The sequence below is a fragment of the Ignavibacteriales bacterium genome (genome assembly GCA_016214905.1).
In the GTDB taxonomy this organism is placed as follows: Bacteria; Bacteroidota; Ignavibacteria; order UBA10030; family SZUA-254; genus PNNN01.
In genome coordinates, this window is sequence record JACRMQ010000007.1 from 1,153,430 (window position 1) to 1,211,100 (window position 57,671).

The 57,671-nt window shown below is 39.8% G+C and carries 50 protein-coding genes and 1 riboswitch (2 of these 51 running past the window's edge); of the genes, 32 read left to right on the forward strand and 18 right to left on the reverse strand.

The window, feature by feature from the left end:
* The 16 genes from HZB59_11975 to HZB59_12050 all read left to right on the forward strand — a co-directional run.
* Positions 1-617, forward strand: partial view of a DUF2723 domain-containing protein gene (locus tag HZB59_11975; GenBank protein MBI5022144.1) — the end only. 2,161 nt of this gene lie to the left of the window's left edge; the window shows 617 of its 2,778 coding nt (coding positions 2,162-2,778); its start codon lies beyond the left edge, outside the window; the stop codon is at positions 615-617.
* 124 nt (positions 618-741) lie between these two features.
* Positions 742-1,851, forward strand: coding sequence for a glycosyltransferase family 4 protein (locus HZB59_11980; protein MBI5022145.1), 1,110 nt, complete (start codon positions 742-744; stop codon positions 1,849-1,851).
* Between the two features lie 9 nt (positions 1,852-1,860).
* Complete coding sequence (locus HZB59_11985; protein ID MBI5022146.1) at positions 1,861-2,850, forward strand: glycosyltransferase family 4 protein; 990 nt, start codon at positions 1,861-1,863, stop codon at positions 2,848-2,850.
* Complete coding sequence (locus HZB59_11990; GenBank protein MBI5022147.1) at positions 2,847-4,244, forward strand: flippase; 1,398 nt, start codon at positions 2,847-2,849, stop codon at positions 4,242-4,244. Before HZB59_11985 ends, HZB59_11990 begins: the two co-directional genes overlap by 4 nt.
* Positions 4,241-5,797, forward strand: coding sequence for a polysaccharide deacetylase family protein (locus HZB59_11995; protein MBI5022148.1), 1,557 nt, complete (start codon positions 4,241-4,243; stop codon positions 5,795-5,797). Before HZB59_11990 ends, HZB59_11995 begins: the two co-directional genes overlap by 4 nt.
* A 37-nt stretch (positions 5,798-5,834) precedes the next feature.
* On the forward strand, positions 5,835-6,872 hold the full coding sequence (locus HZB59_12000; GenBank protein MBI5022149.1) for a glycosyltransferase: 1,038 nt from the start codon (positions 5,835-5,837) through the stop codon (positions 6,870-6,872).
* Positions 6,873-6,907: 35 nt separating this feature from the next.
* Positions 6,908-7,690, forward strand: coding sequence for a hypothetical protein (locus tag HZB59_12005; GenBank protein ID MBI5022150.1), 783 nt, complete (start codon positions 6,908-6,910; stop codon positions 7,688-7,690).
* A 12-nt stretch (positions 7,691-7,702) separates the two neighbouring features.
* Positions 7,703-8,713, forward strand: a complete 1,011-nt coding sequence (locus HZB59_12010) for an aldo/keto reductase (GenBank protein MBI5022151.1) — start codon at positions 7,703-7,705, stop codon at positions 8,711-8,713.
* Between the two features lie 28 nt (positions 8,714-8,741).
* On the forward strand, positions 8,742-10,181 hold the full coding sequence (locus HZB59_12015; protein MBI5022152.1) for an alpha/beta fold hydrolase: 1,440 nt from the start codon (positions 8,742-8,744) through the stop codon (positions 10,179-10,181).
* Between the two features lie 457 nt (positions 10,182-10,638).
* Positions 10,639-11,916, forward strand: coding sequence for a citrate (Si)-synthase (locus HZB59_12020; protein MBI5022153.1), 1,278 nt, complete (start codon positions 10,639-10,641; stop codon positions 11,914-11,916).
* A gap of 96 nt (positions 11,917-12,012) precedes the next feature.
* Positions 12,013-12,444, forward strand: a complete 432-nt coding sequence (locus HZB59_12025; protein MBI5022154.1) for a hypothetical protein — start codon at positions 12,013-12,015, stop codon at positions 12,442-12,444.
* Positions 12,445-12,639: 195 nt separating this feature from the next.
* Entirely contained in the window at positions 12,640-12,891 is a 252-nt protein-coding gene (locus HZB59_12030; protein MBI5022155.1) for a 4Fe-4S binding protein, read from the forward strand.
* Positions 12,892-12,899: 8 nt separating this feature from the next.
* A complete protein-coding gene (locus HZB59_12035) occupies positions 12,900-14,060 on the forward strand; it encodes a 2-oxoacid:acceptor oxidoreductase subunit alpha (protein MBI5022156.1) in 1,161 nt (386 codons plus the stop codon).
* A gap of 3 nt (positions 14,061-14,063) precedes the next feature.
* Positions 14,064-14,939 carry a 2-oxoacid:ferredoxin oxidoreductase subunit beta gene (locus HZB59_12040; GenBank protein MBI5022157.1) on the forward strand — a complete coding sequence of 292 codons (876 nt, stop codon included), beginning with the start codon at positions 14,064-14,066 and terminating at the stop codon, positions 14,937-14,939.
* A 10-nt stretch (positions 14,940-14,949) separates the two neighbouring features.
* Positions 14,950-15,504 carry a 2-oxoacid:acceptor oxidoreductase family protein gene (locus HZB59_12045; GenBank protein MBI5022158.1) on the forward strand — a complete coding sequence of 185 codons (555 nt, stop codon included), beginning with the start codon at positions 14,950-14,952 and terminating at the stop codon, positions 15,502-15,504.
* A 102-nt stretch (positions 15,505-15,606) separates the two neighbouring features.
* Positions 15,607-16,182, forward strand: a complete 576-nt coding sequence (locus HZB59_12050) for a rubrerythrin family protein (protein ID MBI5022159.1) — start codon at positions 15,607-15,609, stop codon at positions 16,180-16,182.
* Positions 16,183-16,321: 139 nt separating this feature from the next.
* On the opposite strand, the gene HZB59_12055 is transcribed toward HZB59_12050, so the two are convergent.
* Positions 16,322-16,996 carry an OmpA family protein gene (locus tag HZB59_12055; protein MBI5022160.1) on the reverse strand — a complete coding sequence of 225 codons (675 nt, stop codon included), beginning with the start codon at positions 16,994-16,996 and terminating at the stop codon, positions 16,322-16,324.
* Between the two features lie 181 nt (positions 16,997-17,177).
* Positions 17,178-19,040 carry a T9SS type A sorting domain-containing protein gene (locus tag HZB59_12060; protein ID MBI5022161.1) on the reverse strand — a complete coding sequence of 621 codons (1,863 nt, stop codon included), beginning with the start codon at positions 19,038-19,040 and terminating at the stop codon, positions 17,178-17,180.
* Between the two features lie 389 nt (positions 19,041-19,429).
* Between HZB59_12060 and HZB59_12065 the strand changes: the two genes are divergently transcribed.
* The 6 genes from HZB59_12065 (at position 19,430) to HZB59_12090 (ending at position 28,086) form a co-directional block, all read left to right on the forward strand.
* Positions 19,430-19,876 (forward strand): CBS domain-containing protein, encoded by a 447-nt coding sequence (locus tag HZB59_12065; GenBank protein ID MBI5022162.1) that lies wholly within the window; start codon positions 19,430-19,432, stop codon positions 19,874-19,876.
* A gap of 31 nt (positions 19,877-19,907) precedes the next feature.
* Positions 19,908-20,333: an RDD family protein gene (locus tag HZB59_12070; GenBank protein MBI5022163.1), complete on the forward strand. Its 426-nt coding sequence runs from the start codon at positions 19,908-19,910 to the stop codon at positions 20,331-20,333.
* A gap of 35 nt (positions 20,334-20,368) precedes the next feature.
* On the forward strand, positions 20,369-22,099 hold the full coding sequence (locus HZB59_12075) for an AMP-binding protein (protein MBI5022164.1): 1,731 nt from the start codon (positions 20,369-20,371) through the stop codon (positions 22,097-22,099).
* Positions 22,100-22,292: 193 nt separating this feature from the next.
* Positions 22,293-23,576 carry a T9SS type A sorting domain-containing protein gene (locus HZB59_12080; protein MBI5022165.1) on the forward strand — a complete coding sequence of 428 codons (1,284 nt, stop codon included), beginning with the start codon at positions 22,293-22,295 and terminating at the stop codon, positions 23,574-23,576.
* Positions 23,576-26,653, forward strand: coding sequence for a hypothetical protein (locus tag HZB59_12085; protein ID MBI5022166.1), 3,078 nt, complete (start codon positions 23,576-23,578; stop codon positions 26,651-26,653). Before HZB59_12080 ends, HZB59_12085 begins: the two co-directional genes overlap by 1 nt.
* Positions 26,654-26,715: 62 nt before the next feature.
* Entirely contained in the window at positions 26,716-28,086 is a 1,371-nt protein-coding gene (locus HZB59_12090; GenBank protein MBI5022167.1) for a cation diffusion facilitator family transporter, read from the forward strand.
* Here the strand turns inward: HZB59_12090 and HZB59_12095 are convergent.
* Genes HZB59_12095 through HZB59_12105 form a run of 3 tightly spaced genes read right to left on the reverse strand, consistent with a single transcriptional unit; the run spans position 28,068 to position 32,433 of the window.
* Complete coding sequence (locus HZB59_12095; GenBank protein MBI5022168.1) at positions 28,068-29,498, reverse strand: sodium:solute symporter family protein; 1,431 nt, start codon at positions 29,496-29,498, stop codon at positions 28,068-28,070. The genes HZB59_12090 and HZB59_12095 overlap by 19 nt on opposite strands.
* Before the next feature lie 26 nt (positions 29,499-29,524).
* A complete protein-coding gene (locus tag HZB59_12100) occupies positions 29,525-30,169 on the reverse strand; it encodes a thiamine diphosphokinase (GenBank protein MBI5022169.1) in 645 nt (214 codons plus the stop codon).
* Between the two features lie 2 nt (positions 30,170-30,171).
* Positions 30,172-32,433, reverse strand: coding sequence for a TonB-dependent receptor (locus HZB59_12105; protein MBI5022170.1), 2,262 nt, complete (start codon positions 32,431-32,433; stop codon positions 30,172-30,174).
* Between the two features lie 78 nt (positions 32,434-32,511).
* Positions 32,512-32,640: riboswitch (TPP riboswitch) on the reverse strand.
* 170 nt (positions 32,641-32,810) lie between these two features.
* On the opposite strand from HZB59_12105, the gene HZB59_12110 reads away from it, so the two are divergent.
* The 4 genes from HZB59_12110 to rpsT all read left to right on the forward strand — a co-directional run bounded on the left by HZB59_12110 (position 32,811) and on the right by rpsT (position 35,864).
* Complete coding sequence (locus tag HZB59_12110; protein MBI5022171.1) at positions 32,811-33,110, forward strand: MscL family protein; 300 nt, start codon at positions 32,811-32,813, stop codon at positions 33,108-33,110.
* 42 nt (positions 33,111-33,152) lie between these two features.
* Complete coding sequence (locus HZB59_12115; GenBank protein MBI5022172.1) at positions 33,153-34,595, forward strand: OmpA family protein; 1,443 nt, start codon at positions 33,153-33,155, stop codon at positions 34,593-34,595.
* 70 nt (positions 34,596-34,665) lie between these two features.
* On the forward strand, positions 34,666-35,526 hold the full coding sequence (locus HZB59_12120; GenBank protein ID MBI5022173.1) for a DUF3078 domain-containing protein: 861 nt from the start codon (positions 34,666-34,668) through the stop codon (positions 35,524-35,526).
* An 83-nt stretch (positions 35,527-35,609) separates the two neighbouring features.
* Positions 35,610-35,864: a 30S ribosomal protein S20 gene (gene rpsT, locus HZB59_12125; GenBank protein ID MBI5022174.1), complete on the forward strand. Its 255-nt coding sequence runs from the start codon at positions 35,610-35,612 to the stop codon at positions 35,862-35,864.
* 60 nt (positions 35,865-35,924) lie between these two features.
* Here the strand turns inward: rpsT and HZB59_12130 are convergent, their stop codons facing one another.
* From HZB59_12130 to miaB, 6 genes are read right to left on the reverse strand one after another with little or no spacing between them, the layout of a single operon-like run.
* A complete protein-coding gene (locus HZB59_12130) occupies positions 35,925-36,971 on the reverse strand; it encodes a hypothetical protein (GenBank protein ID MBI5022175.1) in 1,047 nt (348 codons plus the stop codon).
* 9 nt (positions 36,972-36,980) lie between these two features.
* Positions 36,981-38,450 carry a glycosyltransferase gene (locus HZB59_12135; protein ID MBI5022176.1) on the reverse strand — a complete coding sequence of 490 codons (1,470 nt, stop codon included), beginning with the start codon at positions 38,448-38,450 and terminating at the stop codon, positions 36,981-36,983.
* Between the two features lie 50 nt (positions 38,451-38,500).
* A complete protein-coding gene (locus tag HZB59_12140) occupies positions 38,501-38,995 on the reverse strand; it encodes an LptE family protein (protein MBI5022177.1) in 495 nt (164 codons plus the stop codon).
* 1 nt (position 38,996) lies between these two features.
* The gene (locus HZB59_12145) at positions 38,997-40,076 is read right to left on the reverse strand and encodes a sigma-54-dependent Fis family transcriptional regulator (protein MBI5022178.1); all 1,080 of its coding nucleotides are present in this window, start codon (positions 40,074-40,076) and stop codon (positions 38,997-38,999) included.
* 51 nt (positions 40,077-40,127) lie between these two features.
* On the reverse strand, positions 40,128-40,964 hold the full coding sequence (locus HZB59_12150) for an SPOR domain-containing protein (GenBank protein MBI5022179.1): 837 nt from the start codon (positions 40,962-40,964) through the stop codon (positions 40,128-40,130).
* Complete coding sequence (miaB, locus tag HZB59_12155) at positions 40,961-42,262, reverse strand: tRNA (N6-isopentenyl adenosine(37)-C2)-methylthiotransferase MiaB (protein MBI5022180.1); 1,302 nt, start codon at positions 42,260-42,262, stop codon at positions 40,961-40,963. Before miaB ends, HZB59_12150 begins: the two co-directional genes overlap by 4 nt.
* Before the next feature lie 492 nt (positions 42,263-42,754).
* Between miaB and pta the strand changes: the two genes are divergently transcribed.
* On the forward strand, positions 42,755-43,738 hold the full coding sequence (gene pta / locus HZB59_12160; protein ID MBI5022181.1) for a phosphate acetyltransferase: 984 nt from the start codon (positions 42,755-42,757) through the stop codon (positions 43,736-43,738).
* Positions 43,739-43,749: 11 nt separating this feature from the next.
* Complete coding sequence (locus HZB59_12165) at positions 43,750-44,931, forward strand: hypothetical protein (GenBank protein MBI5022182.1); 1,182 nt, start codon at positions 43,750-43,752, stop codon at positions 44,929-44,931.
* 62 nt (positions 44,932-44,993) lie between these two features.
* Here the strand turns inward: HZB59_12165 and HZB59_12170 are convergent, their stop codons facing one another.
* The 3 genes from HZB59_12170 to HZB59_12180 all read right to left on the reverse strand — a co-directional run bounded on the left by HZB59_12170 (position 44,994) and on the right by HZB59_12180 (position 47,800).
* Positions 44,994-45,314, reverse strand: coding sequence for a hypothetical protein (locus tag HZB59_12170; GenBank protein MBI5022183.1), 321 nt, complete (start codon positions 45,312-45,314; stop codon positions 44,994-44,996).
* Positions 45,315-45,454: 140 nt separating this feature from the next.
* Complete coding sequence (locus tag HZB59_12175; GenBank protein ID MBI5022184.1) at positions 45,455-46,063, reverse strand: hypothetical protein; 609 nt, start codon at positions 46,061-46,063, stop codon at positions 45,455-45,457.
* Positions 46,064-46,621: 558 nt separating this feature from the next.
* Positions 46,622-47,800: an anhydro-N-acetylmuramic acid kinase gene (locus HZB59_12180; GenBank protein ID MBI5022185.1), complete on the reverse strand. Its 1,179-nt coding sequence runs from the start codon at positions 47,798-47,800 to the stop codon at positions 46,622-46,624.
* Positions 47,801-47,862: 62 nt separating this feature from the next.
* Between HZB59_12180 and nfo the strand changes: the two genes are divergently transcribed.
* From nfo to HZB59_12195, 3 genes are all read left to right on the forward strand, one after another.
* Entirely contained in the window at positions 47,863-48,765 is a 903-nt protein-coding gene (gene nfo, locus HZB59_12185; GenBank protein MBI5022186.1) for a deoxyribonuclease IV, read from the forward strand.
* Positions 48,766-48,772: 7 nt separating this feature from the next.
* A complete protein-coding gene (gene amrS / locus HZB59_12190; protein MBI5022187.1) occupies positions 48,773-49,837 on the forward strand; it encodes an AmmeMemoRadiSam system radical SAM enzyme in 1,065 nt (354 codons plus the stop codon).
* 63 nt (positions 49,838-49,900) lie between these two features.
* On the forward strand, positions 49,901-50,737 hold the full coding sequence (locus HZB59_12195; protein MBI5022188.1) for a DUF309 domain-containing protein: 837 nt from the start codon (positions 49,901-49,903) through the stop codon (positions 50,735-50,737).
* A 25-nt stretch (positions 50,738-50,762) separates the two neighbouring features.
* Here HZB59_12195 and HZB59_12200 read toward each other — a convergent pair whose 3' ends face one another.
* Both HZB59_12200 and HZB59_12205 read right to left on the reverse strand, forming a co-directional pair.
* Positions 50,763-52,079 (reverse strand): hypothetical protein, encoded by a 1,317-nt coding sequence (locus HZB59_12200; GenBank protein ID MBI5022189.1) that lies wholly within the window; start codon positions 52,077-52,079, stop codon positions 50,763-50,765.
* Positions 52,080-52,113: 34 nt separating this feature from the next.
* The gene (locus tag HZB59_12205) at positions 52,114-54,567 is read right to left on the reverse strand and encodes a hypothetical protein (GenBank protein MBI5022190.1); all 2,454 of its coding nucleotides are present in this window, start codon (positions 54,565-54,567) and stop codon (positions 52,114-52,116) included.
* A 202-nt stretch (positions 54,568-54,769) separates the two neighbouring features.
* Here HZB59_12205 and queF point away from each other — a divergent pair, with 202 nt between their 5' ends.
* Positions 54,770-55,165 carry an NADPH-dependent 7-cyano-7-deazaguanine reductase QueF gene (gene queF / locus HZB59_12210; GenBank protein ID MBI5022191.1) on the forward strand — a complete coding sequence of 132 codons (396 nt, stop codon included), beginning with the start codon at positions 54,770-54,772 and terminating at the stop codon, positions 55,163-55,165.
* 59 nt (positions 55,166-55,224) lie between these two features.
* Here queF and HZB59_12215 read toward each other — a convergent pair whose 3' ends face one another.
* Complete coding sequence (locus HZB59_12215; protein MBI5022192.1) at positions 55,225-55,866, reverse strand: DedA family protein; 642 nt, start codon at positions 55,864-55,866, stop codon at positions 55,225-55,227.
* Between the two features lie 53 nt (positions 55,867-55,919).
* Positions 55,920-57,671: the 3' portion of a ribonuclease R gene (gene rnr, locus HZB59_12220; protein MBI5022193.1), read on the reverse strand. Its footprint extends 390 nt past the window's final position; 1,752 of the gene's 2,142 nt are visible here — the last part of the coding sequence; its start codon lies off the right edge, out of view; the stop codon is at positions 55,920-55,922.

The window sequence follows — 57,671 nt, forward strand, 5'->3', positions numbered from 1 at the left end:
AACCGCGCAAGGTCCCACAGGGTGGAATGGGAATTGATTACGACATCATGGCAAATCAATTGATGGCTGATAATGTTATTCCGGCAAAAACTCCTCAACCCGGTTATTTATACAGGGAATTAAACGATCCATCGGTATATTATGATGAGAATGTACAGCGTATGGTGATGAATTACAGGTTCAACTTCATTCGTCTGGCGGAGGTTGCGATGCGCGAAAAAAATAATCGTGATGAAGCGAAGCGAATCATGGAAAGAATGGAAAAGATCATTCCAATAGATGTGGTCCCGAATCTTGAGATGCGAATCAGCGCGTATGTGATGAACCTGTTCAATCAATTGAATGATACTACGTACGCTGAAAAATATTCCAAGATACTCGAGGTTGCCGCTCTCGACATGATTAATAAAAATCGTGTTGATGCACAGGATCCATCGCTGCCGTATCAAGTTCTATTAGATATATATGACAGGCGAAAAAATTATTCCGCCGCGCTCGATTTAATGAATCAGCTTACGGCAAAATATCCGGGTGATCCACAGTTAAAATCACGGATACAATTTTACGAACAAATGGTTAAAGGGCAGAGCACTGTCGACAGCACCAAGCCCCAATAGTCGTAAATCATTTTGCACTTAACATAGCTCGCAGACGGGAATTATCTTTTCCCGTCTGCAATTTAAATACTTTTCAATATTAGAGAGGAAGCAGTTCGCTTCTTCCTGCTGTGAATCAAAAAATATGAAAATATTAATTTTCAATTGGCAGGATATAAAAAATCCGCTCGGGGGCGGCGCGGAAGTCCATCTCCATCAAATATTTTCCCGTGTCGCTAAAATGGGACATGAAGTTACACTTTATTGTTCATCGTTCGAAGGTGCACCTTCGATGGAAACGATAGACGGAATTAAGATTATACGAGAAGGAGGGAGGAATCTGTTTAATCTGTACGTTCCGTGGCGTTACTTTACACGATTCAGAAAAGAACGGTTCGATCTGGTAATCGACGATATGAACAAAATTCCTTTTTTCACTCCGCTTTACGTCCGTGAACCATTATTCTTTATCATCCACCACCTGTTCGATAAAAGTATTTTCAGGGAAACATCTTTTCCCGTGGCGCTGTACGTGTATTTGATGGAAAAACTCGGAGTTGCGGTTGCGAAATGGAAAAAAATTCCTTTGATGGTCGTATCTGAAAGTACCAAACAAGAAATGTTGAGACATGGGTATAGAAGGGATGATATAACTTTCGCCTTTAATTGTGTCGATCATAAGGTGCACTATCTTCCTAGCGTTGTTCGGAAATCGAAAAACCTTATTGGTTACTTCGGGCGTTTGAAAAAATATAAATCTGTGGATCATTTATTGCAGGCATTCGTTCGGATTAAACGTGAACTCCCCGATGCCTCTCTCGTGATCGTTGGAGACGGAGATTACCGCTTACAGTTAGAATCGCTCGCGAATGCTCTGGGAATTTCTTCCTCAGTCCGTTTTACGGGATATGTAAGCGAGGAAGAAAAAGTCAGATTACTTCAGGAAATGTTATTTATGGTTAACACATCTGCGAAAGAGGGATGGGGGTTGACCGTGATTGAGGCGAATGCGTGCGGAACTCCGGTCGTCGGCAGTAACGTTCCGGGCTTACGCGATGCGATAAAAAATGATGAGACAGGTTTGCTTTACGAATATGGGAATATCGAGGAACTTTCATATAAAATGCTCTCGCTCTTAAAGGATGAAATGTTGCGCAAAAAGCTCACTGAAGGGGCGATCGCATGGTCGAAGACTTTCGATTGGGATGTAGTTGCGCAACAAACCATCGAGATAATGCAAAAGCGGATATCTTAGCGATCGTGTATGTCTTTGAGATCGTATATAAAAGTACTTCTCGTATCGGCATTTGATGCTCCTTTCATTCAGGATGATGTTAAGACAATTGAAAATAAATTTATTCTCAAGAAACGAATCGGGCACGGACTACCGGCGCTGGTAAAGATCGTCTTCAACACTCTAACGACGGATGTACTGTTTTGTTGGTTCGCATCGGTTTATTCATTCGTTGGTGTTTTTGTCGGTAAGATGATAGATATAAAAACAATCGTTGTTGTTGGAGGAGTTGATGCGGTAAAAGATTCGGAATTAGGATATGGAATTTGGCTCAATCCCTGGAAAGCTAAATTAGTTCGATATGTTTTCAGGAATGCGACCTACATATTAGTCGTCGATCCCTCTCTTAAAGAATCGGCAATTTCCTTAGCAGAATATAACGGAGAGAACATTAGATTTGTGCCGACAGGATATGATCCGGATTTTTGGAAACCCCTCGGTGAAAAAGAGAAAATCGTGTTGACTGTTGCCGCTGTGGACGATGAAACTACATTCCGCCGCAAAGGTATCGATACTTTGATCGAATCGGCGAAACATTTACCGAATATTCAATTTATTGTTGTAGGTGTGAATGAAAATATTTCAGCAAAGATAAATCTGCCGCAGAATTTTCGTTTCATACCGAAAGTACCGAGAGAAAATCTTCTTCCATTCTACCAAAAGGCGAAAGTATATTGTCAGCCATCACGGCATGAAGGATTACCTAACGCTTTGTGCGAAGCTATGCTGTGCGGTTGTTACCCGATTGCGACGAATGTAAATGGAAATCCAACGGCGCTTGGAGATACGGGTATTCTGATACCTGTTTCCGATCCAGAAAAATTGACGGCTGCGATTCTCACCGGTTTATCCGCCGACTCGGGGGAAGGAATTCGCGCGCGGGCGCGAATAGTTTCTCTATTCCCAAAATCGAAAAGAGCCAATGAGATTATCCGTTTTATTGAGACGGAGAATAAATGAAACGTCTCTCGAAAAATGTAATCGCAATTACGGGAAGTGACATGGCGCGCCGCCTCATTGGCTTTTTGACTATTGCATATCTGACCCGCCACATCTCGGTCGATCAATTCGGAATTATCAATATCGGATTTACGATTTTAACCTATGGGTTACTGGCAAGTTCATTTGGATTAAACACTTACGGAGCGCGCGCTATCGCCCGCGGTCATTCAACCGGTATTGTCGGCGACATTCTCTCCGTGCGTTCCATTGCCAGTGCCATTGTTTTGATGATCATTTTCATTTGTTCTTTTATCTTTATAACAGATAAGTCAACACTAATGGTTATTTCTGTGATGTCGATTGCGGTTGTTCCCTACGCGCTAATGCTTGATTGGTTTTTTCAGGGTAAAGAAAGAATGGAAGTTATCGGTGCCGCAAGATTTATCGCGGCTGTGGTTTATTTTAGTGTCGTAATATTCTTCGTTCGTTCAACTGAGCATATTATTTGGGTTGCTATCGGTTCTCTCATATCCGATACTTTATCTGTTTGTTTGATATGGTTCATCTTTCGTAAAGATTACGCTGAATATCCCCCAAAGTTTAATTTTGAAAATGCCGGTTCAATTATCAAATCCTCCTTCCCGATGGGAATCGGCTCGATGCTCGCGGCGATCACCATGAATCTACCTACGATTATTATAGGGTTATTTCTCTCCAACTACGACGTCGGAATTTACAGCGCCGCTCAAAAATTCGTTTTCTTTCTGTTAATGATAGATCGAATAATCGGGACAATATTTTTACCTGCGTCATCAAGAATACTTGCAGAGACGCCGAACATATTATCCTCCGTTCTTGCTCAGGCAAAGAAGTGGATCGTTGTGTTATCGATTCCTATCTGTGTCGGGGGAACTATCCTATCCGATGAGATCATTATCACCGTCTTCGGTGGGTCTTATGCCGCCTCGTCAAATGTGTTTCGCATACTTATCTGGTTCTTCTTTGCTACCGTACTGCACACAATATATTCATCAGGTATGTTAGCTATTGGGCAAGAAAAAATATACAGCAAGGTAATGATACTTAGTGCAATATTTTATTCCATTTCGATCATTTTAGGAACTTTAATATTCGGTGTGCCGGGTGCGGCTGGCGGTATGGTGGTTGCAGAAACCGCGACATTAATGATGATGATGACTCTGTTGAAGAAGCATCTGAATGTGGAATCAAACGGCAGTCTGGGTAAAATATTATTATCCGTGATCGTAATGGGTGCCGTCGTATACATTCTTCCCGTACTACCTCTCATCGTGGTGATTCTGATTGGAGCGATAATTTATGGCACGATGTTATTTCTCTCGAAAGCGATAACGCCAGTCGAAATTCGAACAATGATCTCACGATTTGTATGAAGATAAATGTTGGTATTATAGGTCTGAAGACTTACAGTTGGAAATTGATCCTTGAACAAGTAGGTGTACCTTTCTCAATCGCTGAAGATAAAATTTCTATCGAGGAATTTAGCTGCTTAATCGTAACCGATGAATTCCATGAAAAAGATATCACGCGACTTCGATCATATTTGAGTCAGGGGGGCAGTCTGATTTGTTCGGCGAAATTATTTTCACGATTGACCGGCCAGAATTGCACAAAGAGATATGTGAAATATATATTAGGGGAGAAGGACGCGCCATTTTTTAAATCCGGGTTTGCCGATATTGAAGCTGAATGTTTGATTCCACAAAATGCAAACAGATTTAAAACGAATTCAGGAAAAGCATCCGTGTATGTTGGGGAATACGGCGGCGGACATGTTGTTGTTCTTCCGTTCGATCCTGAAACTGTTCATACCGGATGGAAGTCGGTCCGGAAATCATTCTATTCGGTAGAAAAGAGACTACCACACGAAAGGGTATCATTAACAGCTAAAGGGGAAATATTTCGCTTAGCGAGCGGAGCGCTTGAATATCTTCATATCTGCCGGAACATTCCATACATCCATAAATGGTACCTCCCAAAAAATTTTCCATCTGTTTTTAATTGGCGTATCGATACTGATGGATCATCTCTGAACGATGTGGAAAAATTATATGATGTTTTAAAAGAAAATAATATACCCGCTACATGGTTCGTCGATGGTAAAAGTCAGGAATCTCATCTATCCATATTTCGCAGAATGGAAGATCAGGAGATAGGTTTACACGCATATGAGCATAAAATTTTTGATGACTTCGACGACATCATCGCCGATATGAATCGCGGAAAAGAATTGTTCCTTGTAAACGGAATGAATTGTCAAAGTTTTGCGGCGCCGTATGGCAGATGGGATAAATCAATAGCGAAAGCGATTAATGAAAGTGACTTTGTTTATTCATCGGAATTTTCATATGATTATGACAATCTTCCGTCGTATCCGGTGGGCAACGGTGAAAGTTTTACGTTGCAAATCCCGGTTCATCCAATTTGCATCGGGAGCTTGAAACGCCAAGGATTCAGCGAAAAATCGATGATCGATTATTTTATTAATATCGTTAATAAAAAATTTAACAATCATGAACCGATATTTTTATATCACCATCCCCGCGACAATAATGCCCCGGTTGTGCGATCCATTTTCAATATGATAAAACAAATTGGTGTTCCACGTTTACAATTGATTGATTATGGACGGTGGTGGAAAAGAAGAAACTCTGTTCAGTTTAAAGCTGATATAGTAGATGGAACTGTTCTAATTAATGCTGATCAATTTCAAGATGATGTATGGATACGGATTCTCTTCCCCGATGGAACGGAATCGTTGGTAGCTATGAATAAAATTATACAACTTCATGCTATCCGAAAGACTGAAAAATTTTCAGACCATGATATTATCGATGATATTGAACGGATACGGAGATTCAATCCACGAATTTGTTTAAATAAGATAGAAGATTATATTTCTTCATTATTAAAGCCAATGTCATGATCTCTTTGCTTAATTCTTCATATCGAAAATATTTCAAATGAATATCTGTCTTGCATCATATCAAAGTGTGATGATGTTGAAGGGTGGTCCCCGGACTCAGATATTGCAAACCGCGAATGGTTTGAAAAAACTCGGGGTTCAAATCTCTTATTTTGAGACTTGGAATGAAATGGATCGATTAAAAATCGATCTCATACATTTATTTGGAGCGAATATTGGTACATATCATCTAGCCCGTGAAATCCATAAGGTGGGAATACCGATGGTAATCAGTCCGATATTTTATTCACTGCATTCAAGCAAATATATCAATGCTGCTTTATTTGGTGACAAATATTTGAGGAAGCTATTTCAAGGATTTTGGTCGGATTATGGCATACTTTCCGATATTTGTACCTGGGCGAAAATGGTATTCCCGAACACTCAGAGCGAAAGCACATTGTTGAAAGTTGGATTGAATGTACCTGCCTCGAAGATTCGGCTGATACCGAATGGAGTTGATCCGCGTTTCCAAAATTGCACCGGTGAATTGTTCCGGAACAAGTACGGTGTAGATAATTTTATTTTAAATGTCGGTCATATCGGTCCTGAACGTAAAAATGTACTCCGGTTGATTAGGGCAGTGAAGGATTTGGATGTCCCGACCGTTATCATCGGCAGAATCGAAGATAATACTTATGGAAGGATTTGTCTGGAAGAGGCAAGAGCCAATTCTCGTATTCTGATAATTGATTCATTACCAAATGATTCAGATTTATTGTCTTCTGCATATGCAGCATGCAGTTGTTTTGTATTGCCGTCATTATTTGAAACTCCCGGTATTGCCGCGCTTGAAGCAGGACTCGCAGGGGCTAAAATTGTGATTACCAAACATGGCGGTACAACTGAATATTTCGGATCTCATGCTGAATATGTTGATCCACTTTCAATCGATAGCATACGTCAAGGAATTTTGCGCGCACTCACTGAAGAAAAATCTGTTGATCTCCAAACGCATATAAAAAATGAATATTTGTGGGATCGGATCGCTCAAAAGACTTTCAAGATATATGATCAGTTATTATCGAAAAAATAATTATTAATGATTTGCATTTTTATTCTGATGAATTTATGAAATACATCGTATCAATTTTATTGGCAGTGATGTTACACGGGTGTGCAAGCTCACCTTTGAACAGGCATACTTCTTCTGACCTCATCAAATCGAAGTCAAATAATCAAAAGACAATCTTACTTGCCGATGTCGTTATTGTTGAGGGAGTCATAGGAGATACAGATGTGATAAATATTGAGAAGAATAAAAGAATATCTAAGCTCGCCCTCCAAATGTTTGCCGGAAGAATGAATGAAAAAGGATATTCAGTCGACAGATATCTGAATACTTCTGTTGGAATACTGATGAACCCGAATATCCCGTATCGAGTTTATCCCGGAATTGATGTAAGGAATATCGAAATTACTGAACTGGAAATTGGTAAGGCGCCTTTCTTTCTTCATAATCTTTTTACGCAAGATACAATACGTGGTAAACTTCTAAACGTGGTTTATTCATCATTGATGGAAAATAAACGTGCAGGTGATAATTCGGTAAAAAGCATTCCGGCGGCACCTTATCTTTCAAAATCATTGGGAGGTGGATTGATCGGAGTTATTTTTATTGGAGGATACACTGCAGGTGTAACCAAAGAATTCGGCAAATACCAGCCGCCAACCAGTCAAACCGACGATAAAGTTGGGATTAGGAAAATATCTCAATATTCCATGATGTTTTATTTGATTGACGGAAATTCGGGTGACATTGTTTGGGACGATGAGGTGAATTTAAAGGGCGGAGAGATGTACGACTCAAAACTCCAGGATATGGTTGATGAGATTTGTACTAAATTATTCTGAAGGATGAATAGTATGAAAGTTCGAACACTTGGTAATTCAGGCTTGAAAGTTTCCGAATTATGTTTCGGCACAATGACTTTCGGCGGAAGCGGTTACTGGAGCGGTATAGGTAAACAGACTCAAAAAGATGCCGATGAGCTTGTTGGAATAGCTTTAGATGGAGGAATAAATTTTTTTGATACGGCCGATATTTATTCGTGGGGGATTTCTGAAACACTTCTTGGGAAAGCCCTCGGCAGCCGAAGAAAAGATATTATTCTCGCCACGAAAGTAAGAGGGAGAATGAGCGATGATCTAAATGGTGTTGGATTATCTCGTCATCATATTCTAAATGGGTGCGATGCAAGTTTAAAACGGTTGGGAACAGATTATATCGATCTTTATCAGGTTCACAATTGGGATCATGTTACTGCGCTCGAAGAAACAATGCAGGCATTGAGCGATCTGGTACGGTGGGGTAAGGTTAGGTACATTGGCTGTTCAAATTTTACAGGGTGGCAGCTGATGAAAGCCATGGCTGTTTCTGAAAAATTGAATCTCGCAAAATTTATAACAATCCAATCATATTATTCTTTGATGAACAGGGAATTGGAATTTGAAATTGTTCCTGCATGCTTAGATCAGGATTTGGGAATTTTACCATGGAGTCCACTGGCAGGCGGATTTCTGACAGGGAAATACAAGCGTGGACAAAAACGTCCGGGAAATGCCCGCCGCAGCAACGTTGATGGAAATTTTCTGCAATTTGATGAGGAAAAAGGATTCGGGATTATAGATGAGCTGGAAGTAATTTCCAATTCTCATAATGCGTCGATATCCCAAACTGCGTTGAACTATCTTTTACGAAAGCAGGCAGTTTCATCTTTAGTTATTGGTGCGCGGACTCCTGATCAACTAAAAGATCTTCTGAAAACCACAGATTGGGAAATGACAGAAGAAGAGGTAAAACGATTGGATGAAATCAGCAAACCACCGCGAATCTATCCGTACTGGATGCAAGATTTTATGAGGAATGAAAGATAAAACCCCCGAAAAATTGGAAGGGATAAATATGTTGAACTCAAAAGTAATTTTTATTTTTCTACTATTATTTTCTTTCAGCTCAAAGATTTTCGCGCAAACCCAAATCATCGGTCACTGGGAAGGCGCAATCATCATAATGGGATCTGACCTTGGCATTAAAATCGATTTCAAAGAAATTGACAAGGAAATAAAAGGAACAATCGATATACCTATCCAAAATGCGTTTGGATTGCCGCTGATAAATATCGATACGAAAATACCGATGATACATTTTGATTTGCAGGGAGGTCCCGGGCTTGCATCTTTCGACGGTAAAATAATGAGCGACAGCATCGTCGGAGATTTCTCGCAAGCTGGAATGAAAGGAACATTTTATTTACACAAAGGAATTTCTTCGAACACCGCCGTACCACCTGAACCTCCTCCTCCATACGCAGAAGAAGAAGTTAAAATAGAAAGCGGGAAAATTACACTCGCAGGAACTTTATCAGTGCCGAACTCGGCAGGACCTCATCCGGCAGTTATTATGATAACAGGAAGCGGCGCTCAAAACCGTGACGAAGAAATATTCGGATTCAAACCGTTCAAAATAATTGCCGATTATCTTACACGTATCGGTATCGCAGTGCTTAGATGCGATGATAGGGGAATCGGCGGTTCAACCGGCAGTATGGAAAATGCAACCGGTGAGGATTTAGCGAAAGATGTTGAATCGCAATTAAAATATCTTTTAAATCGCAAAGAAATAGATCAAAAGAAAATCGGACTTCTGGGTCACAGCGAAGGCGGTATTATTGCTCCTTTTGTTGCATCTCGATCTAAGGATATCGCATTTATGGTTTTGGTGGCAGCTCCCTCAGTTAGCGGAGACAAAATTATTTTAAAACAAATTGAACTTCTCTCGCGCGCTGGCGGAGCAACCGATTCTGATATTAATCAAGCGCTCGAATTACAGAAGCAAGTATATAAAGTCGTCAGAGAGAATAAAGGATGGGACGAATTAAGAACAGCGATTTCAAATGATGCTAAAGAAAGTTTAAAGAAATTATCTCCTGAAGAGCTCAAATCTATTTCAGATCCGGACAAGCTAATCAAAACAAGTACCGACGCTAAAATCAACGGAGCAAAGAGTGAGTGGTTTAAATATTTTATCGATTTTGATCCGTCAAAGTATTTGGGAAAAATTAACTGTCCTGTACTTGCGTTATTCGGTGAGCTTGATATGCAGGTGCCACCTGATTTGAATAAAGATCCGCTTGAATCTGCATTAAAAAAATCCGGGACTAAAGATTATTCAATTAACACTCTGCCAAAAGCCAACCACTTATTTCAGGAAGCCATTACAGGAAATCCCAGTGAATATGGCTCTATGAAGAAACAATTTGTAACCGGATTTTTGGAGAAGGTCGCAGATTGGATAAAAAATCGATCAGCGAAGAATAATAAAGTGAATGAGAGTGAAAATTAACGCCCCGATATTTTGCATAAAAATCATCACCCCGCTGTTATAAGGAGACTGTGCGCTTTCCAGGTTTGCATCATCTTACAGATAAAATTATTACCCAAATTCATGACTACCACTCTGATTAAATCAGACAATCATATCCTAATAAATCGGTAGATATTGAAATATCATCAAAATTGATGTATCCTAATAATTTTTCAGAGCAGCAGAGTATGGGAAACTTTCAAGGTAAACTACCTGTATATTAATATTATAAAAATTTAATTAATGCTTGCTTAACAACTCAAACTATCTTATATTTTTATCACCTCAATTTTTTATGCGAGTATAGGTTTATCGTTCCTAAAATTCTTCAAGGTGAGTGAAATTATCTCATCATCGGATCGATTTTTGACTAAGAAAAACTAAAATTAATTCTTAAGCAAAATTATTTTTCTCACAATTATAAAAGGAGATTAACATGGCTACATTAAAAGAGAAATTGGCTCAAATAATCCCTGGACTTCGCGAGGAAGTAAAAAATCTCGTGAAGGAACATGGAGCAAAGGTAATTTCTGAAGTAACCATCGAACAATTATACGGCGGACAACGCGGTGTAAAATGTTTAGTGTGCGATACTTCTGAAGTCCCACCCGATAAAGGATTAATCATTCGCGAAAAACCGATAGGCGAGTTGAGAGATAAATTACCCGAGGAAATATTTTATTTATTGTGCACCGGCGAATTACCCGATGAATCGGCTTTGAAAGCGCTTCAGTCAGATTTGGAAGCAAGACAAGATGTTCCCGCGTATGTATGGGATGTTTTAAAAGCTATGCCGAAAGATTCCCATCCGATGGTGATGTTTAACACCGCAATATTGGTGATGGAAAAAGAATCTGTCTTCCGGAAGAAGTACAACGAAGGAATGAAGAAAGATGTATACTGGGAACCGATGTTGGAAGATGCATTAAATCTGATCGCAAAATTGCCAAACGTTGCTGCCGGAATTTACCGCATGAGGTTTGGTAAAGGTGAACGCATTACTCCGAAAAAAGGTATCGATTGGTCAGCGAATTATGTTCACATGCTCGGTCTCGCTGATCCAAATGGCGAATTCACAAAATTAATGCAGCTCTATCTCACTCTGCACAGCGATCATGAAAGCGGAAATGTGAGTGCCGCAACTACAGCAACTGTCGCTTCTGCTCTCTCTGATTTATACTATGCAGTTTCAGCCGGATTGAACGGACTTGCTGGACCGTTGCACGGACTTGCAAATCAGGAATGTCTCGGTTGGGTTTTGGAAACGAATAAAAAATTCGGCGGTAAACCTACACCGGAACAATTGAGAAGTTATGCCCAGGAAACATTGAGTGCCGGAAGAGTTGTGCCGGGATACGGACATGCAGTATTGAGAATAACCGATCCGCGATTCGATGCATTCCTTGCCTTCGGCAAGAAATATTGCTCGGCAGATCCGGTATTCCAAACCGTATCCAATGTATTTGACGTTGTGCCGGATGTTCTGAAACAAGTTCAGAAAATCAAAGATCCTTGGCCCAATGTTGATGCAGGTTCAGGTGCGTTGTTGTACCATTATGGAATGACTGAATTCGATTATTACACTGTGTTATTCAGCGTTTCGCGTGCACTCGGAGTGTCAGCTCAGGCAATTATTTCAAGGGCGATGGGTTACCCGATTGTCAGACCGAAATCTGTAACTACAAAATGGGCTAAAGCACAAGCCACCAAATAATTATATTCATATCAATCTATGGGCTGTTAGGAATTTCCTGACAGCCCTTTTCTATTTGATTCAGCACATGTCTTAGTTTTTTTTATAAATGACTCTATGAATAATCGCAATGATATCTTATCACGTATTTTACTCATAAACGGTATTATTTTAATTTTACTATCATTGGTACATTTGCTAGAAACTCCGATAGTTAGTCAATGGCTAACCGGTCAATTGACAGAAGAATCGATTTCAAAAATTTCTCCAATCACTTTATTCAATCATATACTGATTGGAATGCTGCTGATTCCGTTTGGCATCAGCACAATGTTTTCGGCGGCAGGAATTCGTGTCGGTCAAAAATGGGCGCGTGCAATTGCATATACAAATTCAATCGTTATAATTATTGTCCCGCTCACCGTGTACGTTGTGATGGGATCATTTTACTTCGATAATTACCTGAGCATTATAGCAACTTCCATGATTACGATTGCAGGCCTTTCGATGTTATTATCGTTGATATGGTTGCGAGACGTTAATAATTAGATTACATCGACCTGGTATGATTTTCTCTTTTCTTTTCAATTCTAATAAAACAACACACAATTCTTTTCATGAATGAAACAGATTTTTGATTTTCACCTAATTTCTGAGTATTTTATCTAAATTAATTATTGGCGTACAATGTGATAGTATAATCCGAATTATCACCTCATCTTATTTAATCCCTGAAGGAATACGATGGTAGAAACACAACAGAAGAAAAAAGGACTTGGATCGGTAGTGATCAACGCTGAACGATGCAAGGGATGCGGATTTTGCGTGGAATTTTGTCCCACCGATGCTATGAAATTATCCGATCAATATAACGCGAAAGGTTACCACCCGCCTGTTCTTGTTAGTCCGGAAAAATGCAACGGATGCAACATGTGCGGTTTACAATGCCCCGATTTCGCAATCTACGGTTTTATGTTTAAGAAAAAACAAAAATAGGAGTTTACGTGAAAGCAGATCCAAAAGGAGTTTTAACCGGAGCGATCTTTCTCGATGGCGACCATGCTTGCGCCGAGGGCGCAATAGCGGCCGGCTGCAGATTCGTTGCCGGTTATCCGATTACACCATCGACTGAAGTTGTTGAGCGCATAGCCGATCGCTTCCCGCTCATCGGCGGAATGTTTATCCAAATGGAAGATGAAATCGCTTCCTCCATAGCAATACAAGGCGCAGTGTGGGGTGGGAAGAAAGCGATGACCGTTACATCCGGTCCCGGATTTTCATTGATGATGGAACATATAGGATTAGCGGCAATGACAGAAGTGCCGTGTGTTTTTGTCGATGTCCAGCGCGGCGGTCCTTCAACAGGACTACCAACACTGCCCGGTCAAGGAGACATGATGCAAGCTCGCTGGGGTTCGCATGGCGATTACGGTATAATCGCGCTCTGTCCAAATTCACCGCAGGAATGTTTCGATTTTACGATCAAAGCATTCAACCTTTCGGAGCAATATCGCGTTCCGGTATTGTTGATGATGGATGAGTGTGTTGGTCATATGACAGAACGTGTGATAATTCCTCCCGCAGATCAAATTGATTTATATCCGCGACGGTACTACGACGGACCGAGAGAAGATTTTCTCCTCTTCAAACCGGATAAAGATTTAGTCCCACCAATTGTTAAAGCGGGTGATGGATACAAAGTTCACGTTACCGGATTAACACACGATGAAAAAGGTTATCCCGCGATGACAGTTTCAGCACAGGAAAAATTAGTTCACCGTCTCATCGATAAGATTAAATTGAATGCCGATAAAATTGTGGAATACAAAGAAGATCAAGTCGAGGGTGCGGACGTAGTTGTGGTATCTTACGGCATAACATCTCGTGTTGCAATTCCAGCGATTGAGCAAGCGCGCTTAGAAGGAATGAAAGTCGGGCATCTCAGACTTATAGTCGCCTGGCCCTTCCCCGAAAAGCGAATTAAAGAACTTGCTGCGAAAGTGAAAGCTTTTGTTGTTCCCGAAATCAATTACGGACAGATGGTACATGAAGTGGAACGGCATGTTGCAGGTAAAGCACGTGTTGAACTTGTCGGTCACGGCGGCGGTGCGGTACATAATCCCAAAGATATTTATAATGTAATAAAAAATAGTGTGAAGGGTTGAGTGATGGCTGAAGATTTAATTGATGTAGATGAAAGTATGCCCACCAATACGGTGGAAGAATATTTGCGGATGGATCGTATGCCGCACATCTGGTGTCCCGGATGCGGTATTGGAACAACGGTAAATTGCTTCGCCCACGCGTTGGAACAAAGCAATTTGGATTTGCAGAAAGTTGCAATCGTTTCAGGTATCGGATGCACAGGTCGTGTAGCAGGATATATCAATTTAGATTCTTTCCACACCACCCACGGTCGGGCCATTCCATTCGCGACAGGTTTAAAGTTGGCAAATCCGGAATTGAAAGTTGTAGTATACAGCGGCGACGGCGATCTTACTGCCATCGGCGGTAATCATTTCATTCATGCCGCCCGCCGGAATGTTGATATGACAGTCATTCTCATCAACAATTTTATTTATGGAATGACAGGCGGTCAGGTTGCGCCGACAACACCTTTAACCGCGACAGCATCAACAACACCTCACGGAAATTTCGAAGATTCTTTTAATCTTCCATACCTTGCCGAATCGTGTGGAGCAGTTTACGTTGCAAGATGGACGGCATATCACGTCCGCCATACAACAAAAGCAATTAAGGAAGCTTTGGCTAAGAAAGGTTTCTCGTTTGTTGAGATCCTCGCGCCTTGTCCGACACTTTTCAGCAGGAGGAATAAATTGGGCGATGGTCTCGATCAGATGAAATATTTTAAAGAGCACAGCGAGATCAAGAATGATATCGACACAAAAACCGCTTCTTTAAGTTTCCAGGGAAAAATAACGGTGGGTAAATTTGTTGATAAAGAACGTCCGACATATCTTGACGCTATGAATGAATATTACGGAAAGAAATTCGGCGATAAATTCAAACCATATAACGGTTAAGGAATTAGAGATGGCACGAACAGAAATAAAAATAGGCGGATTCGGCGGACAGGGTGTAATCCTCAGCGGTTACATTATCGGCAGAGCCGCTTCCATTTTCGATACGAAACACGCAACGATGATACAGGCATTTGGTCCCGAAGCAAGAGGAAGCGCATGCAGTTCGCAGGTGATTGTTTCAAAAGACCCGATCGCTTATCCGTACATAACATCACCACAGATTATGATAGTTATGTCTCAAGAAGCATATACAAAATTTACACCGGAGCTTGCGCAAGGCGGAATCTTGATTACCGAAGAAGAGTTAGTTCAACCGCACAACCTCAGGAAAGACCTGAAACATTTTTCTATCCCGGCAACCCGGTTCGCGGAAGAACTTGGGAAGAAGATGGTGCTCAACATAGTAATGATGGGATTCACTACTGCCATCACCGGTCTCGTTGATGTTGATGCAATGAGGAAGGCGGTAACCGCATCTGTACCGAAAGGAACAGAGGAACTGAACCTCAACGCTTTCAACAAGGGATATGAATACGGAGTGAAAGAGAAAGCTAAATTGAATTAGAAAGAAATAATCATGATTAATTAATTATAATGCCATACTCTTAATTTAAGTATGGCATTTTTTATATTATTAAATATCAAGAAACAAAGAGGAGAATTCAGAATGAAAAGTTTAAAAGGATCAAGAACCGAAAAGAACTTGCTGGCGGCTTTCGCCGGAGAGTCGCAGGCGCGTAACCGCTACACTTATTTTGCCTCGCAAGCGAAGAAAGAAGGTTATGAACAAATAGCCGCTCAATTTTTTGAAACTGCCGATCATGAGAGAGAACATGCGAAGCGATTCTTCAAGTTTCTTGAAGGTGGAGAGGTTGAAATCACGGCTTCATATCCTGCCGGTAAAATAGGTACAACTGCAGAAAACCTGAAAGCTGCCGCCGATGGTGAGAACATGGAACACACAAAAATATATCCGGAGTTCGCAGCTATCGCCAAAGAAGAAGGTTTCCTTGAAGTTTCAGCCGCATTCCGTGCTATCGCGATGGTAGAAAAACATCATGAACAACGCTATCTTAAATTATTAAAGAGTATTGAAAATGGAACCGTGCGTAAACGCGAAAAAGTAGTTCGCTGGAAATGCCGGAACTGCGGTTACGTTCATGAAGGAAAAAATCCTCCTCAGAAATGTCCTGCATGTGAACATCCGGAAGAGTTTTTCGAGGTAATTGAGGATAGTTACTAAACACCAAGTATCAGATTAACGCAGAGTAAAATGATGGGAGGGAAGAACAGATATTAAAGTAGAAAAACCTTGCGAAGGTTTACAAAACTTCGCAAGGTTCAAATCCAGATGTCGGATGTACTATTTTATACCTACCGATTTAATATTTCAATTGTCCTTTTTCTGCCGCGTCTTTCAATTTTTCGTTTGCAAAAATTGCGACTTCAACACGACGATTCAGTCGTCTTCCTTCAACTGTTGTATTTGTAGATACAGGTTGATTTGGTCCGTATCCCGCAGTGGTGATTCTCGAACCGATTACATTCAATCCTTTAAGATAATTAGAAACAGATTCCGAGCGTTGATTTGAAAGAGTCATATTATGTTCAACAGTGCCGGTTGAATCGGTGTGACCCTCGATTAAAATGTTCGTGTCGTTATATTTATTTAAAATCTTTGCAAGATTGTCTAGGTTCTTTTTTGCTTCGGATTGAAGATCGGATTTGTTTATGTCGAATAAAATTCCCGAATCGAATGTAATTTTAATTCCTTCACCAACCCGTTCGACTTTTGCTCCTTCGATATCACGTTCCATTTCTTCCGCCTGCTTATCCATATATCTTCCGATCAACGCGCCAGCTGCACCGCCAATAACCGCTCCGATAATCGCGCCTGTTGCCGTGTGTCCCGATTGTTTTCCTATAATACCGCCCAGAATTCCACCTGCTGCCGCGCCTATCGCACCACCCTGTACAGTTTTACTTGCGCCGCATCCAAGAGATAAAATCGCCGGCATTAGAACAAGTATGATTGCTTTGCTCAATAATCTTTTCATAATTAATTTCCCTTTTGATAATTATTTTATTAGTTGTCAGAAAAAAGATAAATAATTAAGACGGAATAATCAAGCCCGCAATATTCAATTAAGGATATGAGAAAAGATTGCAGTTGAATGATTGATAAAAAAATGGCTCACTTTAGTAAGTGAGCCATTTTGACTGAGGTAAATTTTAAGATTATTTCAATAGAATCAATTTTTTCGTCTGGCTAAAATATGGTGTTTCCAGACGATAAAAATATACACCACTCGTTAACCTCGCAGCATTGAATTCTACATTTTTATATCCGGCATTTTGTTTACCTTCAATCAGCGTCGCAACTTCTTCTCCCAAAATGTTGAATACCTTTAATTTTATATATGTCTCGAATGGAAGGTCGAATTGAATTTTTGTATTCGGGTTAAATGGATTCGGATGGTTTTGTGCGAGCATGAATTCTTTCGGTATATCAAATTTATCTTCGATACCGAGATATGCCACATTGAATGAATTAACATCACTGAATTGACTCCAGCATCTCTGATTTTTTGCCTTGACCCGCCAGTAATAAGTTTTGTATGCTTCCAGCTCATTGTAAGTAAATTCATTTGAAGTAATTGTCGAATCAATATTAGAAGTATTAAATTCTGATGTTGTGTCAATTTCCAACCAATAATGAGTTACTTCCGGCGTTGCGGCTGTCCATTGAAAAGTAACGAATGATGTATCAACAACTGAACTGTTTGGAGGCGTAGTCAGACTTGGCGATGATGGAACACCGAGAATTCGGATACTTCCATAGAATAATGTGTCTGGTCCGTATGGCTGACTTGTTCGGGGTCCGGCTATTCCCACTATTTGTTTGCAATAATCGGTAAAATATCCTTGTCTCGCATCTGTTCTTATAATTAACCCACCCATATAATTTTTCAAATTATCGGGAGTAGGAATTGGATCTGACCAGTTGATCGCATCATTACTGAAAGTTGTATGGACATTCTGATTTTTTATTGTTAAAAACATTGTAAACAGTCCTGAGGAATTGCAATGCATCCTGAAGTAATAAATCGTATCGACTGGTGCAAGATTAATCGAAGCGATTTGAGCCGGTTGGAAATCTTTCATAACTTTTAATACCGGTACGCCCTGCGCATTGTTCTGGAGATAAGCGATGTAAGTATGTCCGGCAGGATCAATCAATGCATCAAACCTGTTCCAGGCAACTGCAACAGTATCTGTAATGTTTATCGGTGCCGACCATGTAGAGCCGTTATATCTGACGTAAAAAAGTCGTGTAAGATTTGTGGGATAGTATCGGCACATAACAAGAGTTACGTTTCCAAATTGGTCCGGTACAACTGCATAAGTATCGTAAATAAACCTATCTAAACCACCATCCGTAAATTGAACGATTGTTTTTATTGTTCCCCAAGTATTCGTGTTTGAATTTCTTACCCATTCCCATGCTGTTCCACCATTACTATACCATCCATAATAGTTTGCTATGAAATGAACATTATTACTTGAATCTACAAATAGTCCGGCAACCTTTGGTCCGTAGTTACTCGGATGGAGATAGACGAGTTCTGTAACCCAGCTACCTGTCTTGTTATTAACACAATAAGCATCCAACAAAAAGTAATTTGATCCACCTGTAATTCCTGTTGGATTTGCATAGTTGTAAAGACTATGGATCGTAAGTCCGATAAAAACTTTACCGGCTGTATCTACGGTTAATGCACAATTTTGTATATCACCTTCATGTCCGGTGATTATTTTTTCTTTACTCCAGCTAACACCGTTGTCGGTTGACTTAAAATAGAATAATTCATAATTATCCACGTAAGCCAGATGTTCTGTTCCGTTCGGTTCTTTGAAATAGGCATTGATAGTGTAGTGTCCAAAGGATGTTGCAGTACCCGTGCGGAATGTTTGGCCGACGTCCATCTGTGAGCCTTGGAAGATTAAACTATCGGGTAAACCGCTCTGAGCGAGCAGATCCGATTGAATCATCGAAATGGCAACGATGATTAAGAGGAATGATAGTAAAAAAATTTTCATAAAATATCTCCTTGATTTTGAAAAGCAATCGTTTAAAAAAATGAAATTACATTTATGATCGAATTCCCTAAATAATTTCTATTTTGTAAAGATAGTATTCAATTTTATAAATAATAATAAAATGAAAACACGATTACCGCGATGAAAATATTATGTTGTGTAGAACCCTCGGTTGATATGATGTTATCAACTCAAAGTTATGTTTTTAAAATTAAAAATCAAAATCTGACGATGCGGAAAATACAATAAAATCAAGATATATCATATATTTTTATCTGATATATAAAACCTAAAATATTAACTCATTTTTGGACATATTTGACAATGGGAAAATCTTTTCCTAACTTAGCCCAACAGATTATTTTTCATCAAATGGAAAGGTTGACCGGATGATAGCCAAAGATATATTGGATGTAAAAGGTAGAAAGATTTTCAGTATCCCGGAGGACACGAAGGTTTCAACTGCAGTTGAGGATCTTGTAACAAAAAGAATAGGATTATTAGTCATAAAAAATATAAACGGAGAAACAACGGGGGTTCTTTCGGAGCGGGATATATTACAGAAATGCGTTCAACACAAAAAAGATACAACCCAGATTGCGGTGAAAGAAATAATGACTGCGAAAGAAAGCATTGTTGCCGCCGCGGAAGAGGATGATATCAATCATTTAATGAATATCATGACAGAAAAAAGAATCCGGCACCTGCCAATATTCAAAGGTTCAGAAATGTCGGGAATAATTTCGATCGGCGATATAATTAAGAATATGGTGGAGATTAAAAATACTGAGATCAAATCATTAATCGATTATATATCGGGGAAATATCCGGGTTGATGATATCAGGATCGACAACTTAAGCTTTGATATGAAATACGCTACTGTTTATCTTCGGGCTTTGGCACAGGTATTAGATTACCTCTTTCTAAGTTTATTCTTCTTCCCTGTAACATATTTAATAAAAGGAAAATGGTTGATGTTCCCCGAGGATCATCTTTGGATAATATTCGATCCATTATGTGCAATATTTCTCATAACAATATTTTTGTATTTCATTATTTTAGAAAAACTAACCGGATATACAGTATGGAAGTTCATTCTCGGCTTAAAAGTTTCGTCAATTGAGGGTGGAACGATCAGCTACTGTCAGAGTTTCATTAGAAACTTAGGGAGGTTATTGGATGGTTTGCCTATGTTCAATATACTTGGGATAATAAGCATAATGAATTCTCCACTTAAGCAAAGGATAGGCGATAAATTAGCCAAGACTGTTGTTCATCAATTAGAAAAATGATCGATTTAATTTGATAAATATCGTTATGAGGGAATATGCATCAGCCCATAAAACTTAATGATGTGACAAAAATAAATTCCATCCAAGATATGGTTATCAAATCGTCGGGCGGGTTCGGAAACAATCTTGCCCTTGAAGATTTGCGACAAACGCCAATATCACGGCTTCGCTACAGTGAGTTATTATCAAATGTTTTAAAATTCGGTTCTGCCTTAAAAAAGTTGGGGTTAAAACGGCGAGATCATATCGCTATAGTCAGTGAAAATCGTGTCCAGTGGGCGCTTAGTTATTTAACCTGCATGTGCTTCGATTTTGTTGTTTGTCCCATCGATAGAAATCTTCCTACTAATGAAATATTAAATATACTTCACGAATCAGATTCAGTTGCGGTCATCTATTCTGATCAATTCGATGCGATCCTCTCAGAAGCCCGTCCTTCATTAAAACATTTGAAGTGGTATCTGAACATGGATTTAGCATCCCGCCACGATCATATATATTCGATGGCGGAATTGATCACCCATAGCGCCGCATGCAGAGTTGAGGAATTGCCGAAAATTGATCCCGCTGAAATGGCTGAAATTATTTTTACATCGGGAAGCTTAGGGAGAGCGAAGGGAGTAATGTTGAGCCAGAAAAATCTTGCGTCAAATCTAATGGCGATGGTGAGTGTTGTGCTTATAGATCAGACCGACAGATTTCTTTCGGTACTTCCTATGCATCACAGTTACGAGTGTACCTGCGGTTTACTTTGTCCGCTTTACACAGGCGCATCTGTTCATTATGCTCAATCGTTGAAAACTGTTGTAGAAGATTTGCAGTCATCTCATGCTACAATCCTTCTCGGTGTTCCGCTTTTATATGAAAAGATGTTCAAGCGCATACACAAAGGTATTCAGGAAGATAAAATGAAGTCGTTGATTGTTCCGCCTCTGATTCGAGCGACCAATCTTTTATCAAAGTTAGGGTGGAAAGCATCGAAGCGCATTGTCTTTCGTGAGCTTCACGAACGATTCGGCGGATCAATCCGTCTATTTATTACCGGCGGAGCTGCGTCGAATCCGACAGTTGCACGAGGTTTGAAAGCTTTTGGTTTTAATATGATTCAAGGTTACGGTTTAACCGAGACCTCACCGATACTCGCATTGAATCCTGTGCAGATTCATAAAGACAACGCGGCAGGAATTCCATTGCCCGGTGTCGATATAAAAATTAACAATCCCGATCATCTTGGAGTTGGAGAAATCTGGGCGAAGGGACCTAGCATAATGCTTGGATATTACAAGAATGAAAAAGCCACACGTGATGTTATGGAAGATTCGTGGTTCAAGACAGGCGATCTTGGATATATGGATGATGACGGATTTTTACATATCGCTGGCCGACTTAAAAACGTAATCATCTCGAAACGCGGAGAAAATGTTTATCCCGAAGAATTAGAAGATTTGCTTTTACGCAGTCCTTTTATTCAGGAGTGCATGGTATACGGCGAGAAAGATCCGAAGCATGGTGAGGTAATTGCTGTGCAGATACTCCCAGATGCTGAAGCATTCATAGCACTCGCGGAAACGGAAAATGTAAAGATCACTGATGAATTGATGCGTGAAACGCTGAATAAAGAAGTGGCTAAGATAAACAAACAGGTTTCACAATTTAAGCAGATCACAAAGATTTATATCCGCGAGCGCGAGTTCGAGAAAACTACAACTCAAAAAGTAAAAAGGTATCTTGTTTCTAAGAATGAAACTGTTCCGAGAGAATTATAAGTCAAGTATGGCATAAAATCGGTAGTTACATTCCTGCCAATTAATCTCAATTATAATTGAAAATAATTCAATTTTTTTAATGACCTATTTCTTAAAAATATTGTTCATAATTTTTTTAATTTTCTTTTTTGATCACGCTCAAGGACAATCGGATAATCTTGAAATAATTCATAAAAATATTCCTGAATCTTCTATGAAGGTTCAACTCCCGATTAAAATAATGCCTTTGGGTAACTCGATCACGCAATTAGACTGGCAGGGTGGATATCGAAGATTGTTAAAGGATTCACTTGTGCTAGGAGGATTCAGCACAGATTTTGTCGGCTCCAATGATTATGGACAGGCAAACTGGGACAATCCCGATTATGAACATGAGGGTTATAATTCTGCAACGATAACGAGAGAAGCGGGCAGAGTATATCCACAGATCGAAACCGCAGCCGAAAGAATGGCAACCTACCAACCCGAAATAGTTATTATCGAGCTTGGAACCAACGACCTGCATTCAGGCGGACGTACACCTGCAATGTTCCGCGATGACATGCGAATGTTGCTTGATACAATCTGGAGCGTAAATCCGGGCATCAAGATAGTTTTGAACACAATAACACCTCCCGATACAATCGGTCATTCTAATTTCGTTCCGTTATGGTTCAATGTAATCGCAGCCAACGCACTTTTTCCCGCCTTAGTTTCTGAAAAAGTTGTGCAAGGTAGGACAATTGTACTGGCTGATGTTTACGCTGCTTTTATGCCGCCGGAAAGTGTAAAGGCATATATCCTAGACGGTATTCATCCTTCGTACGATGGATGGGATGGACATCCGGTGGGCGGATACAGAAGAATGGCAAAAGCAATTTATCCAAGTGTAAAAGCATTGATCGACGGGTTACCAATATTGCCGTTCGCTCCAATTCTATTATCGCCTCTGAATGCTTCGACGAATCACGACACGATCCTGAGTTTGAGCTGGAGTTCATCGAATAATGCGAACAAATACAGATTACAGTTGTCAACAGATTCCGGTTTTATTTCGATTGTACATGATGATACGACGATCCCAACAATATCGAAACAAGTCAATGGTTTGAATGATCAAAAATATTATTGGCGCGTAAAAGCCGGAAATTCTGCAGGATGGGGTGAGTGGTCCGGGACATGGAGTTTCATGTACCTTAATCCTGTGTCCGTCAGTTTTTTTGATGATCTTCCCGGACAATTTATTTTGTACAATAATTATCCGAATCCGTTCAATCCGGAAACAAATATCGAATATCGAATATCAGACAACGGATTTGTAACGTTGAACATTTTTAATATGGTAGGTCAGGAGGTAGCCGTTTTGGTAAAAGAAGTGCAACAGCCGGGTTCATACAGAGTGAACTGGGATGCAAGGTGTTTACCGAGCGGAGTTTATTATTGTCGGTTGATTGCAGGTAGATATTTATCAGCGATAAATTTATTATTATTGAAATAATGAGATTGATCTTTTTGATATTTATAACGGCAACGGCATGTATTCCTCAGCCAGGGTTCAAACGGGCTCCTATTACCGCTGATGAAATGATGATTGAAGTATCTCAAGGATCGTCGCGTGAAGTTGCTTATACTAACAAGCAGGCAGGAGTTTATTATACAGAAACAAACGGAGTCCACCGCTCCGGCTGGCAGGGATGGCGTGTGATGTCGACAGAAATAATGGAAAATTATTCCATCGGCATCGATGGAATAATTTTAAAACCTGTCGATGCAGATGCCGAAGCATATCCTCATCAGCTTGTGAGAAAATATCCGGATGATATAACGGAAACGTTTACACTTTTAGATTCAATTGACGCATTCGTCGTCGAACTTGATAGATTAGATGGAAAAGAATTATCAATCAATCCATACTTCACCAATTCTTTTGATCCTAATGATTTTGAGATCGTTTTTGAGGAGGATGTCCTTCTCATCGCGAATAAAAAACATCTCATCAGAACTCAAAATGAGAATTACCCGGTGTGGATTGGAATATCAGTTGTGCCGGGTGATAAACTTAATTCTATACGTTCATCCGATACTCTCAATACGACATTTTCTCCAGTGAATTGTCAATTGTCAATTGGCAATTGTCAATTGAAAATTATTTTCATAGCAGGTGATACCAAATCCCAAACCATTTCACTCGCAAAACATGTTGCACAAAATTATCCGTCGCTAATCGAAAAGCGCAAGAAACGGATGGAAGATTTACTTAACTATTCTTATGTCCGTACCGATAACAAACGGTTTGATAAGGCGCTTTACTGGGCGAAGATATCGATGGATGCCTTGATTATGAACCAGCGTGGAAAAGGCATCTTTGCCGGATTGCCTTGGTTCGATAATTATTGGGGGAGAGATTCGTTTATCTCGTTGGCAGGTGCGACACTTGTTACCGGAAATTTCAAAGATGCTAAAGAAATTCTCAAATCATTCGCCGCATGGCAGGATACAAATCCGAACAGTACAAACTACGGACGCATACCTAATCTTGTTACAACAAATTCTATTTCGTACAACACTGCAGATGGAACGCCACGTTTTGTTATTACCCTTAATGATTATGTGATGTATTCGGGTGATACTGTTTTCGTACGAGAAATGTATCCTGTTGTAAAACGTTCGATTGAAGGAACTATAAAATATCACATGGATTCCCTCGGTTTTCTTACACATGGCGATGCTGAAACATGGATGGATGCTGTTGGACCTGATGGTGCTTGGAGTCCGAGAGGGAATAGGGCGAATGATGTTCAAATGTTATGGTATGATCAGCTTAAAATTGGGATTTATTATGCTTATATAGCCCTTGATACGATTAACAAAAATTACTGGTATGATTTGGAATTGAAGTTAAGTAAAAACTTTTCGAAATATTATTTTAGTAAAAATGATAGTCTCATATTTGATCATCTTAATGTGGATGGAACTCCTGATACGCAACTTCGTCCAAACCAACTTTTTGTTTTAGATAAATATATATACGATGGAGCAACGGGTGCTAAAATATTTCAAACCATAACAAGTGAATTGGTTTACCCTTATGGCGTTGCGTCACTATCTCAGAAAGACAGTAATTTCCATCCATATCATCATTATGAGCCATTCTATGTTCAGGATGCAGCTTACCATAACGGAATAGTTTGGACTTGGTTGGCGGGGAAATGGATCGATGCGGCAATCAAGTACCGGCATCCAGATTTGGCTTATGTGGTTACAGAGAATATGGTCAATCAAATTTTAGATCAAGGCGCAATCGGTACTTTGTCGGAATTAATCGATGCCGCACCCAGAAGCGGTGAGAAAATTCCAAGGTTATCCGGCACTTACTCGCAAGCTTGGAGCTTAGCAGAGTTTATCAGGAATTTTTACCAATCATACTTAGGAATAAATATTAGTTCATCAGAAAATCTAATTAAGATATTACCGCAAATTCCTCAAGCAATTTCAAAAATCGATTATGTTCTACCGCTTGCAAATTCAAAATTATATTTTCATGTCGATCAGTTATCCAATCAATATAATTTATCTGTCTATTCCGATTCAAATTCTCCTCGTAACGAAATATCTGTCGAATGGTTAAAAAAAGATGAGAGCGGATGCCACACCAGGTTTAAATTGAATTCAAACGGTTACATGAAATTCGAAATGGATGATGATCATGCCGAAATAATCGATTCTCAAAATGTATTTTTTTTCTCAATGGGTAAATATCATTCGCAGATGTCATTAAAGCCATATCCAAAACAAATGAAATTATGGTATCAAGATTATACTTATTTTGACGATATAAAATTAGAATTAGCTACACCAAAAATCGATTCTAATCTAAAATGCCTCCAACCTCCATCTCATCGTCTCCTTTCAAATTCCGAAATCAAACAATCAAATATGCAAGCAAAGGTTATGTATGATGTAAGTGATCCGGAAGGGGATGATAACGGAGGTGGTGCATACATTTATCCGCAGACCGTAAACCTCAAATCAGGAAGTCTTGACATAACCCACTTCACCGTCTCAAAAGATAATAAGAATGTGTTCTTCAAACTACAATTCAAAAATCTCTCCAACCCCGGATGGCATCCTGAATACGGATTTCAATTAACCTATACAGCGATTGCCATTGATAAAAATGTAAGCAACGGAGAAACAAATGTTGGCATGAATTCGAACTATAAATTTACTGATGGGTTTAAATTTCAAAATATAATTTATATTGGTGGAGGAATTCGTATTATGAACGACAGCGGAAAAACTCTTGCAGAATATTTACCAGTAGCTGGAGATGAGAAAAATCCGTTAGGCAATGCAAACGCGAAGTTAATTGAATTTTCCATACCAATTGATTTAATCGGTGCACCGGATAATTCATGGCGATATGCTGTTCTTGTCGGTGCGCAGGATGATCACGGTGGTGCCGGTATCGGTGAATTCAGGTCTGTGGGTCCGGTTGCTCAGGAATGGGTAGGAGGTGGACAGAAGAATCCAGCCGATCCAAATATTTATGATTTGATTTTACCTTCAGAATAAATCAATACAACCATACTCGAACATTCTGCAAATTTCAAATAATTCTTGTATATTCATAACTAATGGAACAGCATAAGATTGATGAAAAAAAGCGTGTAGCTTTAATTTCCGTTTTCGGTGCTTTATTGATAACGGGCATGAAGCTCATTGTTGGCATTCAAACAAATAGTTTAGGGATACTTTCCGAGGCGGCACACTCAGGGCTCGATTTAATCGCCGCAGTGATTACATATTTTGCGGTCAGGATTGCAGATAAACCTGCAGATGAAAAACATCAATACGGCCACGGAAAGATAGAGAATGTATCTGCATTTGTGGAGACATTATTGTTAGTATTGACCTGCTCGTGGATTATTTATGAAGCTATCAGGCGGTTGATTACCGGAACAACCGAGGTTGAAGTAAATATCTGGGGATTTGGTGTGGTTCTTTTTGCAATAATTGTAGATATAAGTCGTGCAAGAGCGTTGAGTAAAGTAGCAAAGAAATACAATAGTCAAGCTCTTGAGGCGGATGCTTTGCATTTTTCAAGCGATGTGTGGTCATCGCTGGTTGTAATTGCCGGACTCTTTTTTGTATCGGTGGGTTATGTTTGGATGGATGCATTAGCGGCAATCATGGTTGCAATTTTGGTTTTATTCGTGAGCTACAGATTGGGAAGACGCACTGTTGATGCATTGATGGATAGAGTTCCTGATGGAGTAACGGATGAAATTACAAGTATTATAAAAAATGTTTCGGGAGTTGAAAAAATTCAAAATACTCGTTTAAGAACTTCAGGCGGAAAATTATTTATAGATGCTACGGTGGCGATACGACGAACAACACCGTTTATGCTTGCCCACGGAATAATGGATCGTATCGAAAAAGCAATACACGAAAAACACGGCGATGCCGATGTCGTAGTTCATGCCGAACCATTTGAGAGTGGTGATGAAACGATTTCTGATAAAGTAAGGATGATAGTTGTTGGCAGGGGAATGCGTGTTCCGCATAATTTAGAGGTGCACCACAATAACGGAAGATATCAGGTAGATTTCGACATTGAGCATCAAAAAGGGAAAACCTTCGTTGAGGCCCACGAACTGACTTCAGAAATTGAAAAGGAGATTATCCAAAAACTTCCGGCGATTGATAAGGTGACAATCCACATGGAAGAATTCGATACAGATCATAACGAAATCATTGTTGAATCTGCCGCGCATCTTGAGGATAAAGTTCGTTCTTTAGTCTCAGCCGAAAAACGAATACTTAAATGTTCCGATGTGAATATCATAAAGATAGGTGAGAAATATAATTTATCGCTCACTTGTCAATTTGATAAAACAAAGACGCTGGATGAGGTTCATCTGATAATATCAGAATTAGAAACTATCCTCTATACGAAGCTGAAAGAATTCCGCCGAATAACAATTCATGCGGAACCGTTATGAAGTAGATTAAATCGTCCGCTGATCCAAAAAATTACACTCACCAAGAGCCCCGGATACATCGGTTCAATGCCAAACGCGTAGTTGCCTGCGTTGCCATCCAAGTGTCCTGAAATCAACCAACCAATAGAAGTCGACCAACCTAAAAGCATTGAGAGAAAGGCATACTTTACCTCAATTTTAAATTTATCAAAATAACTTGCAATCAGCGGGACAAGTAATCCGGGAATCACCACCGTTCCAATAGTGTACCAGATCTTGATAACACTTGGAATCAGAAGAGCGATTACAACGGAGAGGAAAAACGAAACGATTAAACCAACTTTGATCAAGATAGTTGCATTGTTCGATGTGAGATGTTGGATGTTCGATGTGTGCTTGTTCCCAATGAGCAGTCTGCCAAAGATGTCTCTCCCGAGTGTTTGTGCTGAGACGAACGCCAGTGTGTTTAATGTTGACATGATTGTAGCAAGCATACCAACATAAAATAATCCTTTTGCAATTGGTGGAAGCACCGCTTCGGCGAGCATAGGGTACGCCATTATCGGTTCAGGGAGATTAGGCAAAGCGGCGCGTGCATATAATCCAGCCGTTGCTGTCATAAAGTCGAACACTAACCAAAAGATAATTGAGACGAGAATTCCTTTCTGAGCAGTTGCACCATCTTTCGCGGCATAACAACGTTGGTGAAATGCCGGATCGACCAATGTCCAGAGTGCTATGAAGAACCAGACCATAATAAATTGTGCAGAGTTTCCACCGCTCCATTCAAGATGTAACGGAGGAAGATTTGTTTGCAGAAATTCCATACCGCCGAACTTTAAGAAACTAAATGGTAAAATAACAGCAAAGCCAGTAAACATCAGAATAAATTCTAAGATATCTGTTTGTACATCTGCTTGAAACCCACCCCAATAAAGATACGAGATTGCTACGATTGCAACGACAATCATACTGATAATCAAACTCCATCCGAAAATCATTTGAATTAAAACACCGAGCATTAAAATATATGGTGCGGGTGTCATCAATATGAATGTCAGTAATGAACCGAGTATGGCTGTTTTTTTGTCGTATGCCAGCTCGAGCTTATCGGGGATGGAGTATAAATTTGTCGCGCGGATTTTCTTTGCAAGAAAGAACGCAAAGATCGCGGCGAAGATGTAATATGGAACTCCCTGAACAACCCAGTTTGAAATGCCGTAACGGTACGAAAATTCTCCAACGCCTAATATTCCGCCGTACCATGTCGATACCAACGTCATTACGAAGACAGGTAGGGTTAATGATCTCCCAGCGAGGAGGAAGTCATCATCGCTGCCGCTGACCTTTCTTGCCGCCCGAAATCCGACATAAAGTACGGCAAGAAAATAAAGAATGATTATTATTATATCGGATAATGCGAAATGTATCATCGAGAGTAAAATGTGATAAGATTATTTTATCGGCTGTGAATATGCCATGCCTCGCCATGAAAGCGATACAATAAAAGTGTGCCTGTGTCGACATGGATAGTAACGTTTTCAGAAACTGCTTCGTTGCTTATTCCATCCCGGACACCAAGCTCAAGTGTTTCGTTGTTTAAGATATATTTTAAATTGTTTGTTGAAATGCCAGTGCATTTATCGAGAGGAATGAGAGATAACTTCTCTCCTTTGTGCATATCAAGATGGACTTCATTTCGAATGAGAGTTAATTCTCCTTCCGAATCAATCATTCGAATGTGAATTTGTGTGCCGAATTTTTTAAAGCATCCCAAACTGCCGGTTGTATGATCGATTCGGGTTCCAAGAGCTCCGACAATATCGATTGAAGTGATTGCATGATCGATGCAATATTTAATCGCTTTTTCAAGGTCAGTTGAATTTTGATCATCAATCTGAATCTGTTCTACATCGTGATAAAATGTTTGGGTTGATGGTAATATTGAATCAAGGTCACCGATAATCACCGAAGGTTTAACTCCCAATTCACGCGCATGATTTGCACCGCCGTCGGCACAAATTATTGTTGATGCGAATTTTGCCAATCCTCTCACGAAATCGGGATTTGGGACAGTTCCATTTGCAATGATAAGTGCATGCATGATTAAAATGTCGAAGAAATTCCTAAAATATAATTACGTTCAGCAGCAGGGAAAAATGAATTTCCTTCGCCGCTCATGAAATAAAGTCGATTGAATATATTCCTTACTTCACCGCGAAGCAATAACTCCATTCCGAAAATGTCGGATACTTTATACAAAAACTCGGTATTGAAAATTGTGTATGGATCATTTTTATTTTCTTCGTTTTTAAAATTATCAGTGTAGAATGGACCGACATATTTTGCTGTTAGTGATGATGTTAACTCATCTAATTTGTAAGATAGTCTTAGGTTCGCCAGCAAATCCGGGAATCCGGCAAGTGGATTTCCGTCCAACGAAGTTGAAAGTCCATTCTCAATGACTATATATCTAATAAGTTGATTTCGGGAGTATGACAAATTACCGCTTAAAGTTGCCTGGTGTAGAAACTGCCAACGTCCTTCAATCTCAAGTCCGACGTGGCGCGATCTTCCTGCGTTGCCGGTAACCGGCTGACCAAAAATATCTACCTGTCCGTTTTTCACAAGCTCATCCGTAAATTCCATCCAGAAGATATTCGCGCTCAATTTCGTAATCGGTGTATTATAACCGAATCCAAATTCAATATCAAGAAGTCTTTCAGGTTTTGCCAATGGCGATTTGAAATCATACTTAACAAAACCGCCTGTGGTATCTGACTTGAATTGAGGCGCGGCACCGAAATATGAATCTTCAGCCGCGTACAGATTGCGAAGTCGTGGTTCTCTGGATGTGTATCCTAAAGAGATGTAACTATTCCAATCTGTATTGATGTTGTAATTTATACCAATTCTTGGGTTTGCGAAAAAATATGAAATGCTGAAATCATTACCAATGAATTTTTCGTTATTGATACCGTATCGATTTCTTACGAATTGAATATCAGCCATTACCGATATATCGTCCGACGGTTTATACAACTCATGAAGACAAAAAGATAAAATATCTTTCTCTCCATGATATTCATAAAAGTGGTAATCAGGATCGATGTTAGCAGGAAGGTTTTCGGCGAATTGAATTTTTCCCCAATGAACTGAGCGGTGAAAACGAAGTTCGGCTCCAAGTGTGAGAGAACCATTATTGTGATCGATTTCCAAACGTGGTAACCAGCCGCCTTGCCGATTCCCGACGAATGCACGTACAAGAGCATTGGTTGGATTTTGCGAAGTGGGAATTCCGTAATTAGATCCCAAACGAAGCATAGAAGTGTCTGCCCACGATGCATCGTAATCGAAGAAGCCATCTCCGGTGTAATAGAAAAAAGTGTTAGCCAGCGTTAGCTCGGAAGTAATTTTCCAATCGTTCATCAATTCATAATGCGGCTGAGAGAAATTTTCGATTTCCTGCTTTCTGCGTTGAGAATAGTAATTGTAACTTGTTCCGGTCGAGTCAACTTCCCAATAAGACAAATTTTGTAATCGAAGTTTTGTATCGTTGTTGACGAATTTGGGAAGTCCTGTGTAAACAAGTCCATCTGATATAGGACCTCCAAAGATATGAAATCGCGTTGTCATATTCTTGTCGAGTCGTATTCCGCCGATGAAGTATGAATTCAAATCTATCCATGAATTATCCCTGTAACCTGTGCTTTGTATCTTTCCTAATTTAGTGTAGAAAAGATATTTCCCGTCTATAAGTCCTGAATTGATGGAGATATTAAATTTTTTTGTTGAAAGAACCGGTGAATAATTTCTATCTCCATATTCCTGAAATCCGAGAATCGATTCGAAAGTGATCGCGGGTGATTGATTAAATGGGTTAGTCACTAGATTAACTGAACCGCCGATGGCAGGCGGTCCGTAAAAAGCGCTGCCGGATCCACGCTGTATTTGAATATCGCCGGTACTTGCCATCAAATCCGGAAAATCTATCCAGTAAACATTATGATCTTCAGGATCATTTTGCGGTATTCCATTTATCATCACAGAAATTCTACGCTGATCGAAACCGCGCAGCTTAATGTAATTATATCCGATCCCGTTACCGTTTTCAGAATAATATGTGACCGAAGGAAGCTCGGAGAGTAAAGCAGGGATATCTTGGATAGAATATCTTTCCGAAATTTGTTGTTGTGAGATATTGGAAAATGTTGCGGGAGTTTCTCTCTCAGTTGCGTAGGTGGGATAAACAACAACAGGGGAGAAGTAATATGTTGTGTCCGGTTCTTCCTGTGTTATGACCTGCGCATCGCAGCGAGTGAAAATTAGATAGATAATAATTACAGTAAGAAATAAAAATGTTTTCATGACTTGATCTTAAAATTTAATATAAATAAAAATGCCATTTTGCTGATTCTGTAGATGATAGAATTCAGAAAAATGGCACAAATATATTTTCCGTTTTCCTACGCTGGCATCATCCAGATCAGGTTCCTGCCTGCGCTGCACTTCGACAGGCAAGCTTAGGGTTTGCTCTCAGTCCTGTTTTCTCTCAGGACACCCCTAACGGATACATCACAATATACAGCATTAATGCTGGGAATGCAAATATTTGGATAAAATAGCAGTTATTTTCAGATTGAAATAAAATATTTAAAAAGGGAATTGATTTTAATACTTCAATGTTATATATTATCGCAAACAATCATATCTAATATTCAAAATATAATTTAAAGGGATATTTTATGTTAAAAGAATTTATGGAATTTTTGAAGCAATACGGTGTAATCGGATTAGCTATCGCCGTTATCATCGGTGGTAAACTTAATGCTCTGATTGGCGCAACCGTTGATGGAATATTGATGCCTATTATAACTTTTTTTATTCCCGGTGGTGCTTGGAGAACAGCTACGCTTGATATCGGTCCGTTTCATTTTCTATTTGGACCCTTTATTGGCGCAGCGATAGACTTTTTAGTTGTGGCATGGATTGTTTTTTACTTCGCAAAAAAAGTTCTGAAAGAAGAAAAAGTAACAAAAAAATAATCCCTAATAATATTATAAAAATTTTTTAGAGGAGAAAAATAAATGATCAGATTATACATGTTCGTGGTCTTGGCAATATTTATGATTGCTAATACCGGCATATCTCAAATGCAACGTACCGGATGGTCTAATGGAGTAGGAATTGGCGCTGTATTCGGAGAAACCGAGATTCGAGATCGTGTGGCTAATTATCACGCACGCACTTTCGTGCGGTACGGATTCTCTAATGCATTGCAGACAGAACTTGGCATATCTCTCGCCGAAATTCAAGGTGAAGATTATCTAACCAGAATAGTTCCAATAGATTTGCGCCTCGTGTTTAGTCCTTTTGATTTTGAAATATGGAATCCATTTATTTACGGAGGAGCCGGTTTGTTAAATTTTAAAGTCAAGCATGCCCCTTCTTACGCTGATCTGACATTGAAACAGGATGGTTGGACAGGATATCTTCCGGTGGGTGGCGGACTTCAGGTTCGACTTAACGATTTGGCAGTACTGGAAATGAGTGCTGGTTATAATTACACTTTCAGCGATAATTTAAACGCTGTTAAATACGATAGAAAAGATGCATATTGGGGAGCTTTATTCGGTATCACGGCATCGGGTGAATGTGGTGATGCTGATGCCGATAAAGATGGTCTGACGAATCAAGAAGAAGAAGAATTAAATACTGACCCGAAAAACCCCGATTCAGATAATGATGGATTGAGTGATGGTGATGAAGTTAAGAAGTATAAAACAGATCCACTTAATGATGATACGGATAAAGACGGGCTAAAAGATGGCGACGAAGTCAACAAATATAAAACTCATCCTGCGAATGCCGATACTGACGGCGATGGATTGAAAGATGGCGAAGAAATTCAAAAATATTTTACCGACGCACTCAAAGCCGACTCAGATGATGATGGTTTGAATGATAAGGATGAAATAATATCGCATAAAACCAATCCCACTATGAGTGACACTGATGCTGACGGATTAAAAGATGGTGAGGAGGTTACTCGATATAAAACCAATCCTCTGAATATTGATACTGATGGTGGAAGTGTGAATGATGGTAAAGAAATTGCCAATAATACAAATCCGCTTGATCCTGCAGATGATGTTCCAAAGAAAAAGGAAGAAATAAAAGTTGAAGTTGGTAAAGCAATAGTACTGGAGGGAATTGTATTTAAAACCGGCAGCGCAGAAATCAGTCCTGAATCTGATGCGATACTGGCAATTGCCTTCAATACGCTGGAACAAAATCCTGAGATTGAGGTTGAAATCCAGGGACATACAGATAATTCGGGGAAACGCGTTTCAAATATGAAGTTATCCCAGCGCCGTGCTGAATCTGTCAAAGGAAACCTGGTTAACAGAGGAATAGCAGCGGCAAGAATATCCACTAAGGGATTTGGCCCCGATAAACCGATTGCACCGAATACAACACCGGAGGGTAAACAAAAAAATCGCCGCATCGAATTTTTTAGGATTAAATAAATCAATTCTTACCTGTGCCTTTGTATGCGGCAAAGGCACAGGTATCTCAAATATTTTGAAGGAATAAATAATGAAGATAAATCTATTATTGTTTGTAATGTTAATTAGTGTAGTATCAGTCTCGGCTCAAGAAGTCGCAAAACAACCACCTCCACCGGAATATGGTTGGAAGCATGGTATGGTTGCAGGATTAACCTTGACTCAAGTAGCGTTCACCGACTGGGCTCAAGGTGGAGAAAATGCTCTTTCGTACACTTTAAGCGTTGATGGTAAATCAACATTAGAAGAAGAAGTTTCGAATTGGGCAAATACTTATAAATTTGCTTTCGGACAGACACGCTTGGGCGGTCAAAAGTTAAGAAAGACCGATGATATTATCGATCTCTCTTCTGTGTACACATATAAACTCGGCACGCTTATAAATCCGTACGCATCGGCAACACTCAAAACTCAATTCGCGTATGGATATATATATCCAAGACCTGATACATCGGTTGAGGTCTCTGCGATATTTGATCCGGCGTATTTAACCCAAAGCGCGGGTGTTGGATATCAACCAATCAAAGAAATTAAAACAAGACTTGGCGTGGGATTGCGTGAAGTTATAACTTCTAAATTTTCTAAATATTATACCGACGATCCGAAAACCGATAAACTTGAAAAGACTACAATCGACGGTGGTATGGAATCGGTAACAGAAGTAGAATGGCAATTGGAAGATAATATCTTATTCACTTCTAAACTAGAACTTTTCGCTCCGTTCAAAACTTTGGATGAAATTATTGTCAGGAATAATAGTTCTGTAACGGCTAAGGTAAGTAAATACATCACTACCATTCTGAATGTTCAGTTAATTAATGAGAGAAAAGTAACCCCCCGGACTCAAGTTAAAGAAACGATTGCTCTGGGATTGAGTTATACCATATTTTGAATGAAAATTCAAAAATTGTGAATTTCAACTAATATTATTATATTGGAACAAGTTTGAATAATTATCTATAGGAATAGAAGTAAATGGCACAACATCTATCAGCAGAGCGACAGGCGCGAAAAGCATTAAAAAACCGTGTAAGGAACCGTGCTTATGCGGCAAAAATGAAAACTGCTATCAAGCGTGTTCGAGATGCAAAGGCAAAAGAAACAGCCACTGCCGAATTGAAGAAAGCGGTTAAAATGCTCGATCAAATGGCGGCAAAAGGTCTTATCCATTCGAATAACGCATCAAATAAGAAATCCAGCTTAACTAAATTTGTGAATAGTTTAAAGTGAATTTAATTCAAAGTTGTATTAATAAAAAACCCCGAAAATTCGGGGTTTTTTATTTCCAGGTCAATCCTGTTCCGATCTTGTCTTTGATAATTCTTCCTCCAGTTCGCGTATCCTAATCGAAATCTCATCTTTCTGGGTTGGGCGTATTTTTATTAGAAGGGAGTATGTTTCAATCGCTTCCCTGTACTCACCCTGCGCTGCATAGATTTCCGCTAATGTTTTACTGATAATCGGTCGGGTATGATCGCGGATATTTTTATTTGTATCTTCTGCAACCTGTATAGTTTTGTCTGCATCAATTATATCCAACTCATTGATGTTGACCTCATCAATCTTTTCGATAGAGTCTGTTTGAGGAGTTAGAATATTTTCCGAATCGCCATGTAATGTCTCTTCAACAGAAATTGATTCGGGTGGAGGAGGAAATTCCAAAGCAATTTCTGCCGTTGTTAAATCTACTTCGTCATTTGTACCGCGAACATTTTCATTCTCGAAAATATCCCCCGTTAAACGTGAATTGATTGCATTACCGCTAACCTCATCGGGTGGTTCGCTAATAAATACACCATCCGGATGCAATTTATTGGTAGTTTCAAATTGTTCAACCGGTGAAGAATCTAAGACCGGTTCTGATTTTTCGATCTCCTGTAATTCTTCGATTCCAGCTATCGACTCTGTTTGTGAAATATTTTGAACTTCTTTTAACGTTTCTTCATCAACATTGAGTTCTGATGATACTTGAAGAATCGGTTTGCTATTTTGTACTTCTGTTTCATCTATAACGTCGATATCATTCTGTGTGCTCACAATTTCTTCAGATCGATTTTCTGAGATGTCGGTAGATGATGACTGAGTTTCGTCGCTTATAAAATCAGGTGAAGTAATAACCTCTGCCGATTCCAACCGGTAACATAATTCCAAAATCAATTGTGCAGTCGAATAGTTTGGATAAAGTCCGAGACCTTTCGCGCACAGTTGTTTGGCCTCTTCAACTCTGTTCTGATTTAAATATTCGTATGCGAGTCGGGCAAAAAGCGGGGAAAACGGCTGGCGGTGCAGCCGTTGTTCAAGTTGTTCTAAGGTCAAGTTAGTCGGTTCGTCGTTCAAGATTAATAATTATTTTGATGTCTCTAATTTCCGCGCCATCCACGCATGCCGAATCGACAACCACGCAACAAGACCGAAACCCATCGTAAACAAGAGCTGGAATGGGACGGCAGCCAGTTCGAGATAATAAATAGAAGATGCAACCCCAAACAAACAATAAAGGGCAAGAGCCGATTCTATAATCACGGTGTAATTGAATTTTTTAAGCACATATTTTTTGTCGAGCCAGGCATCTTTTTTATCGATCACTTTGTATTTCGGAGTTCTCACGAATTCCGATTTTTTCTTTATCAATCCTTCTATGACTGCTTTCGTGTTATTGACCGCAAAACCCATACTTCCTGCCATGAAGAGGGGAAATAATAGCATTCGTCTTTGCCAGTCTTTATAAACATCCTTTTGAGAATAAAGATAAAACAGGAATGAACCGATGAACGCAAAAACGAAAACAGCCATGACGGAAAAATATGTTTCGTAACCACCCTGGTGTTTAATAAAAATAAGCGGAACATTCAAAATTCCCGCAATCAGGATAAACGGGAATACTATGTTGTTCGAGAGATGAAATGTCGCGTGAATTTTCTTTTCCAAAGGAAGGTCGGATTTCCAAACTTTTGGAAGTATTTTCCGCGCAGTTTCAATAGCACCTTTTGTCCAACGGAATTGCTGCGACTTGAGCGCGTTAATTTCGGATGGCAATTCTGCCGGCGATGTAACATCATTTAAGAATTTAAATTTCCATCCTTTCAACTGTGCACGGTAACTTAAATCCAAATCTTCGGTCAATGTGTCGGCTTCCCAATTTCCCGCATCGAAGATACATTCTTTTCTCCAGATTCCGCCTGTGCCGTTAAAGTTGATAAAGAAGCCTGCTTTGTTCCGGACGTTTTGCTCTATAACGAAATGTCCGTCAAGCGCCATTGCCTGAACACGTGTTAAGAAAGAGTATTCACTGTTGAGATGTTCCCAGCGGGTTTGAACTAAACCGATTTTGGGTTCGCGGAAGTAGGGCAGTGTCTTCATTAGAAAATCTGTGTGCGGAATGAAATCGGCATCGAAGATGGCAACGAATTCGCCGCGCGTGCTTTTCAAACCTTCTTTGAGAGCGCCTGCTTTATATCCTTCACGTGAACTTCGGCGGATATGGTGAATATCGTAACCGTTATTTTTATACCGCTCAACAATACCTGACAACAGTGAAGTGGTTTCATCCGTTGAATCGTCTAATACTTGGATTTCTAATTTATCTTTCGGATAATCGATGAGACAAACAGAATCGATCAACCGTTCTACAACATAATATTCATTGTACAGCGGGAGTTGAATAGTCACTACCGGGAATTCCGTCAGATCGCTAACCGGTTCATGTTTTTTATTCCGATGTTTCAGATAATAATAGATCATAACGAATCCGCTCGATCCGAATACGAACAATATTGTTAACGATATGAAATAAGAGTAAATAATATAATCTTGCATTTAAACGATAACCTCAATTATTAATTTAATTTTGTATAACACTTTAATTGTTACCATCCCGACACCGTATTTAACAGAATATCTTCGGTCAGCTTATCGATTGCTTCATCGATGGCTTTATTTCTCAGGGCCGGATCAGCACTGAGTTCATATTCGCTCCAACTGCTTAGTTGTTTATCATAGAGCTTCTTTTTTAATTTCAGATCTTGGAAGGTCACTTTAACATTAATAGTCAACCTTGTTTTCGAAACAATTTCACCTTTTGTTACTACCTGCGGTTGAGAATTCATTGAAGTAATGATTCCCTCAATAATAGAATCTGAATTAGTTTTATCAGCAATCTGAAAACTGTTGTCTTGCCGAAATTTTTCAATCAACTTATTCGTCAATTTTTCGCGTAAACCCGGTTCACCGGATCCGCTCTGATCGTCGAAGAGAGGAAGCGCGATAGTTTGCAAGTGCGGAGGCACTGAAGCGCCGGTAAAAGAATAGCAACCGGTGAATATAAATATCGGTATAACGATTATAAAAAACAGAAAACGCATATCACATGTCGAGATTGTATTCTTTAATTTTCCGGTACAAAGTTCGTTCGCTAATGCTGAGTGCGCGTGATGCCATGCGTCTGTTGCCTTTAAATCTTTCGAGCGCGCTTATGATTGCCCGCTTTTCAACTAACGGTACCGGCTCTACCGTTGAATTCTCATCAATCCCTGACGTATCGAATGACGCTTCAACATAATGCGGTTCCACACGTGAGCCGTTCTGGTTCAACAGCAGGTGCTTCATTTCATTGATATCGGCTTTCATTTCAAGAAGTGCGCGCAATATTAACTCACGCTCCGCCTGATCGGGACTCTTGTGCGTGTAGACCGGCAAATTTCTACCGTTACTTTCAAATGAATTTTTTATGAAATTTTTAAGATCATTAACGTCAATCAGTTTTCCACCTTTAATCACGATTAAACTTTCTATAATATTTCTCAATTCCCTGACATTGCCGGGCCAGTGATAATTTTTCATCAGCACCATTGCTTCGGGAGAAAATCCTTCGAAATTAATTTTATTCTTTTCGCTTATCTGCCGGGCAAATTCGGTTGCGAAATCAGGAATGTCATCCCGACGCTCACGCAGAGGTGGAATTTTGATGTTAATAGATCGGAGACGAAAATATAAATCGGGGCGGAATCTGGCGTTACTGACTTCCGACTCCAGATCTTTGTTTGTAGCGGCAATGATCCTAACATCCACTTTGCGTGTTGTTGATGATCCTACGCGCATATATTCACGGCTCTCAAGAATGCGTAAAAATTTTACCTGTGTCGCAATTGGAAGTTCACCAATCTCATCGAGGAATAATGTGCTGCCATCCGCTAACTCGAAATAACCTTTTCTCGAATCGCTCGCTCCTGTGAAAGCGCCACGTTCATGTCCGAATAATTCACTTTCTATTATTCCTTCCGGTATCGCTCCGGCATTAACGGAGATCATCGGCTTGGAACTGCGTTTACTCATCTCGTGAATGAGTTTCGCTATAACTTCTTTGCCTACACCACTCTCACCCGTGATCAGCACCGTTATATCGGTTGGGGCGACTTGTTTGACGACGCTGAGAATTTCTTTCATCTCAACGGAGTTGCCAATTACACTATTTTCGTTTTTAGCACCGTCCACTGATTAATATCTCTCTACGATCATCGATTCGATTTTATATTTCGATTTTATTTCTTTTACAATTTCTCTTGCTTCTTCCATCGTTCTATAACTTCCAACCCAAACAAGGAATAAATTCTTACCGTTACGGACTTTATTTACAACTTCAACAGAATATCCAAGGTCGTCAAAAAACTTTCTTTGCTTATTGGCGTTTGCATTCGTAGAGTATGCTCCTGCTTGTACGGTAAATTCACTTTTTTGAACTATACTTCTTTCTTCCGTTTTGATTTCCGGTTCTTTGATTGCCACATCTTCTTGTTTTATTTTCGTGGGAGGTTCTTCTTCTTTCGTGACCACTTCGATTGTGTCACTTGACCCCGCGGGGGGTGGTGCGATTTCCTTATTAGGTAGATTAACTTTTTTTTCTTCGATGATAGGAATATTTTCATCGGGTTTACCGGTTACATATTGAGAATTGGGATATTCTTTTTTCAACTGCTGTAATTTTAACTCGGCAGTGCGGTATAATCCGAGTGAATAATAATATTGATATGTTCTGTAAAGCGCGTCGTCAGCCCATTCACTTTTCGGGAAGTTGTCAATTACTCCTTGATAAAATTTAACAGCTTCTATACCATCTGTTGCTAACCGTCCCTGAAGATAAAGTGCGGCGGCATTGTTCGGATATCTTGCTACGAGATTCGGTAGGTCTTTACGAACTTCGGCAGACAAACCTTTATCGATCTTTTCCAATGCCGAATTTAATTCCGCGTCATCGCTTTGAGCGATCAGCCCTGTGGGTATTAGAATCGTTAATAGAATCACCAGACGCAATGTTTGTTGAATCAAATTAATCATATTGTAGCTCCCAAATGATTATGATGAATTGTTCCGAATAGTGTTGCTGAGTTTGATCGGTTAATTTTCACTTTAACGTATTCACCCGGAACATGATTTTCTTTTGGGAAAATAACCATCTTATTACCATCGGTTCTTCCCTGTAATTCGGAGGAGGATTTTTTACTGTTTCCCTCAATTAAAACGTCTAAAACCTTACCGATTGTAGTTTGATTTCGCTCGGCAGAAATTTTATTCTGAAATGTAACTATCTCGTCGATTCTGCGCGATTTAATTTCTTCCGTAATATCATCTTCCATCTTCCATGCAGGTGTATTTTCGCGGGCAGAATATTTGAACATATATGCGCCGTCGTATTGAATCTCTTCGAGCATTCGCATTGTCATTTTATGGTCGTTTTCGGTTTCAGTCGGGAAGCCGCTTATGATATCGGTTGTCAGGCAAACTTCAGGCATTGCGGTTTTTATTTTTAAGATGAGTTGGCGGTAATGGTTTGATGTATACTCTCTTTTCATCAAATCAAGAATTCTGTCTGAGCCGGACTGAACGGGCAAATGAATATATTTGCAGATATTTTCATTCCCGGCTATTGTGTGAATAAGTTTATCAGACATATCTTGCGGATGTGAAGTCATAAATCGAATTCGAATCGTTCTATCAACTTCCGCGACTGCTTTCATGAGGTCTGCAAAATCTTTTCCATCATGATTGTATGAATTTACATTCTGACCTAAAAGCGTAACATCTTTAAAGCCGCGTTTAGCAAGTTCTTCAACCTCATTGATGATATTAAAATAATTTCTGCTTCGTTCTCTGCCGCGAGTGAATGGCACAACGCAAAACGAACAAAATTTATTACAACCGCGCATTACCGAAATCCACGCGCTTATTCCATTTGTTCTTAGCGGAGTAATATCGTCGTATGTTTCTACACGCGATAATTGTACTGCAATACCTTTTTCACCCTGCCACGCCTGATTCAGAAGTGAAGGGAGTTTGCGGTATTCATCCGGACCAACAATCACATCAACAATTTGTCCGACACCTTTAGCTTCTTCAGTATTCAATTTAGAACGAAGTCGCTCTGCCATACATCCTAAAACACCGACAAGCACTTCAGGTTTCTTAGCTTTTGCTGCTTTAAACTCGCCTAGGCGTCCGTATACTCTTTGCTCCGCATTTTCACGAACGCTGCAAGTGTTCACCATGACCACGTCGGCATCTTCCATCTTTTCAGTCAAGCTGAAGTTGTTGTCATCGAGCATGCCGAGTACCAACTCGGAGTCTGCCAGATTCATCTGACAGCCGTATGTTTCTAAATAAATTTTTTTTGGTTTGTTTTGCAAAAGCTTTTTGTCAATGTTTTTATGATGAATCCATCAATATTATCGAATATTAGTCTAAATTGATGGGAAAGCTGGGTTTTATTGATTGTAAATTTACTGAAATTATGGCAGACAATCAAGAGTTGAGTGTCATATTAATGGAATTTAATATCGTCTGACATAAAGTCAGTTTGGTGATTCGCACTCCCCAAAATTTTAAAATCGATGTTTTAAATTCGTATTTCGGATTTGTTTAGAGTTTCGATATTCGTAATAAAGATTTTGATATGTAATTGTAGGAATGTGCAATTATAGTAGTATTTGAATAAATCGGGTGGAGAATTTTCACCGAAATAGGAAATTTCTATCTTTGCTTTTTCGATAAAAATAAACGAAATTTCATAAGCATAAAAAATATATTATCCACCTTTATTATTCCAACCATAAAACTTTAGAAATATTATTATGATACCAAATCAATTAATGACATCAATTAAAGAGCAAGCAAAGAAAAATAGAAAATCAGTTGTATTTCCCGATGCCACTGATGAACGAGTGATAAAAGCGGCCCGAATATTAGCGGATGAATCTTTAGCCAATCCTATTTTGATTGGGAATGAAGATGAAATTCGCGCAAAGGCATCATCACTTCAAATTAATACCGGAGGAATCAGAATCATCGATCCGACGAGATCAGAAAAGTTGAGCGATTTCTCTTATATCTTTTTTCACCTCCGCAAACACAAAGGAATCACTATCGAAGAAGCACAGAAAACAATGAAGCATCCGCTCTTCTTCGGTGCGATGATGGTGCGCGAAGGGATGGCAAACGGAAGCGTTGCGGGTTCAATATCAACCACCGGCGATGTTTTGCGCGCAGCTATTCAAGTTATCGGATTGAAGGAGGGAATCAGCATCGTTTCCAGTTTCTTTGTCATGGTTTTTCCGCATCAGGTATTTTCATTTGCCGATTCGGCAGTTGTGCCGGACCCGACTTTTGAACAGCTTGCCGATATCGCAATAGCAACAGCCGAGAATCATAAAAAGATTACAGGCGAAGAACCGCGTGTCGCAATGCTTTCATTCTCAACTAAGGGTAGTGCGACTCATCCTTTAATAGATAAAGTTGTACAGGCGACCGCACTTGTAAAACAAAAAGCACCGGGCTTAATCGTGGATGGCGAATTACAGCTTGATGCCGCTATTGTACCCAAGGTCGCAAAATCGAAAGCACCGGGAAGTCCGATTGAAGGCAACGCCAACGTGTTAATCTTCCCCGATTTGAACGCGGGAAACATCGGTTACAAAATGGCACAGCGGCTCGGCGGCGCCGAGGCAATCGGTCCGATCGTTCAGGGCTTGAGCAAGCCGGCTTTTGATCTTTCGCGCGGTTGCAGTGTTGAAGATATTGTGAACACCACTGCAATTAACTGCGTACTTGCGGTGTAGTTTGAAAGTCGATGGCTGAACCTGCAACACTTTTGCAACCCCAAAATCAGCGGTCAGGTGAACGATATGTTTTTATCGATCTTTACCGTAGCGCTGTAATTTTACTGATGTTGGAAGGACATGTTTTAAGAGCATTTCTTCCGGCATCGTTGCAACGTGAGCCGTTATTCCAACTGCATGAGTTCTTTCACGGACTTAGCGCGCCGGCGTTCCTGTTTGGCGCGGGTTTGACTTTCGTTATCTCAACACGCAAGCGATGGGAAGCTTATCACCATTGGGATCCGCCGCTTGCTAAAAGATTGCGGCGTTTTTTGCTCGTCATCCTGCTTGGTCTTGCACTTCATCTCCCGTATTTTTCATTCCGCAAAGTTATGCTGGAGCTTTCTTCACCCGAAGTTCTGCAATTATTTCAATTCGATGTTTTACATTGTATTGGCATCGGACTTCTATCGCTTCACGGACTTATCTTTTTTTTCAAACATGAATCGCGGTTTTACTCGCTTGTTATCACGACAATTTTTGTGGTTTGCTTTACAACTCCGTTCGTCTGGGATTTAGATTTTCTAAAATATATTCCCACAGCGTTCGCCCAGATGTTCAACGGTAATCATGGCTCGCCGTTTCCGCTTTTTCCGTATGTTGGGTTTTTGTATGCTGGAGTTATTGTTTCGTGGGAGTTCCTTGTGGCGGTTGAGCATAAGCGCGAAGCAAAATTTATGTACTGGCTTGCAGTGCTCGGTATGATATTTATTATCGCGGGATTTTTGTTTGATATGGTGCCTTGGCACCTCTACGCCACATATAATTATTGGTTCACAAGTCCAAATTATTTCCTTATCCGTCTCGGTTCTCTTATGGCAATTATCACGGGTTTCTGGTATCTCTCACGCGCAATCAAACAGCCGAAAAAGATATTCACCGTTCTCGGTATCGAGTCGTTGTTTGTTTATGTTTTGCATTTGCTTGTACTCTACGGTTCTTCCATGAACCCGCGGTTGAACATGCAGGTTGTTTTTGGTTTGAACCGCTCGTTTGTTGAAACTGTTGGGTTGTTTGCAGGACTTTTCTTTCTGATGCTTTCCTCAGCGTTGCTATGGAATTACCTCAAGCGGAAGCATTTCCCAACTTACAGATGGATACAGATTATGATAGGTGGAGTGTTCTTGTATTTTTTATTTACGAGGGATTTTTAAGAGAGACATAGTCATGGTGTTAGACGAAGTTGCACCGAGTGTGCAATTCAACTCTTATTCTTTCAACCAGCACCAGATTCTTTTTTAACTGCAGGTTCGATCTGCTCAAACGAATAATTAAACCCGCTTGAGCGTTCATAATAAAGAATATGGTCAAATATCGAAACTGCTTTTATTATTAGTTGATCCGCATAGTCTTTAGGAAACCGTTGGGGGAAATCTTGCTCTAAAAAGTACCTTAGGCGAGCTCCGTTCCAATGCTTTTTCCCTCCACGTTTGACACACACCTTTATGAAGTCATAGAACTTATCGATATCGGGCACACCAAGTGGGGTATCGCTCGTGACCCATCTATCATAATACTTCTTTAGATGCGGTGACATTTTATATTTTTTCATATAATCGGCAAGTTGTGATTGCAGCTATCATAATAAATCAATTCATCGTTCGTGAGTTATTCCTGCATCTTATCATCCCAAAATCTGTTTTTGAGTCATTGAATTCCAATTCTTATCATCATGAATTAATCTCGGATCTCTTTAACAACATAGTCCATGCCCGATGTAACATAATATCGTCGAACTGGGATGGTGATATTTCCTCTGTCAGTATAAACTTCAATTGCAACATCCTTGTTATCGAAAATTTTAAGTGATAGCGTGTCAATGTTTGTATACCTCTGCAAGAACGTAGAGTAGTAACATTTCTCCATTGATATTCGGACTGTAGCCTGATTGTAAATCCAATACCCGTTAGATTGTTCCAACCGAAGATCAGATGGAAAATCGTAGGAAAAGCCAGATCTCCTGAATCCTAAGGAGTATCCAGTCGAAACTTGAAAAATTCGAACTGAATCAACATGCAATGATTTGGTAACATTATTTGTGACCAATACATACAACAACATACGCGCCATTTTGTTAGTAGGTGTACTGTCTGCAGTCCCTGGAATGATAAAATCATGATCATCAAGTGTCAGAAGTGCTGGACGATAACTGACTTCCCAGTCTCTACTGGTAAGAAAAGCTATCATCTCTCTTGGGGAATACGTATGGTAAACAAACATTCCAATCGTAGCGAGAAAAACCACAAATAGTGCTGCAATATAAATAATTGTAATTAAACGTTTCATTCAGAATCCATTCAATGAATTACCAAAGTAACAGACTTTTAAACTGCATCTATTGTCTTTAGAAACGACATATGTCGTGTTTACATTTTTTAGTTTCAGTTTATGTATGCAATTTCGGTATTTCATTCTGTATTTTTAATTCGTCTTTCATCGAAAAGCATTTCACACTAACTCACATAGCCATTCTTCGTCATAAATCAATTCATCACTCGTGAGTTATCCCTGCATTATCACCCAAAATCTGTTTTGCAATGTAAAAATTAATCTACAATTTGTCAAGATGTAACCACCCCTCAATCCCCTCCTTCGTAAGGAGGGGACGAAAGGGGTGGTCAATATTATTTTTAAAAAATGCCTCCGCAATCATACTGCTGTCAAACAGCCATTATTAAATTCGGCTTTGTGATTCCATTATAACATCGGCAAGAACAAGAAATGGAATCACCTTAATTGTTGACTGCTTTCCCCTGCCACTGTTTATGATTGCGGATGTTCTCTTTGTTACTTTCTCTTCAAAGAGAAAGTAAAATATTCCCTCGCAATAGGATAGAAAATGTATTACGGTAATGCAATCGTCCCTAACAGCGTTCTCTTCTTTGCACCTGTTACAGATGGCATGTTAGTTGGATTTCCTGAAATCAATTCGTTCGCCAGCATTGCAAAGCATACAGCTTCTTTAGCATCTGATGGGATAATATTTTCTACCGTCCCAACTTTAATGTTTCCGAAATATCGTTTGAGTGCATCCATCATATATTTATTATGAACACCGCCGCCGCTTACAAGCAATTCATCAATCTTTGTTTTTGGTTGGACGAATTCTAAATAATTTAAATAAATACTCAACGCGGTGAACTCGGTAACGGTTGCAATAATATCTTGTTTCGGCGCTGATTTGTGTTTATTTAAAATCGCATCAATAATATTTTTGCCGAACAACTCCCGCCCAGTCGATTTTGGCGGTGGCATCCGAAGATACGGATGCGTAATCAATTGTTGAAGCAGGAGGGGGGTTAATTTTCCCGATGATGCCACTTCTCCATTTTTATCGAACGCCTGATTGTAAAGTTTCTTTATCAATCCGTCCACGATCATATTCCCCGGACCTGTATCGAAAGCAGTAACCTGATTGATATTACAATTTTTTGGAAGAACGGTTATATTTGCAATGCCGCCGATATTCAATAATGCACGGTTTATCTTTTTAGATCTGAACATAATGAAATCAAAATAAGGAACAAGCGGCGCACCCGTACCACCAACCGCAACATCACCCATTCTAAAATCACCAACTGTAACAATGCCTGTGAGTTTGGCGATGGCAGATGGATTTCCGATTTGCATCGTCGAACGAATATTTTTACCAAATAATTGTATGGGATTTGGAAGATGATGGATTGTTTGTCCGTGTGAACCGATGAGGTCAATTTTATTCATAGGAATTTCGGATTTGCGGGATAATTTCTTAACTGCATCCGCGAAGAACTCGGCTATCAGCATATCTAACCTTGCCATCTCGTCTAACTTTGCGGTGCGCTCATCGGAGTTTTTCAATAAGACTTCTTTGTATCCTTTTGGATAGGGCACGGTGATAAACTTAATCAAGCGGAGGTGAGAATTTTCTCCCGATCCGCTAACCTCAACAAGCGCGGCATCTATGCCGTCGGCAGATGTTCCGGACATTAATCCGACAACAATTTTCTTCTTTTTATTAAATAGTTTTATTAATACTTCCATTGTTGCACTTAATTCTAAAGTTTATAATATTAACTATACCAACAACAAATGACAATTAACCAATGACTAAAACCAATATCTCAAATCGCAAAACAAAAATCCAGAATGACGACCTTCTCATAGGTGCGCACGAATCGATTGCGGGCGGAATATACAAAGCATTCGAATTAGCAGAGAGTATCGGTTGCCGCACGCTTCAGGTTTTTACCAAAAGCAGCAATCAATGGGCTGCAAAACCGCTCACCGAAGAAGATATCGAAAACTACAAAACAGTTTCATCGAAATCAAATATCAAACATGTGGTTGCACACGATTCATATCTTATCAATCTGTGTGCGGCAAATCCGGAAATTTTGAAGAAATCACGTGAAGCATTTTTGGATGAACTTAAACGTTGCGAAGCACTGGGTATCAAGTACTTGAATTTTCATCCCGGGGCGCATATGGCAGTAGGGGAGAGGGAAGGGATTAAAAAAATAATTGAATCTCTTAATTTGGCACACAGCAAAACAAAAGGATTCAAGGTGTTGAGTGTTCTTGAAACAACAGCCGGACAAGGTTCTTCACTCGGATATCGCTTCGAGCAATTGAAAGAAATTATAGAAGGAGTAGATGAACCAAAGAGGATGGGGGTTTGTATTGATACATGTCATATTTTTGCGGCAGGTTATGATATAAGCACGGATGACGGTTACGAAAAAGTGATGAAAAAATTCGATGATGTGGTTGGATTCGATCGGCTTGTTGCGTTTCATGTGAACGATTCGAAAAAGGGATTGGGATCGAAAGTCGACAGGCACGAGCATATTGGCAAAGGGATGATCGGAAAGAACGGATTCAAATGCCTGATGCAGGATGCGCGATTGGCGGCAATTCCAAAAATTCTTGAAACACCGAAAGGTGAAGATTTGAAAGAAGACAAAATGAATTTGTCTGTTTTGCGAAAGCTAGCGGCTGGGAAATAATTCTGCTATGTCAGAATCAGATCAAATAGAATTAAAGGAAATACTTTCTAAGCACACTAAGGTCGGTGAATTGTTTCGTGATACCGATGACGGACGGATTGAATGCTACGCATGCGGCCATCGATGCAAAATTGGCGAAGGCAAAGAGGGTATTTGTAAGATTCGCTTCAATCGCAATGGTAAATTATTTGTGCCGTGGGGATATGTTAGTTCTCTCGCTCTCGACCCGATAGAGAAGAAACCGTTCTTTCACGCAATGCCAGGTTCGACAGCGATGAGTCTCGGAATGCTTGGTTGCGATTTCCATTGTTCGTTCTGCCAGAACTGGATAACATCTCAAACGCTCAGAGATCCGCATTCCATTTCATCCATCGAAATAATATCTCCTGAAGAAATAATTGCTCTTGCTAAAAAACATGGTGCGCAGGTTGTTACCAGCACATACAACGAGCCGTTAATTACAAGCGAATGGGCAGTTGAAGTATTTAAATTAGCAAAGAAATACAATCTCGTTACTTCATATGTTTCGAATGGCAACGGCACTCCGGAAGTAGTGGAGTATCTGAGTCCGTGGCTTGATCTTTTTAAAATTGATCTTAAAGGATTTAACGATAAAAGATACCGTGAACTTGGCGGTGTGCTTAATAATGTTTTAGATACAATCAAACTGGCGTACAAGAAAAAATTCTGGATCGAGATCGTTACACTGGTTGTACCCGGTTTTAATGATACAGATGCCGAATTAAAAGATATAGCTGAATTTATAAAATCGGTTTCGCCGGATATTCCGTGGCATGTCACAGCTTTTCATGGTGATTATAAAATGGATAATGTAAGATATACACCTGTCGAAAAAATTATTCGTGCAGTCGAGATCGGATATACGGCGGGACTTCATTACGTGTACGCAGGAAATATACTGGGTGGTGTAAGAAACTACGAGAACACGCATTGTTATATATGCGGGGAGTGTTTAATTGAGCGTAAAGGTTTTCATGTAATAAAAAACAGAATAAAGGAGGGAGGATGTTCCAAGTGCGGAAGATTAATCCCTGGCTTCTGGAAAAAATAATTTTTAAATAATTGCATGTGCGAATTCTTTTTCTTATTTTGACAAAGGTAAGAATATTATTCTATGAAAAAGAAAAACAACGAAAATAACGAGAAGAAAAATACCGATTATTCTTTCTCAGCGGAAGACTGGGAAGAATTCGAGCGCGGAATAACTTATTTCAACACGGGTCAGTATCAACATGCGTACGAAGCATGGGAACTGATATGGGAACATTCTGCTAAAATCGAACGGAAGTTTTTGAAAGGTTTGATGGAAATTTCATCAAGCTGCCAGAAAGCTTTATATCGGAATGATTATGAGGGTGCACAAGATAGTTTTGAGAAAGCCAAGGAAAAATTAAACGATTCGGAATTTCTTCCTGAGTATTTAAGCGTACCTGTTCAACCATTAATTGAATTTCTGGATTATAGTGAAAAAGTTTTCAGTCGAAAACGAATCAATGGTTCTGTAGAGGTTTGGCGTAATCAAATCCCCAAAATTTATTTTCATAAACCATCCAATCCCGACTTATTGGTTGAACTTTGTGAAATAACCAGGTCCGACCTTTTTAAAAAAGGAGTTAAGTATTATAATCAGGGTTATTTCTGGGAAGCGCACGAAATATGGGAAGAGCTTTGGCGCGAGCAGGTTGGCGAAGGCAAAAGATTCATCGAAGGTTTTGTGCAATTAGCCGAAGCATATCATTTTGTAAAAGGGGGTAAATTCAGTTCGGCAGTCTATCTGTTTGAGAAATCACTTTCAGGGTTACGGGGATTTGAAAGAATTGAATGTTTAATATCTATTACATCATCATTAAACGACGCAACTGAGTTACTCCAAGCAATACGGTTTTTACCCGCACAACAAAATACATCTTTCAAATTTCCAAAGAAACCGCAAATCGAAATCATTAATTGATGCGATTAAGTCTTTTCTAACCGATTCAATAACCTAATTTTTTCCGTATTTGTTGTTCTATCATTAGATGATCATCGGCTGAAATAGGTAACTCATTCCGCAACATTTCGAGGTGTTTGACTTCAACCGGCGATAATGTTCCATCTTGCCATGCCGCGAGCATGGCATCCGTGTATACCTCGGTTTTCGCTTCTTCAGTTATCGTTCGTATGTCATCTTGAGAAATAGAAAGAGCGGAGGCAAGTTCATAGATTAATGTATGCAACTCCTCTGTCGGAATACCATCCTTCCACGCAATCATCACCCCTTTTTTAAAAAGATTGATATTAATGGAATGAGGGAGGGAGCTCATCTCGGTCAGGCGTTTTGAGTCATCAGCTTGCTTCAGATCCTGGACTAATTGTTCGAGTTGGGCGGCTTCGGCATTTTCAGGATCGAGTAAAAATATTTTCTGTATTTCGAATAAAGCAGCTTCGGTATTTTGCAGCGCTACCTTATCTTTTGCGCTGGTTAAATATTCTACGATTTTTTGTTGAACAGCTTCCATGCGTCCTTCTTCGCGAGCCGCAAGTATCATTTGTTCTTCACGTTTCCTGATTCTTTCGGTTTCGAGTCGTTTACGCAATTCCTCTTCAATTCGTCTCTTTGCTTCTTCTTCGGCACGACGTCGTTCTTCAAGTTCGCGCTGTCTTCGTTCTTCCTCCACTCTTCTACGTTCCTGCTCTTCAATCTCTTCTCTTCTTTTTCTTTCCTCTTCCTCGGCTCTGCGGCGGATTTCTTCCTCCGCTTTGAGTCGGGCTAATTCTTCTTTCTTTTTTATCTCTTCTTGGAGCCGTTGTCGTTCTTCTTCGATCCGCTTCCGGGTTTCCTCTTCAAGCCGTTTCCGTTCATCTCCTAATTTTTTCTTCGTTTCGTTTTCGCGTTTTCTGCGCTCCTCATCAGATTGCCTGTGCGCGTCTTCTTCCTGCAAACGCCGCATTTCAACTTCTTGAGCTCTTCGTCTTAACTCAGCATCGGCAATTTGTTGTTCCGTTTCCTGCCGTCTCTGTTCCTCTTCAAGCCGTTGTTTATCGGCGTGAATTTTCTGTTTCAGTTGTCCGCCGGTTTTTTTCTTTGTCTCTTCCTCGTCGAATGATTCACCCAGATGTTCCAATTGGGTGATTATACGGTCTTTGTAGGCGCGGGCATAAAAATTTCCGGGATCGATTTCAAGAGCTTGTTCAATTTCCTGCAGCGCTCCACGGTAATCCTGAGATTTAAGTAATTTGTCTGCATTTTTTAACAAATCACTCGCAAGTTGTTTTTTTGCGCCCTCGTTTTTCGTATTATCTTTTTTGCTCAAAGCTGTTCCTGTAATTAAATCTTATGTTAATATTTTATCTTGACCGTTCCTGAATTGCCGTTTTATAATCCGGTTTCTCCAACATATTGAAGAAATCGGCATTGACTAATTCATTAAATTTATAATTCAAAGCTATTGCTTCGCGCAAGAAGCGGGCTGCCTGATTTTTCTTCTTCTCATCGTACTTCTTTTCTTTCTGAAAATACATCTGTAGAGAATACATCTGGGCGATTTTATATCTCACTTCTGCATTGTCCGGACTTAATGCCATTGCTCGGTCGGCAATGGCTACCGCTTCGGGAAATTTACCTAATCGGGTTTCTGCCAATGCCAAGTATGCTACAGGGCGAGCATCATTGGGTGATTTCCGAATATGGTCTTGCAATAATATTTCGAGCTTTTTTAAATATTTGTCAGAATCAAGATGACCCATTATCTGCTTTAAGCGTGAATAATTATATAATGTATGATAGTCGTCTTGATTCATCAGAATTATTTTATCACATGCTGCAAGGACGCGCTGGCTCTGCGAAAGGCGCAGATCCGGATCAACAAGTATCGCATCCGAGGCCGGTCCGGCGATATATGCCAAAGAATCAGGAGAAAATCGAATTGCGCGTTCATGATAAAACATACTCGAACCGGTTTTGCCGAGTAATTGATATGCATTCGCGTATGTTTCCAATAACTCAGGATTGCAGGCATCTGTTTGATAAGCGCGGTTAAAGGCATCGAGTCCTTCTTGAGTTTTACCTACCTTGAAAAGTAGTTTACCTTTTTCAGACCATGCTACGCTGTTGTGCGGTGATAATACCAACGCAGTATCAAAATATATAAGAGCCCGGTTATAATTTTTATCGAATGCAAGAACTTTACCGAGTGAAATATATCCTTTATCCAATGCTGGATTAGTTCGGATTGCTGCATCAGCAAGATTTTTCGCAGTATAAATTATCGTATCACCTGAAATAGCACCAATTTCAAGTTGAGAGACTAAAATATCAGCAGCAAGCGCCAACCCTTCGGCAAATTTCGGATCACTCTGAATAGCTTGAAGTATAAGTTCGTAAGCGTTTTTTAAGCTTTCGGGAGTTTTTCGATGAAGCAATTCACGACAGCGTAAATAAAATAAATAGGAATCTGCATTCTTACTCGAAACCGAGAGTTTTAAATAATTATTATCTGTTTGAACAGAAAGTTTTAAAACCTCACTTAATTGTTTGGTAATTTCACCGGGCAACAGAGCCAAATCAACCGAAGGTGCGGGAAGTTTAGTAGACCAAATCAGTTTTCCGAGCGAATCAGACAATTGAAGCTCAAGTAAAAAATTCGAACCGGTTCTGCGGATATTTCCTTTCAAGAGATAAGTGAAACCGAGTCGATAGACTTCTCGATCGGGTAAAGAGGTTTTTTGCACGATCTGATATGCAGATGAAAAATTCATGACGGGTGCAGCGGAGTAAGAAGCAAATTTATCCGTGACTTCTTCAGCCAGGGCAGTTCCTAAAACATTTTCTTCAAGTGTATTAGATTCATTCACCCATGGCATAACTCCAACCCGGACAGGCAATGTAAAAACATATTTCTTCATCTGGATCAATACAAGAATCGTTACCAGGGCGAGTATTGCCAGAATGCCCGCGATGAATTTAATCGGGTTGCGTTTTTTTAATACCGGTTTGGCTGGTTCCGAAATTTTACGTTCGCGTCCCACACGCTTTTGTTTTTCTTCAATGACTTCGGGGGCAATTGCGGTTTCATCACGTCTGGACCCTCTGATTTTCGCTTCCAATTCCAGGGCTTCAGGATTGGTTGGATCGTTCACCAGCGCTTTTGCTACTTCAACAAGGGCAAGTTCCGAATCCCCTGCCGCAAGGTATTCGTTCGCGTTTGCGATCAAAGTACGAACACGCGAGTTTTTCTCGGCATCTTTTAATCTCTTCTCTTCCTCTCTCTGTTTCGCGAGAAACTCGCGTTGTCGATTTTCTTCTTCAAGCCGTTTCTGGTCTTCCAACTCGCGCCGCTGTTTTTCTTCATTGCGGATTCTGGTTTCTTCCTCTAAACGCAATCGTTCTTCCTCTGCGCGCTGGTGCTCTAGGAGTTCTTTCTCCCGCTGCGCCTCTTCTTCTAATTGTTTTTGAATTAGCGCTTGACGTTTACGTTCTTCATCTTCAATTCTTCGTCGCTCTTCTTCTTCACGATTTATTCGAATTTCAATTTTGTTGCGGAGTTCTTTCTGGAGCTTGGCAAAATATTCGTTTGCCAAAGTGTTGATTTTATTCTCTTCAGCATCACGCGCGGAGATGACTTTCTGAAGTTTAATTTTATAATCTTGATCTTCACGTGTTTTGCGAATGTTAAAAACATCTTTGGCTCTCTCTGTGATCTCATCATCGAGACGTTTTGATGCTTCTGTGAAGGAATCGGCTTTCGCCTTTAAAATCCTCTCCTCTAAATCCTTCGGTATATTATCGTTGAAATCGCTCACTAAAACCCTTTCATATAGACAACCTAAACTGGCAAAATATATAGAAATGTTTGAGGAATGTCAACCCTTATTCAAATTTTATCACGTGTTCCGCTGATATTCCCCAAAATCCTTATAAATATTTGGAAATACGCATTATTTTCAGTTCCTTCAGAAGGAAAAATTATTATGAAATGGAGTAATTAGCATGAAAAAGGGAAAAATGTTAAAAGGTCTAGACCGGCGGTATGATGTGGATAAGGATGAATCTATCGATGTGAAATCACTCGAAACCATTCGTTATGAATACCCGGGCAAAGATATACTTGTCAATATCGACACAGATGAATTTACCGCGGTATGTCCATATTCCGGTTTACCCGATTTCGCGAATATAAAAATTGATTATATCCCTAAAAAAGAAATTATTGAATTACGGTCATTCAAATATTATCTGCTTTCCTTCCGAAATGTTGGAATGTATCAGGAACATGTCGTGAATAGAATTTTGAAGGACTTAGTTAGATGTTGTAAACCGAAATGGATGAGGGTGATTGCAGATTATAAAGTCCGCGGCGGAGTTCACACGATTGCCACAGTTGAATGGGGGAAGAAATAAATTTATAGGCATAATTGCACTATGCCCGAAACATTAATTTCTAAAGAGTGATTGTGGGATTATTTTTTTTTGAGTTTATGTCTTAGAAATTCGACTACTGGGGGGATGGTTGAGATAACGATGATTGCGAAGATTACTAATGTGAAATTGTTTTTTACTGCAGGGATGTTCGCGAAGTAATAACCGGCAAAAACAAAACTTGCTACCCACACAATTCCACCGATAATGTTATAGCTGATGAAGTGGATGTAAGTCATTTTTCCGATGCCGGCAACGAAAGGTGCGAATGTACGAATAATCGGAATGAACCGCGCGAAAATTATAGTCTTTCCTCCGTGTTTCTCATAAAATTTGTGTGTCCGGTTCAGATATTCTTTATTCAAAAAGCGGACATTCTCTTTGTGGAATATTTTCGGACCCACAACTGCTCCAATCCAATAGTTTACGGTATCTCCGAGGAAGGCGGCAATCGAAAGCAACACGAAAAGCCAGAGCGGATTCAATGCACCTGCTGCCGCAAATGTACCGGCGGCAAATAATAGTGAATCACCGGGTAAAAAAGGAGTTACAACAAGACCCGTTTCACAAAATATTATTAAGAATAATATCGCGTATGTCCAATTCCCATATAATAAAATAAGTTGATTCAGATGTACATCTATATGGAGAATAAAATCGATTAAACTGTTAATGAGTTCCAAAATAATATCCTTTAATGAATTGATTTGATGTGAATAGGATCGTTAAAAATAAATTATTCGACAAGTGAAAAATCAATTTCTCTCTCTTCGGTGTCAACCCGCACTACCTGTATCTCGATTTTATCTCCCAGACGGTAACGCTTCTTAGATTTGCGCCCTGTGAGTGAATATTGTTTTTCGTTGTACACATAATAATCACCTTCCATGTCTCGTACATGAATCAAACCCTCAACGAGAAGGTCGGTAATTTCAACAAAGAGTCCGAAGTTTGTTACCCCTGATATAATCGCATGAAATGTATCGCCGACATGACGTTTCATATATTCAACCTGCATAACTTTAACCGACGCGCGTTCAGCTTCCATCGCCACTCTTTCCATCTCGGAAGATTGATCGCATATTTCCGGAAGGAGAGAAATCAATTCTTCTCGGCGTTTATGCGGCATTTTGTTCTCATATTCGTGCAGAAGTCGATGGACAATCAGATCGGGGTAACGCCGGATCGGGGAAGTAAAGTGAGTGTAATACTTAAATCCTAACCCGAAGTGTCCCAAATTTTTATCGGTATAGATCGCTTTTGCCATTGAACGGATTGCAACCTCGTTGATGACATTTTCTTCCTCTGTTCCTTTAACATCTTTTAAAAGCTTTTGAAGTGCTTTGCTTGTCACTCCGCCTGCGATGTTAAGGGAATAACCGAGGTGCTCTACGAACGAAGCAAGATCGGCAAGTTTATCCGGCGGTGGAATATCGTGAACACGGTAGACAAACGGGCGGATATTTTCAACCTTTTTATTTAATCCGATATGCTTTGCAACAGATTGATTTGCAAGGAGCATAAATTCTTCAACCAGTCGGTGAGCATCTAACCGTTCTTTTTTCAAAATCTCAGATGGTTTGCCATTTTCATCGAAACGGAATTTTGTTTCAACCGATTCGAAATCGATGCTTCCTTCTTTCATTCTTTTCTTCAACAATGCCTGGCTCAGCTTGTGCATTTCAGAAATTATCGATGCGAAATCACCGCTGCCTGTTTCGATTATTTTTTGAACTTCTTCATAAGTGAATCGTCTTTTGCTGTGGATAATGCTCTTGACAATTTGGTATTCTTTGATGACATATTTCGTGGAAATTATCATGAAAACTGAATATGTCAACCGATCAACTTTCGGTCTCAAACTGCATAAATTGTTTGAGAGTTTTTCCGGCAGCATCGGTATAACTTCGTCCGCAAGGTATACACTTGTTCCGCGATTCAGCGCCTCGCGATCGAGGAGCGAACCTTCCGTAACATAGTGACTGACATCGGCGATATGAACCCCAAGTTTGAAATTGCCATCGGGTAATTTTTCTAAAGAGACAGCATCATCAAAATCTTTCGCGTCCTCGGGATCGATCGTAAAACAAATAGATTTTCGTAAATCGAGCCGTCGCGCAATTTCTGATTTTGGTATCGTTTCGGATATATTTTCTGATTCGGAGAGAATTTCGGGTGGAAATTTTAGAGGCAACCGAAATTCACGTGCGATTCCAGACATCTCTGCACGCAACTCACCCGATTTACCAAGTACCTCCAGCACACTTCCTTCAGGATTGAGGTTTCGCGATTCCCATGATTCAATTTGGGCAACAACTTTATTCCCGGGCCTGGCGCCATGCGTTTTACCTTGCGGTATATAAATATCTCTGCCGATTTTTGAATTATCAGGAACAACATAATTAAAATTTTTACCTTTTTGGAATATACCGACAATCGGTTTACTTGTTCGCTCGATTATAGCGACAATTTCGCCTTCCATTAACTG

What these genes read in the sequence shown, in the direction of transcription:
- HZB59_12120 (MBI5022173.1), top strand. Translation starts at nt 34,666, where the DNA reads ATGAAGATAAATCTATTATTGTTTGTAATGTTAATTAGTGTAGTATCA.
- HZB59_12105 (MBI5022170.1), bottom strand. Translation starts at nt 32,433, where the DNA reads ATGAAAACATTTTTATTTCTTACTGTAATTATTATCTATCTAATTTTC.
- HZB59_12040 (MBI5022157.1), top strand. Translation starts at nt 14,064, where the DNA reads ATGGCTGAAGATTTAATTGATGTAGATGAAAGTATGCCCACCAATACG.
- HZB59_12005 (MBI5022150.1), top strand. Translation starts at nt 6,908, where the DNA reads ATGAAATACATCGTATCAATTTTATTGGCAGTGATGTTACACGGGTGT.
- HZB59_12045 (MBI5022158.1), top strand. Translation starts at nt 14,950, where the DNA reads ATGGCACGAACAGAAATAAAAATAGGCGGATTCGGCGGACAGGGTGTA.
- HZB59_12020 (MBI5022153.1), top strand. Translation starts at nt 10,639, where the DNA reads ATGGCTACATTAAAAGAGAAATTGGCTCAAATAATCCCTGGACTTCGC.
- HZB59_12085 (MBI5022166.1), top strand. Translation starts at nt 23,576, where the DNA reads ATGAGATTGATCTTTTTGATATTTATAACGGCAACGGCATGTATTCCT.
- HZB59_11985 (MBI5022146.1), top strand. Translation starts at nt 1,861, where the DNA reads ATGTCTTTGAGATCGTATATAAAAGTACTTCTCGTATCGGCATTTGAT.
- HZB59_12080 (MBI5022165.1), top strand. Translation starts at nt 22,293, where the DNA reads ATGAAGGTTCAACTCCCGATTAAAATAATGCCTTTGGGTAACTCGATC.
- nfo (MBI5022186.1), top strand. Translation starts at nt 47,863, where the DNA reads ATGACTAAAACCAATATCTCAAATCGCAAAACAAAAATCCAGAATGAC.
- HZB59_12050 (MBI5022159.1), top strand. Translation starts at nt 15,607, where the DNA reads ATGAAAAGTTTAAAAGGATCAAGAACCGAAAAGAACTTGCTGGCGGCT.
- HZB59_12055 (MBI5022160.1), bottom strand. Translation starts at nt 16,996, where the DNA reads ATGAAAAGATTATTGAGCAAAGCAATCATACTTGTTCTAATGCCGGCG.
- HZB59_12170 (MBI5022183.1), bottom strand. Translation starts at nt 45,314, where the DNA reads ATGTCACCGCATCTAAAGAAGTATTATGATAGATGGGTCACGAGCGAT.
- queF (MBI5022191.1), top strand. Translation starts at nt 54,770, where the DNA reads ATGTTAAAAGGTCTAGACCGGCGGTATGATGTGGATAAGGATGAATCT.
- HZB59_12010 (MBI5022151.1), top strand. Translation starts at nt 7,703, where the DNA reads ATGAAAGTTCGAACACTTGGTAATTCAGGCTTGAAAGTTTCCGAATTA.
- HZB59_12065 (MBI5022162.1), top strand. Translation starts at nt 19,430, where the DNA reads ATGATAGCCAAAGATATATTGGATGTAAAAGGTAGAAAGATTTTCAGT.
- HZB59_12075 (MBI5022164.1), top strand. Translation starts at nt 20,369, where the DNA reads ATGCATCAGCCCATAAAACTTAATGATGTGACAAAAATAAATTCCATC.
- HZB59_12140 (MBI5022177.1), bottom strand. Translation starts at nt 38,995, where the DNA reads ATGCGTTTTCTGTTTTTTATAATCGTTATACCGATATTTATATTCACC.
- rpsT (MBI5022174.1), top strand. Translation starts at nt 35,610, where the DNA reads ATGGCACAACATCTATCAGCAGAGCGACAGGCGCGAAAAGCATTAAAA.
- HZB59_12070 (MBI5022163.1), top strand. Translation starts at nt 19,908, where the DNA reads ATGAAATACGCTACTGTTTATCTTCGGGCTTTGGCACAGGTATTAGAT.
- HZB59_12060 (MBI5022161.1), bottom strand. Translation starts at nt 19,040, where the DNA reads ATGAAAATTTTTTTACTATCATTCCTCTTAATCATCGTTGCCATTTCG.
- HZB59_11980 (MBI5022145.1), top strand. Translation starts at nt 742, where the DNA reads ATGAAAATATTAATTTTCAATTGGCAGGATATAAAAAATCCGCTCGGG.
- HZB59_12165 (MBI5022182.1), top strand. Translation starts at nt 43,750, where the DNA reads ATGGCTGAACCTGCAACACTTTTGCAACCCCAAAATCAGCGGTCAGGT.
- amrS (MBI5022187.1), top strand. Translation starts at nt 48,773, where the DNA reads ATGTCAGAATCAGATCAAATAGAATTAAAGGAAATACTTTCTAAGCAC.
- HZB59_12180 (MBI5022185.1), bottom strand. Translation starts at nt 47,800, where the DNA reads ATGGAAGTATTAATAAAACTATTTAATAAAAAGAAGAAAATTGTTGTC.
- HZB59_12115 (MBI5022172.1), top strand. Translation starts at nt 33,153, where the DNA reads ATGATCAGATTATACATGTTCGTGGTCTTGGCAATATTTATGATTGCT.
- HZB59_12135 (MBI5022176.1), bottom strand. Translation starts at nt 38,450, where the DNA reads ATGCAAGATTATATTATTTACTCTTATTTCATATCGTTAACAATATTG.
- HZB59_12030 (MBI5022155.1), top strand. Translation starts at nt 12,640, where the DNA reads ATGGTAGAAACACAACAGAAGAAAAAAGGACTTGGATCGGTAGTGATC.
- HZB59_12025 (MBI5022154.1), top strand. Translation starts at nt 12,013, where the DNA reads ATGAATAATCGCAATGATATCTTATCACGTATTTTACTCATAAACGGT.
- HZB59_12150 (MBI5022179.1), bottom strand. Translation starts at nt 40,964, where the DNA reads ATGATTAATTTGATTCAACAAACATTGCGTCTGGTGATTCTATTAACG.
- HZB59_12175 (MBI5022184.1), bottom strand. Translation starts at nt 46,063, where the DNA reads ATGAAACGTTTAATTACAATTATTTATATTGCAGCACTATTTGTGGTT.
- HZB59_12095 (MBI5022168.1), bottom strand. Translation starts at nt 29,498, where the DNA reads ATGATACATTTCGCATTATCCGATATAATAATAATCATTCTTTATTTT.
- pta (MBI5022181.1), top strand. Translation starts at nt 42,755, where the DNA reads ATGATACCAAATCAATTAATGACATCAATTAAAGAGCAAGCAAAGAAA.
- HZB59_12195 (MBI5022188.1), top strand. Translation starts at nt 49,901, where the DNA reads ATGAAAAAGAAAAACAACGAAAATAACGAGAAGAAAAATACCGATTAT.
- HZB59_12000 (MBI5022149.1), top strand. Translation starts at nt 5,835, where the DNA reads ATGAATATCTGTCTTGCATCATATCAAAGTGTGATGATGTTGAAGGGT.
- HZB59_11990 (MBI5022147.1), top strand. Translation starts at nt 2,847, where the DNA reads ATGAAACGTCTCTCGAAAAATGTAATCGCAATTACGGGAAGTGACATG.
- HZB59_12145 (MBI5022178.1), bottom strand. Translation starts at nt 40,076, where the DNA reads ATGAAAGAAATTCTCAGCGTCGTCAAACAAGTCGCCCCAACCGATATA.
- HZB59_12090 (MBI5022167.1), top strand. Translation starts at nt 26,716, where the DNA reads ATGGAACAGCATAAGATTGATGAAAAAAAGCGTGTAGCTTTAATTTCC.
- miaB (MBI5022180.1), bottom strand. Translation starts at nt 42,262, where the DNA reads ATGAATCTGGCAGACTCCGAGTTGGTACTCGGCATGCTCGATGACAAC.
- HZB59_12110 (MBI5022171.1), top strand. Translation starts at nt 32,811, where the DNA reads ATGTTAAAAGAATTTATGGAATTTTTGAAGCAATACGGTGTAATCGGA.
- HZB59_12015 (MBI5022152.1), top strand. Translation starts at nt 8,742, where the DNA reads ATGTTGAACTCAAAAGTAATTTTTATTTTTCTACTATTATTTTCTTTC.
- HZB59_12100 (MBI5022169.1), bottom strand. Translation starts at nt 30,169, where the DNA reads ATGCATGCACTTATCATTGCAAATGGAACTGTCCCAAATCCCGATTTC.
- HZB59_11995 (MBI5022148.1), top strand. Translation starts at nt 4,241, where the DNA reads ATGAAGATAAATGTTGGTATTATAGGTCTGAAGACTTACAGTTGGAAA.